This window comes from Nocardia sp. PLKS1-43, from assembly GCF_059510335.1.
Map to the genome: position 1 here is coordinate 173,015 of NZ_JCAJZQ010000012.1, position 57,135 is coordinate 230,149.

Annotated in this window: 55 protein-coding genes and 3 pseudogenes (1 of these 58 running past the window's edge); 27 read left to right on the top strand and 31 right to left on the bottom strand. The window is 68.0% G+C overall.

Annotated features, from left to right (window positions below; all coding sequences use genetic code 11):
- The 4 genes from AC5WS7_RS32200 to AC5WS7_RS32215 all read left to right on the top strand — a co-directional run.
- On the top strand, positions 1-727 hold the 3' portion of the coding sequence (locus AC5WS7_RS32200; protein WP_495958369.1) for a DivIVA domain-containing protein. 83 nt of this gene lie to the left of the window's left edge; 727 of the gene's 810 nt are visible here — the last part of the coding sequence; its start codon lies beyond the left edge, outside the window; it ends in the stop codon at positions 725-727.
- 14 nt (positions 728-741) lie between these two features.
- Positions 742-1,299 (top strand): DNA-3-methyladenine glycosylase I, encoded by a 558-nt coding sequence (locus tag AC5WS7_RS32205; RefSeq protein ID WP_495958444.1) that lies wholly within the window; start codon positions 742-744, stop codon positions 1,297-1,299.
- A 180-nt stretch (positions 1,300-1,479) separates the two neighbouring features.
- Complete coding sequence (locus tag AC5WS7_RS32210; protein ID WP_083895957.1) at positions 1,480-1,647, top strand: DUF3117 domain-containing protein; 168 nt, start codon at positions 1,480-1,482, stop codon at positions 1,645-1,647.
- A gap of 21 nt (positions 1,648-1,668) precedes the next feature.
- Entirely contained in the window at positions 1,669-2,520 is an 852-nt protein-coding gene (locus tag AC5WS7_RS32215) for a putative RNA methyltransferase (protein ID WP_495958370.1), read from the top strand.
- A gap of 66 nt (positions 2,521-2,586) precedes the next feature.
- On the opposite strand, the gene glgA is transcribed toward AC5WS7_RS32215, so the two are convergent.
- Positions 2,587-3,741, bottom strand: coding sequence for a glycogen synthase (gene glgA, locus AC5WS7_RS32220; protein WP_495958445.1), 1,155 nt, complete (start codon positions 3,739-3,741; stop codon positions 2,587-2,589).
- A 202-nt stretch (positions 3,742-3,943) separates the two neighbouring features.
- On the opposite strand from glgA, the gene glgC reads away from it, so the two are divergent.
- Positions 3,944-5,158: a glucose-1-phosphate adenylyltransferase gene (glgC, locus tag AC5WS7_RS32225; RefSeq protein ID WP_495958371.1), complete on the top strand. Its 1,215-nt coding sequence runs from the start codon at positions 3,944-3,946 to the stop codon at positions 5,156-5,158.
- Between the two features lie 41 nt (positions 5,159-5,199).
- Here the strand turns inward: glgC and AC5WS7_RS32230 are convergent, their stop codons facing one another.
- Positions 5,200-5,805 (bottom strand): dihydrofolate reductase family protein, encoded by a 606-nt coding sequence (locus AC5WS7_RS32230; RefSeq protein WP_495958372.1) that lies wholly within the window; start codon positions 5,803-5,805, stop codon positions 5,200-5,202.
- 71 nt (positions 5,806-5,876) lie between these two features.
- On the opposite strand from AC5WS7_RS32230, the gene AC5WS7_RS32235 reads away from it, so the two are divergent.
- Positions 5,877-6,452 (top strand): TetR/AcrR family transcriptional regulator, encoded by a 576-nt coding sequence (locus AC5WS7_RS32235; RefSeq protein ID WP_495958373.1) that lies wholly within the window; start codon positions 5,877-5,879, stop codon positions 6,450-6,452.
- 39 nt (positions 6,453-6,491) lie between these two features.
- On the opposite strand, the gene AC5WS7_RS32240 is transcribed toward AC5WS7_RS32235, so the two are convergent.
- From AC5WS7_RS32240 to AC5WS7_RS32250, 3 genes are all read right to left on the bottom strand, one after another.
- Positions 6,492-7,697: a cytochrome P450 gene (locus tag AC5WS7_RS32240; RefSeq protein WP_495958374.1), complete on the bottom strand. Its 1,206-nt coding sequence runs from the start codon at positions 7,695-7,697 to the stop codon at positions 6,492-6,494.
- 34 nt (positions 7,698-7,731) lie between these two features.
- A complete protein-coding gene (locus AC5WS7_RS32245) occupies positions 7,732-9,009 on the bottom strand; it encodes an NAD(P)/FAD-dependent oxidoreductase (protein WP_495958375.1) in 1,278 nt (425 codons plus the stop codon).
- A gap of 70 nt (positions 9,010-9,079) precedes the next feature.
- A complete protein-coding gene (locus AC5WS7_RS32250; RefSeq protein WP_495958446.1) occupies positions 9,080-9,301 on the bottom strand; it encodes a ferredoxin in 222 nt (73 codons plus the stop codon).
- Between the two features lie 141 nt (positions 9,302-9,442).
- On the opposite strand from AC5WS7_RS32250, the gene AC5WS7_RS32255 reads away from it, so the two are divergent.
- The gene (locus AC5WS7_RS32255; protein WP_495958376.1) at positions 9,443-9,925 is read left to right on the top strand and encodes a winged helix-turn-helix transcriptional regulator; all 483 of its coding nucleotides are present in this window, start codon (positions 9,443-9,445) and stop codon (positions 9,923-9,925) included.
- Between the two features lie 38 nt (positions 9,926-9,963).
- Here the strand turns inward: AC5WS7_RS32255 and AC5WS7_RS32260 are convergent, their stop codons facing one another.
- The 6 genes from AC5WS7_RS32260 to AC5WS7_RS32285 all read right to left on the bottom strand — a co-directional run bounded on the left by AC5WS7_RS32260 (position 9,964) and on the right by AC5WS7_RS32285 (position 14,879).
- Entirely contained in the window at positions 9,964-10,188 is a 225-nt protein-coding gene (locus AC5WS7_RS32260) for a hypothetical protein (protein WP_495958377.1), read from the bottom strand.
- Positions 10,189-10,382: 194 nt separating this feature from the next.
- On the bottom strand, positions 10,383-10,619 hold the full coding sequence (locus AC5WS7_RS32265) for a hypothetical protein (protein WP_495958378.1): 237 nt from the start codon (positions 10,617-10,619) through the stop codon (positions 10,383-10,385).
- 152 nt (positions 10,620-10,771) lie between these two features.
- A complete protein-coding gene (locus AC5WS7_RS32270) occupies positions 10,772-12,430 on the bottom strand; it encodes an ABC transporter permease (RefSeq protein WP_495958379.1) in 1,659 nt (552 codons plus the stop codon).
- Positions 12,427-13,359: an ABC transporter ATP-binding protein gene (locus AC5WS7_RS32275; protein WP_495958380.1), complete on the bottom strand. Its 933-nt coding sequence runs from the start codon at positions 13,357-13,359 to the stop codon at positions 12,427-12,429. The genes AC5WS7_RS32270 and AC5WS7_RS32275 overlap by 4 nt, the downstream gene beginning before the upstream one ends.
- A gap of 56 nt (positions 13,360-13,415) precedes the next feature.
- Positions 13,416-14,123, bottom strand: coding sequence for a TetR/AcrR family transcriptional regulator (locus AC5WS7_RS32280; protein WP_495958381.1), 708 nt, complete (start codon positions 14,121-14,123; stop codon positions 13,416-13,418).
- A 117-nt stretch (positions 14,124-14,240) separates the two neighbouring features.
- On the bottom strand, positions 14,241-14,879 hold the full coding sequence (locus tag AC5WS7_RS32285) for an O-methyltransferase (RefSeq protein WP_495958447.1): 639 nt from the start codon (positions 14,877-14,879) through the stop codon (positions 14,241-14,243).
- A 258-nt stretch (positions 14,880-15,137) separates the two neighbouring features.
- On the opposite strand from AC5WS7_RS32285, the gene sigE reads away from it, so the two are divergent.
- The 5 genes from sigE (at position 15,138) to AC5WS7_RS32310 (ending at position 19,553) form a co-directional block, all read left to right on the top strand.
- Complete coding sequence (sigE, locus tag AC5WS7_RS32290; protein WP_495958382.1) at positions 15,138-15,878, top strand: RNA polymerase sigma factor SigE; 741 nt, start codon at positions 15,138-15,140, stop codon at positions 15,876-15,878.
- Between the two features lie 73 nt (positions 15,879-15,951).
- Positions 15,952-16,386, top strand: a complete 435-nt coding sequence (locus AC5WS7_RS32295; protein WP_495958383.1) for a zf-HC2 domain-containing protein — start codon at positions 15,952-15,954, stop codon at positions 16,384-16,386.
- Between the two features lie 170 nt (positions 16,387-16,556).
- Positions 16,557-18,149 (top strand): S1C family serine protease, encoded by a 1,593-nt coding sequence (locus tag AC5WS7_RS32300; protein WP_495958384.1) that lies wholly within the window; start codon positions 16,557-16,559, stop codon positions 18,147-18,149.
- Between the two features lie 9 nt (positions 18,150-18,158).
- Positions 18,159-18,584, top strand: coding sequence for a Sec-independent protein translocase protein TatB (gene tatB / locus AC5WS7_RS32305; protein ID WP_495958385.1), 426 nt, complete (start codon positions 18,159-18,161; stop codon positions 18,582-18,584).
- A gap of 132 nt (positions 18,585-18,716) precedes the next feature.
- Entirely contained in the window at positions 18,717-19,553 is an 837-nt protein-coding gene (locus AC5WS7_RS32310; protein ID WP_495958386.1) for a hypothetical protein, read from the top strand.
- Positions 19,554-19,747: 194 nt separating this feature from the next.
- On the opposite strand, the gene AC5WS7_RS32315 is transcribed toward AC5WS7_RS32310, so the two are convergent.
- The 3 genes from AC5WS7_RS32315 to AC5WS7_RS32325 form a co-directional block, all read right to left on the bottom strand.
- Positions 19,748-20,695, bottom strand: coding sequence for a glucosyl-3-phosphoglycerate synthase (locus AC5WS7_RS32315; RefSeq protein ID WP_495958387.1), 948 nt, complete (start codon positions 20,693-20,695; stop codon positions 19,748-19,750).
- Positions 20,692-21,570 carry a dihydropteroate synthase gene (gene folP / locus AC5WS7_RS32320; protein ID WP_495958388.1) on the bottom strand — a complete coding sequence of 293 codons (879 nt, stop codon included), beginning with the start codon at positions 21,568-21,570 and terminating at the stop codon, positions 20,692-20,694. Before folP ends, AC5WS7_RS32315 begins: the two co-directional genes overlap by 4 nt.
- 101 nt (positions 21,571-21,671) lie before the next feature.
- A complete protein-coding gene (locus AC5WS7_RS32325) occupies positions 21,672-22,361 on the bottom strand; it encodes a hypothetical protein (RefSeq protein WP_495958389.1) in 690 nt (229 codons plus the stop codon).
- A gap of 78 nt (positions 22,362-22,439) precedes the next feature.
- On the opposite strand from AC5WS7_RS32325, the gene AC5WS7_RS32330 reads away from it, so the two are divergent.
- From AC5WS7_RS32330 to AC5WS7_RS32340, 3 genes are read left to right on the top strand one after another with little or no spacing between them, the layout of a single operon-like run.
- Positions 22,440-23,000 carry a hypothetical protein gene (locus tag AC5WS7_RS32330; RefSeq protein WP_495958390.1) on the top strand — a complete coding sequence of 187 codons (561 nt, stop codon included), beginning with the start codon at positions 22,440-22,442 and terminating at the stop codon, positions 22,998-23,000.
- Entirely contained in the window at positions 22,997-24,334 is a 1,338-nt protein-coding gene (locus AC5WS7_RS32335; protein ID WP_495958391.1) for a Dyp-type peroxidase, read from the top strand. The genes AC5WS7_RS32330 and AC5WS7_RS32335 overlap by 4 nt, the downstream gene beginning before the upstream one ends.
- A 16-nt stretch (positions 24,335-24,350) precedes the next feature.
- The gene (locus AC5WS7_RS32340) at positions 24,351-25,364 is read left to right on the top strand and encodes a hypothetical protein (protein WP_495958392.1); all 1,014 of its coding nucleotides are present in this window, start codon (positions 24,351-24,353) and stop codon (positions 25,362-25,364) included.
- Positions 25,365-25,509: 145 nt separating this feature from the next.
- Here AC5WS7_RS32340 and AC5WS7_RS32345 read toward each other — a convergent pair whose 3' ends face one another.
- From AC5WS7_RS32345 to dapE, 4 genes are read right to left on the bottom strand one after another with little or no spacing between them, the layout of a single operon-like run.
- Entirely contained in the window at positions 25,510-27,279 is a 1,770-nt protein-coding gene (locus AC5WS7_RS32345; protein WP_495958393.1) for a long-chain-acyl-CoA synthetase, read from the bottom strand.
- Positions 27,280-27,303: 24 nt separating this feature from the next.
- Positions 27,304-27,858, bottom strand: coding sequence for an LOG family protein (locus tag AC5WS7_RS32350; protein WP_495958394.1), 555 nt, complete (start codon positions 27,856-27,858; stop codon positions 27,304-27,306).
- Complete coding sequence (locus tag AC5WS7_RS32355; protein WP_495958395.1) at positions 27,855-28,658, bottom strand: LOG family protein; 804 nt, start codon at positions 28,656-28,658, stop codon at positions 27,855-27,857. The genes AC5WS7_RS32350 and AC5WS7_RS32355 overlap by 4 nt, the downstream gene beginning before the upstream one ends.
- 30 nt (positions 28,659-28,688) lie before the next feature.
- The gene (gene dapE / locus AC5WS7_RS32360) at positions 28,689-29,783 is read right to left on the bottom strand and encodes a succinyl-diaminopimelate desuccinylase (RefSeq protein WP_495958396.1); all 1,095 of its coding nucleotides are present in this window, start codon (positions 29,781-29,783) and stop codon (positions 28,689-28,691) included.
- Positions 29,784-29,879: 96 nt separating this feature from the next.
- Here dapE and dapD point away from each other — a divergent pair, with 96 nt between their 5' ends.
- Complete coding sequence (gene dapD, locus AC5WS7_RS32365) at positions 29,880-30,833, top strand: 2,3,4,5-tetrahydropyridine-2,6-dicarboxylate N-succinyltransferase (RefSeq protein ID WP_495958397.1); 954 nt, start codon at positions 29,880-29,882, stop codon at positions 30,831-30,833.
- Positions 30,834-31,002: 169 nt separating this feature from the next.
- Entirely contained in the window at positions 31,003-31,884 is an 882-nt protein-coding gene (locus AC5WS7_RS32370) for a CgeB family protein (protein WP_495958398.1), read from the top strand.
- Between the two features lie 29 nt (positions 31,885-31,913).
- On the opposite strand, the gene AC5WS7_RS32375 is transcribed toward AC5WS7_RS32370, so the two are convergent.
- Both AC5WS7_RS32375 and AC5WS7_RS32380 read right to left on the bottom strand, forming a co-directional pair.
- Positions 31,914-33,341 (bottom strand): acyl-CoA synthetase, encoded by a 1,428-nt coding sequence (locus AC5WS7_RS32375; protein ID WP_495958399.1) that lies wholly within the window; start codon positions 33,339-33,341, stop codon positions 31,914-31,916.
- A 166-nt stretch (positions 33,342-33,507) separates the two neighbouring features.
- Positions 33,508-34,140 (bottom strand): TetR/AcrR family transcriptional regulator, encoded by a 633-nt coding sequence (locus AC5WS7_RS32380; RefSeq protein ID WP_495958400.1) that lies wholly within the window; start codon positions 34,138-34,140, stop codon positions 33,508-33,510.
- Between the two features lie 171 nt (positions 34,141-34,311).
- Between AC5WS7_RS32380 and AC5WS7_RS32385 the strand changes: the two genes are divergently transcribed.
- The 3 genes from AC5WS7_RS32385 (at position 34,312) to AC5WS7_RS32395 (ending at position 36,904) form a co-directional block, all read left to right on the top strand.
- Positions 34,312-35,178 carry an oxygenase MpaB family protein gene (locus AC5WS7_RS32385; protein WP_495958401.1) on the top strand — a complete coding sequence of 289 codons (867 nt, stop codon included), beginning with the start codon at positions 34,312-34,314 and terminating at the stop codon, positions 35,176-35,178.
- Between the two features lie 55 nt (positions 35,179-35,233).
- Positions 35,234-36,568: a S8 family peptidase gene (locus AC5WS7_RS32390; RefSeq protein ID WP_495958402.1), complete on the top strand. Its 1,335-nt coding sequence runs from the start codon at positions 35,234-35,236 to the stop codon at positions 36,566-36,568.
- Between the two features lie 93 nt (positions 36,569-36,661).
- The gene (locus AC5WS7_RS32395) at positions 36,662-36,904 is read left to right on the top strand and encodes a hypothetical protein (RefSeq protein ID WP_495958403.1); all 243 of its coding nucleotides are present in this window, start codon (positions 36,662-36,664) and stop codon (positions 36,902-36,904) included.
- A 13-nt stretch (positions 36,905-36,917) separates the two neighbouring features.
- On the opposite strand, the gene dapC is transcribed toward AC5WS7_RS32395, so the two are convergent.
- The 3 genes and pseudogenes from dapC to cofG form a co-directional block, all read right to left on the bottom strand.
- Entirely contained in the window at positions 36,918-38,027 is a 1,110-nt protein-coding gene (gene dapC, locus AC5WS7_RS32400) for a succinyldiaminopimelate transaminase (protein WP_495958404.1), read from the bottom strand.
- 5 nt (positions 38,028-38,032) lie between these two features.
- The gene (gene fdxA / locus AC5WS7_RS32405) at positions 38,033-38,356 is read right to left on the bottom strand and encodes a ferredoxin (protein ID WP_040827607.1); all 324 of its coding nucleotides are present in this window, start codon (positions 38,354-38,356) and stop codon (positions 38,033-38,035) included.
- Positions 38,357-38,762: 406 nt separating this feature from the next.
- Positions 38,763-40,091: pseudogene (gene cofG, locus AC5WS7_RS32410) on the bottom strand (7,8-didemethyl-8-hydroxy-5-deazariboflavin synthase CofG); the annotation flags it as partial.
- A gap of 202 nt (positions 40,092-40,293) precedes the next feature.
- Between cofG and AC5WS7_RS32415 the strand changes: the two are divergent.
- Entirely contained in the window at positions 40,294-40,806 is a 513-nt protein-coding gene (locus AC5WS7_RS32415) for a PH domain-containing protein (RefSeq protein ID WP_495958405.1), read from the top strand.
- On the top strand, positions 40,803-42,551 hold the full coding sequence (locus AC5WS7_RS32420) for a PH domain-containing protein (protein ID WP_495958406.1): 1,749 nt from the start codon (positions 40,803-40,805) through the stop codon (positions 42,549-42,551). Before AC5WS7_RS32415 ends, AC5WS7_RS32420 begins: the two co-directional genes overlap by 4 nt.
- Before the next feature lie 29 nt (positions 42,552-42,580).
- Here AC5WS7_RS32420 and AC5WS7_RS32425 read toward each other — a convergent pair whose 3' ends face one another.
- The 5 genes from AC5WS7_RS32425 to typA all read right to left on the bottom strand — a co-directional run bounded on the left by AC5WS7_RS32425 (position 42,581) and on the right by typA (position 48,249).
- Positions 42,581-43,024: a hypothetical protein gene (locus AC5WS7_RS32425; RefSeq protein ID WP_495958407.1), complete on the bottom strand. Its 444-nt coding sequence runs from the start codon at positions 43,022-43,024 to the stop codon at positions 42,581-42,583.
- Positions 43,021-43,179 (bottom strand): hypothetical protein, encoded by a 159-nt coding sequence (locus tag AC5WS7_RS32430; RefSeq protein WP_495958408.1) that lies wholly within the window; start codon positions 43,177-43,179, stop codon positions 43,021-43,023. Before AC5WS7_RS32430 ends, AC5WS7_RS32425 begins: the two co-directional genes overlap by 4 nt.
- Before the next feature lie 82 nt (positions 43,180-43,261).
- Complete coding sequence (mshB, locus tag AC5WS7_RS32435; protein ID WP_495958409.1) at positions 43,262-44,188, bottom strand: N-acetyl-1-D-myo-inositol-2-amino-2-deoxy-alpha-D-glucopyranoside deacetylase; 927 nt, start codon at positions 44,186-44,188, stop codon at positions 43,262-43,264.
- Complete coding sequence (locus AC5WS7_RS32440) at positions 44,185-45,987, bottom strand: ABC transporter family substrate-binding protein (RefSeq protein WP_495958410.1); 1,803 nt, start codon at positions 45,985-45,987, stop codon at positions 44,185-44,187. Before AC5WS7_RS32440 ends, mshB begins: the two co-directional genes overlap by 4 nt.
- 360 nt (positions 45,988-46,347) lie before the next feature.
- Positions 46,348-48,249 carry a translational GTPase TypA gene (gene typA, locus AC5WS7_RS32445; RefSeq protein ID WP_495958411.1) on the bottom strand — a complete coding sequence of 634 codons (1,902 nt, stop codon included), beginning with the start codon at positions 48,247-48,249 and terminating at the stop codon, positions 46,348-46,350.
- A gap of 188 nt (positions 48,250-48,437) precedes the next feature.
- Between typA and AC5WS7_RS32450 the strand changes: the two genes are divergently transcribed.
- Positions 48,438-48,731: a 4a-hydroxytetrahydrobiopterin dehydratase gene (locus AC5WS7_RS32450; protein ID WP_495958412.1), complete on the top strand. Its 294-nt coding sequence runs from the start codon at positions 48,438-48,440 to the stop codon at positions 48,729-48,731.
- Positions 48,732-48,739: 8 nt separating this feature from the next.
- Here the strand turns inward: AC5WS7_RS32450 and AC5WS7_RS32455 are convergent, their stop codons facing one another.
- Positions 48,740-49,981, bottom strand: a complete 1,242-nt coding sequence (locus tag AC5WS7_RS32455; RefSeq protein WP_495958413.1) for a mannosyltransferase — start codon at positions 49,979-49,981, stop codon at positions 48,740-48,742.
- Positions 49,982-50,317: 336 nt separating this feature from the next.
- Between AC5WS7_RS32455 and AC5WS7_RS32460 the strand changes: the two are divergent.
- Positions 50,318-51,088 (top strand): annotated as a pseudogene (locus AC5WS7_RS32460) (Rv1157c family protein); the annotation flags it as partial.
- Between the two features lie 356 nt (positions 51,089-51,444).
- Positions 51,445-51,759, top strand: a complete 315-nt coding sequence (locus AC5WS7_RS32465; protein WP_495958448.1) for a hypothetical protein — start codon at positions 51,445-51,447, stop codon at positions 51,757-51,759.
- 135 nt (positions 51,760-51,894) lie between these two features.
- Here AC5WS7_RS32465 and AC5WS7_RS32470 read toward each other — a convergent pair whose 3' ends face one another.
- Together AC5WS7_RS32470 and AC5WS7_RS32475 are read right to left on the bottom strand one after the other, a co-directional pair.
- Positions 51,895-52,617, bottom strand: a complete 723-nt coding sequence (locus AC5WS7_RS32470) for a DUF1906 domain-containing protein (protein ID WP_495958414.1) — start codon at positions 52,615-52,617, stop codon at positions 51,895-51,897.
- 229 nt (positions 52,618-52,846) lie between these two features.
- Positions 52,847-53,974, bottom strand: a complete 1,128-nt coding sequence (locus tag AC5WS7_RS32475) for a hypothetical protein (protein ID WP_495958415.1) — start codon at positions 53,972-53,974, stop codon at positions 52,847-52,849.
- Between the two features lie 1,071 nt (positions 53,975-55,045).
- Between AC5WS7_RS32475 and AC5WS7_RS32480 the strand changes: the two genes are divergently transcribed.
- Positions 55,046-55,675, top strand: coding sequence for an ABC transporter permease (locus AC5WS7_RS32480; protein ID WP_495958449.1), 630 nt, complete (start codon positions 55,046-55,048; stop codon positions 55,673-55,675).
- A pseudogene (locus AC5WS7_RS32485) lies at positions 55,668-56,885 on the top strand (ABC transporter ATP-binding protein); the annotation flags it as partial. The gene AC5WS7_RS32480 and the pseudogene AC5WS7_RS32485, both read left to right, overlap by 8 nt.
- Positions 56,886-57,135: the final 250 nt, after the last annotated feature.

The following is a 57,135-nucleotide window of genomic DNA, read 5'->3' on the forward strand; positions in this document are numbered from 1 at the left end:
CGCGGAGGAATTGGGACCGCTGCCCGAGGGGACGACCGAGACCGTGCTGCCGGCCCGCGACATCAGCGGCGCCGACGTGCGAGATCTGCGCTTCCAGCAAGTTTTCCGAGGATACAAGGCGGGCGAGGTGGATTGGGCGCTGGCCCGCCTCGCCGCCCGCATCGACGAGTTGGAGACGCAGCTCGCGCAGACGCGCGGCGAGGCGCCACGCGACCACGAGGCCGCCGAACCGGCGGAGCAGACCGGTCCCGGTGTGGTACCCGGCGCATGGACCGGCGCTCATCCCGCCGTCGAACCGCCCGCCGGAACCGCGCATCCGCCCGGCGAGTCCAAGGCCGAACGCCCGGGCAGCGGTTCGGGCGGGCAGGTTGGCGGGGCATCCGGCGACACGCCCGGCGGGAGCAATGGAATGCACTCGTCGCTGGCCGGACTCGCGGTCGGTTACGCGGCCGCCGCACAGACGGACACGCCCGGCAATCCGGCTGGGCAGATTCCCTGGCACAACCCGGCCGAGACGGGCTCCTGGGCCCCTCCGGCGATGGGAACCGGCACGGGCCCGTTCCCCGCACCCGCCTTCCCCACTCCCGCATTCCCCGGGCAGCCGCCGGCGCCGCCGACCGGAAGCCTGTCGCTACCACCGGCCACCACGACGCCCGCCCAAGCACCGCACAACCAGTCCGCGGCCTGGCCCGGAGAGCCCGGACCGACCGCACCGGGGCAGCTGTGAACACCGACGGACCCATCACCCCCGACGGCCGCGTACGCTGCGCCTGGGCCGAGTCCTCGCAGCTCTACCGGGATTATCACGACCAGGAATGGGGTCGCCCGCTGCACGGCGACGACGCGATGTTCGAACGGATGAGTCTCGAGGCGTTCCAGTCGGGACTGTCCTGGATCACCATCCTGCGCAAGCGGCCGGCCTTCCGGTCGGCCTTCGCCGGATTCTCGATCGAGCGGGTGGCCGAATTCGGCGAGGCCGATGTGGACCGGCTCCTGGCGGATCCGGGCATCGTGCGCAATCGCGCCAAAATCGTGTCGTGTATCGCGAACGCAAAAGTTGCCCGTGCGATGGACACCGGTCTGGACAAGTTGATCTGGTCCTTCGCCCCGGCCCCGCGGGCCCGCCCGCGAACGCTGTCCGATGTGCCCGCCGTCACACCCGAATCGACTGCTCTCGCAAAGGAACTCAAGCGCCGCGGGTTCCGTTTCGTCGGGCCGACGACCGCATATGCGCTGATGCAGGCGACCGGGATGGTGAACGATCATCTGGCCGATTGCTGGATCGACGCGCACGAGTGAGTACACGCCCGGCTGGTCGGTTTTGGAACTCCGGTACCCGCCCAGTTCCGCAATAGGGAAGAATGGGCCTGGTGTAGCCCCCCGGCGCGGCGATCGCCGTCTCGGCGGGCTACCTGTTGGTGACAACACGAGTTCCAAGAAAGTGCGCAGAAGACCGCGCGGATCTGGAGGGAGCAGAGGATGGCGGCCATGAAGCCCCGCACCGGGGATGGTCCCCTCGAGGCAACCAAGGAAGGGCGTGGAATCGTCATGCGGGTTCCACTCGAGGGTGGCGGGCGTTTGGTCGTCGAGCTCACGCCCGATGAGGCGGCGGCTCTGGGCAAAGAGCTCACCCAAGTCACGAGTTAGTCGCACGACTCGCCCGAAGTGGTGAATCCGGCGAGACAGCTCGCCACGGTCGCGTTCTTGCTGGCCTGTCCCGAATGCGGTGACGCTCTGGCCGTGCGCGATCGTTCATTGTTCTGCGCGCGCGGACATGGTTTCGATATCGCCCGGCAGGGATATGTGAGCCTGCTGACGGGTGCGTCGACGAAAATGTCCGGCGATACCGCGGCCATGCTCGACGCACGGGCCGCCTTTCAGGATGCGCGCCATTTCGAACCCATCGCCGATGCGGTGGCCGACGCCGTTCGCCGGGACGCCCCACCGTCTCCATTCTCGATTCTCGAGATCGGCGCCGGTACCGGGTATTACCTCGCCGCGGCATTGAACGCCGCGCCGGACGCGTGCGGGATCGCCTTGGACGTGTCCAAGCCCGCCGCCCGGCGCGGCGCTCGCGCCCACCCGCGGGGCGCCTCGATCCTCGCCGACGCCTGGCGAGGTCTGCCGATCGGGGACGGCCGGATCGATCACGCGCTGTCGGTGTTCGCCCCGCGCAACGCCGCGGAGATCGCCCGGACGCTCACCCCGGACGGCCTGGTCACGGTGGTCACCCCGACGCCGCGTCACCTGGGCGAGCTGATCGAGCCGCTGGCCATGATCGGCGTGGACACGGCCAAGGACGACCGCCTCGCCGAGACGATGTCCGCGTATTTCGGCCTCCGCGAGCGCGGCGTCGTGGAGTACTCGATGAAACTCGGCCGCACCGACATCGCCGCTGTCGCCGCCATGGGCCCCTCGGCCCATCACGCCGCCGAACAGCGCACCGAGCGGATCGCCGCCCTGCCCGAGGTCGTCCAGGTGACCGCCTCGGTCACGGTGTCCACATTCGGCCGGAGCTGAGCGCATGCACCCGCCCGCACCGTCGGCACACAGGAAACCGTTGCGCCGCAGGATATTCCGGTGCGATCAGCCTTTGCGGATACGTTCGTAGAGATCCACGGTGCGCGTGGCGACCTGCGCCCAGTCGAATTCGGCGATGGCGCGCGCACGTCCGGCGAGACCGAGGGATTCGACCAGCGCCGCATCGCCGACGACGGCGTTGACCGCCTCCGCCAGCCCGCGCTCGAAATCCTCGGGCGCCTCGCTGTCGTAGTGCACCAGCCTCCCCGTGGACTCGGACACGACCTCCGGAATTCCGCCGACATCCGACGCGACGACCGCCGTACCGCTGGCCATCGCCTCCAGATTGACGATGCCCAGCGGCTCGTACACCGAGGGGCACACGAATACCGACGAGGCCGCCAGGATCTGGCGCACCTGTTCGGTGGGCAGCATCTCCCGCACCCAGAACACTCCCCCGCGACGTTCGGCCAGATTCGCCACCGCCGCCGACACCTCGACCTCGAGCTGCGGCGTGTCGGGCGCCCCGGCACACAGCACGAGCTGGATTCCCGGATCGAAGTCGCGGGCGGCGGCGAGCAGATGGGCGACGCCCTTCTGCCGGGTGATCCGCCCGACGAACGAGACGATCGGCAGATCGGTGCGCACACCCAACTCGTCGAGTACGTCGCGAGCCTCGCGAACCGGGCCGCCGGGATGCCAGACCTGCGCGTCGATTCCGTTGTGCACCACGTGTACCCGGTCCGGATCGATGGATGGGTAGACGTCCAGCACGTCGCGCCGCATGCCCGCGCTGACGGCGATGATCGCGTCGGCGTACTCCATCGCGTTGCGCTCGGACCACGACGACAACCGGTATCCGCCGCCGAGCTGTTCGGCCTTCCACGGCCGCCGCGGTTCGAGCGAATGCGCGGTCAGCACATGCGGAATCCCGTACAGCGCGCCGGCCAGATGTCCGGCCAGGCCGGTATACCAGGTGTGCGAGTGGACCACGTCGACACCGTCGGCGGCATCGGCCATCCGCAGCTGCGCCGACATCATCTGCAGGGCGGAATTGGCCGCGTACAACATGGGATCGGACTGATGCACCACCGCGTCGTTGCGGGGGACGCCCATACAGTGCACGGTCACATCGCACAGCCGCCGCAGTTTCGCGGTCAGCTGGGTGACGTGCACCCCCGCACCGCCGTACACCTCGGGCGGATATTCACGAGTCATCATCGCGACCCGGAGCCGGTCGCGTTCCTGGGGATCGCCGCTCACGACTGCGCCTCGCTGCCGCTCGGCTCCGTCGTGCGCGGCGCGCGCTGTGTTGATGGCTCGTTCGCAAGCTCACTCACGACATGGGAACTCACCGGCTCCAACCTAATCGTTCACCTTCGTCATCACCACCCGTCCACGCCTCGGGCGGTAGGTTGGAGTCGTGAGGAGCCAGCCGCACGTACTCGGGATCGTGCTCGCCGGTGGTGAGGGCAAGCGTCTGTTCCCACTCACCAAGGACCGCGCCAAACCCGCGGTCCCGTTCGGGGGCGCGTACCGGCTGATCGATTTCGTCCTGTCCAATCTCGTCAATGCCGGATTCCTGCGGATATGCGTTCTCACCCAGTACAAGTCGCATTCGCTGGACCGGCATATCTCGCAAACCTGGCGACTGTCCGGGTTCGGCGGCGAGTACATCACCCCGGTCCCCGCGCAGCAGCGTCTGGGCCCGCGCTGGTACACCGGCAGCGCCGACGCGATCATGCAGTCGCTCAACCTGATCTACGACGAGGACCCCGACTACATCGTGGTGTTCGGCGCGGATCACGTGTACCGGATGGACCCCGAACAGCTGGTCACCCACCACATCGATTCCGGCGCCGGGGTGACCGTGGCCGGAATCCGGGTGCCGCGCAGCGAGGCGAGCGCGTTCGGCTGCATCGATTCGGACGAATCCGGCCGGATCACCCAATTCCTGGAGAAACCGGCGCATCCGCCCGGCATTCCGGACGATCCGAATATGACCTTCGCCTCGATGGGCAATTACGTGTTCACCACCAAAACCCTGGTGGACGCGATCCGCGCCGACGCCGACGATTCGGATTCCGATCACGACATGGGCGGCGATATCATCCCGACCCTGGTCTCCCAGGGCGAGGCCAGCGTCTACGACTTCGCCGAGAACGACGTCCCCGGCTCCACCGACCGCGATCGCGGCTACTGGCGCGACGTAGGAACCATCGACGCCTTCTACGACGCGCACATGGACCTGGTCTCGGTGCATCCCGTCTTCAACCTCTACAACCGCCACTGGCCGATCCGCGGCGCCGCCGAGAACCTCCCACCCGCCAAATTCGCCCAGGGCGGTCTGGCCCAGGAATCCATCGTCGGTTCCGGCAGCATTCTGTCCGCCGCCACGGTCCGCAATTCCGTACTCAGCTCGAACGTGTTCGTCGAGGACGGCGCGACCGTCGAGGGCAGCGTCCTGCTCCCCGGCGTCCGAGTGGGCCGCGGCGCGGTGGTGCGCCGCGCGATCCTGGACAAGAACGTCATGGTCGGCGAGGGCGAGATCATCGGCGTCGATCTGGAGCGGGACCGCGAGCGTTTCGCCGTCAGCAACGGTGGCGTGGTGACCGTCGGCAAAGGCGTTTGGGTATAGGGAGATTCGCCGACCTGCCCGATTCGCCCGCGCGCAGCCGGTCAGGCCGGAATCTCGGCGGACTGCTCGGCACCAACGCGGTCGAACCAGGTGACCTGCGCACCGCTGCTGAACTCCCGGCGCTCGGTGACCCCGAACCGCGTCGGCTGGAAGTTGCCGGTGAACGCTCGCACCCCGTGGCCCGCGATGACCGGATAGCTCTTGATGATCAGCCGGTCGATCTCGCCGAGGAGCTGTCCCGCGAGATCACCGCCGCCACACAGCAAGATATCCAGGCCCTCTTGGTTTTTCAGGGCTCGAACCAGTTCCGCCGGATCGGTGTCCACGATCTCGACCCGCGAATCATTCTCCGGCACCAGGGTTTTCGAGAAGACGTACTGCCGCAGATGGTCGTACGGACTCCGCACGCCGGCATCGAGGGCGGGTTGGTAGGTGCCGCGCCCCATGACGACGGTGTCCCACTCCTTGTTCGGGGTGTCCGAGGGCATGCCGACCAGCCCGCGGACGTGGCTGGGCACGGACTCCGGATAACGCTCGGTGATCCACGCCATCATGTCCTCGCACATGGGATAGAAGTCGAATTCCCCCTGCGGGCCCGCGATGTAGCCGTCGAGGGAGACCGCCACGTAGTAGACAAGCTTCCGCAACTGTTACCGCCTTATACGTAGTACTATGATTGAACCGGTTTGAAGATAGTACTACGAGTGGAGTGGTGTCAATGGCACGCACGAATCCCGAGCGGCGCAATACCCTGCTGGACGCGGCGATCGAGGTCCTGGCACGTGAAGGGGCTCGCGGACTCACCTTCCGAGCCGTCGATCAGGAGGCGGCCGTGCCCGCGGGAACCGCGTCCAACTACTTCCCGAACCGGGACGCATTACTCGTCCAGGTCGGGAATCGCTATTACGAGCGGCTGATACCCAGCGACGAGGCCTTGGCGAACGCGCGCGAACCGCAGACCCGCGAAACCATGACCGCACTCATGACCGAGGTGGTCGAGCGGGTCGCCGGTTTCCGCACCGGCTACCTCGCGATCCTCGAACTGCGACTGGAAGCCACCCGGCGCCCGGAGCTGCAAGCCTTGCTCACCGAACGGGTGCGCGCGGATCTGGAGTTCAACATCGGCAACTACCGCGCGTCGGGGCTGCCCGGAGGCGCGGACGCCGTCGTGATGCTCTACCTCGCACTGAACTGGCTCATCCTCGACAGGCTCACCCTCCCGGGAATTTTCGACCAACAGCAAGTCGCCGATCTGGTCCGGACCCTCGTGGACCGCGCGATACCGGCCGAGTAGACGCGTCGGCCGGTAGCCGCGGAGCCGAATGTCCCACGGTCAGGGCAGGATTCGATCCACCTCGACCCACAGGTGCCGGGGGCCGCGCAGCGTGGCCGCGGGCCGATAGGGCGGCGGGTCGGTCACCAGCCGAGGGTTGTCCAGACGCCGGACCAGTTCCGGCAGGACGATCTGCGCCTCCATCCGAGCCAGCGGCGCGCCGACGCAGTAGTGGATTCCGCCGCCGAAACCGAAGTGCTCGTTGGGAATCCGGTCGGGAATGAATCGATCCGGATCGGCGAAGTGCCGTGGGTCGCGATTGCCCGCGGCCAGTGCCAGAACCACGGTCGAGCCGCGCGCGATGGTCGCGCCGCCGATCTCGATGTCCGCCAGAGCGGCCCGGTAGCGGAACTGCACCGAGGGCTCGTAGCGCACGATCTCCTCGATCATCGGCACCACCAACTCGGGCTCGGTCCGAAAGCGCGACAACACATCCGGGTGACGCAGCAGCGTGAGCATTCCGTTGGTGAGCAGGTTGACCGTGGTCTCGTGCCCGGCGATCAGCAGCAGGCGAGCGGTGATCACCAGATCCTCGCCGGTCAGCGGTTCGCTGCGGGCGCCGCCGGTGATCAGGCCGGAGATCAGGTCGGATCCGGGCCGGCACGCCCGCTGTGCGGTCAGCTCCTCGAGGTACGCGGCCAGCTCGGCCGATGCGTGCGCGATGGCGTCGTGCTCGGATTGCGGCATGGCCGGGTCGAGGTCCAGACCGCGGGCGATGGTGTCGGCCCAGCCGTGGAATCGGGCCTCGTCCTGTTCCGGGATGCCCAGCAGGGCGCAGATCACGGAGACCGGCAGCGGATACGCGATCTCGTCGACCACGTCCACCCTGGTCCGGGAACCGACGGCGTCCAGTAGTTCGCCGGTCATCCGCCGCACATCCGCGCGCAGCGATTCGACCACGGCCGGGGTGAATGTGGTCATCACCGCGCGGCGGAGCCGGTCGTGACTCGGCGGATCCCGGAGCAGCAGCGACTTCGGCACGTCCGAGCGCGGCGCGTGGTCCGCGTTGTCCATATCGGAGCTGATGCGCGGGTCGTGCAGCAGCGCGGAGATCTCGTCGAAGCCGCTGACCACCCAGGTGCCGTCGGCCTGCCGGGATACCGGCTGCTCACGCAGTTCGGCGTAGAGCGGGTAGGGGTTCGCGCGGCTCTCCGGGACCAGGACCCGGGCGAACAGCTCGTCGCGTGATGTCGCCGGTGCGGACATACTTCACCTTCTCGAATCCGAATTGCGTCGAAAACTATTGGAGTACAAGGGAATCGCTCTGCCCATCCGAGGGCCGCAGCTCGACGACAAGAACGGGATCGGGACCGTCCGGGGCGTTGAGTTCGGGCGGGAAGCTCGCCCGGGCGGCGATCAGCGCGGCATAGGCGTCCAGCGCCCGGGGCATATCGACCGCGAGCGCGCCGACGATCCGGCCGCCGTGCCCGTAGACGGCGACGAACGCGCCGTCCGCCACCGAACCCTGCACGACCGCGACCTGATCGGCCCGGCTCGGCACGCCCGCCACCTTGATGTTCACGCCGAACTGGTTGGACCAGAACGTCGGCAGGGCGGTGTGTGCGCGGACCGGCCCGGACAACATCGTCGCGGCCGCGACGCGCGCCTGCCGAATCGCGTTGTCCCAGTGCTCGACTGCCAGCGGGGCGTCGTCGAACAGCGGATGCGGCCAGCAGGCGACGTCACCGGCGACCAGAACGTCGTCGTCCGGGCGACCGTGGTCATCGACCGCGCGGCAATACGGGTCGCAGTGCACGCCGAGTTCGGTGACCGCGAGTCCGGAACCGTCCAGCCATTCGGCGTTGCGAACCGCGCCCAGCGCGACGACGGCCACATCGGCGTCGAGCTCGGCGCCGTCGGAGAGGCGGGCCCGGCACAGCCGCCCGGCGGTGTCGCCCTCCAGCGCCAGCACCGAGGTGCCGGTGCGCAGATCCACCCCGTGCCGACGCTGCAACCGCGCGGCCGCGAGCCCGGCCGGAACGCCCAGCGCGCCGGCCAGCGGGGCCGCGGACCGCTCGACGACGGTGACCGCCAACCCCAGTTCCCGGCAGACCGACGCCGTCTCCGAACCTATGAAACCCGAACCGATCACCAGCACTCGCCGGGGCCGCGCGGCCAGCCGGGCGGCCAGCTCGCGGGCGTCGTCGCGGGTGCGAACGGCGAACACCCCGTCGAGGGCGGCCTCGCCGGCATAGGGCCAGGGCCGGGCGCGGGCGCCGGTGGCGATCAGCAGTTTGTCGTATTCCAGCGAGGTGCCGTCGGTCAGTCGCACCGTCCGGGCCTGCCGGTCCAGGCTCCGCGCCGCGACTCCGAGCCGCCATTGCGCGTGCAGATCGCCGGATCCGGGCAGGCCGGTGTCGTCGGCGGACAGCCGCCCGGTCAGCACCCGCTTGGACAGGGCCGGGCGATCGTACGGCGGATGCGGTTCCGCGCCGACGAGCGTGATCCGGCCACCGAACCCGTTCTCCCGCAACGCTTCCGCGGCGTTCAGCCCAGCCAGGGAAGCACCGGCGATCACCACATGTTCCGCACTCGCCGGGCGCTCACGCCGATCACCGTAAAGCCGCTGTCGGCGTTGGTCTTTCGGGTCAGCTAGCACGTCCGCCTCCGACCGCGCCGGCCGGGCCCGCGGCAGGCCCGAGGACGATCGCCTGCACCGGGCAGGCGGCGCGCGCCCGCTCCAGATGCAGCCGCCACTCGTCCGACGGCGCGCTGTCGTATTCCAGGACCTCCCGTCCGGTCAGCTCGAAGACCTCCGGCGCGGCGAACACGCACTGCCCGTAGCTCTGGCAGCGCGCCAGATCGACCATCACCCGCACCGCCGCCCTCCTTTCCCTGAATGAAATGAGGCACTTCGCGATCCGTCGCGATGCCTACAACTACTATCAATCACGAAGTACATCTTGTCTAGAAGTACTTTTCTAAAGATAGTCTGAGGTATCGTGGTCGACATGCCGGACAGATCCGAACCGCACCCGGCCCAGGAGGTGTTCTCGCTCCTGGGCGAGCGATGGAACAACGCGATCCTGCGCGAGGTCTACTGGGGCGTGCACCGGTTCGGCGCGTTGCAGCGCAATCTGGGGATCGGCCCCAACACGCTGACCAGCCGCCTGGCCGCGCTGGTCGAACTCGGCCTGCTCGAGCGGCACCGTTACCGGCCGGACAAGGAGTGGTACGACTACCGGCTGACCGACAGCGCACGCAAGCTGGTTCCGGCCTGGATCGCGCTGACCCAGTGGGGCCGCGCCCACCTGCACCCGGACACGGCCGATCGGCGACACATCCGGCACACCGGCTGCGGTGAACTGGTGCATCCGCAACTGACCTGCGACCACTGCGGCGAGGTCCTCACCGGCCACGACCTCGAGCCGATCGAACTGTCCGACGAGGAAGCGGCCGCGATCGCGCACACCGGCACGACCGCCGCGAACTGAGCCCGACGGCTACCGCGTCGAGTTTCCGGAGCCCAGCGCTACTTCCAGCCCGGCGGAGGCGTATTCGGCCCCGCGGTGCAGAACGGGTAGCAGGTGCCCGGGGTCGGGGTGGGCGTGGGAGTCGTGGAGTGGCGACCGTTGAAGCCGCCGGTTACCAGGAGCATGACCAGCAGGGCGACGAAGACGGCGAAACCGAGGACCACTCCGACGAGCACGATCCAACCGCGCGGCAAGACCTCGATAAGGATTGCACGCTGGATCACCACTGCCCATCACCCCACAACCGAATCGCGAACTGCCCCAATGATATCGGTTCCGGACAATTCCGGTGGCCGGTGGTCGCAGATCGGTCGGCACGCTGGTCGGGCCTGGTGAAGCGGCCGGTGTGCGCCGCGGCCGGCATCCGATCGCGCGAATCCGGACCCTGTGCGGCGCGGGCTCGGCCGGCCGCAATCGCTCAGCTCGGATGTACCGACGGCGGTGTCGCGGTGGGGTCCGCGGCGCAGAAAGGTGCGCAGGTGCCGGGGGTGGTGAGGACCGAGGATCGCTGGTCGTCGAAGTGGGCGCCGCTGACCAGTAGTAGAACCAGCAAGGCGACGGCCACCACCAGGCCGAAGACGATCACCGCCGGACAGAGAAATCCACCGGGCATATGCTCGGCGAATTCGTCCTGAATATCCAAGAATTCGATCATGTTGCGTCACCCCTCGCGACCACTCGACGCTGCGCGGCGGTTTTCAGCTGGAAGCGGTAGGGCGGGTCATGCGCAGACTCCGAGCGATCCGCCGAAGAATACGCCCCCGGCGAGTGCCGGGGGCGTATCGAAGGGAATCCGGGAACGAACTCTCAGCGAAGATCTCGTCGCCGGAAGGCGGACAACCCGGTACCGATCAGCGCGGCGGCGATCACCACCAGGATCACGACCGGAGTCCAGGCGAACGGCTCCGCCGGCAGTTTCGGCAGATGGCTGTACGGGTCGATGTCCAGAACCCATTGCGGCATACCGGCGATCGAGCCGAGCAGGAACAACGCCACCCCCGCGGTGAATACGCCCCAGGCCACCGAGGCCCAGCGCGGCAGCACACCGAACAGCAACACCGCGGCGCCGGCGAACAACCAGACCGCGGGCAGTTGCACCAGCGCCGCACCCAGCACCCGCGGCATCTTGCCGGCGATATCGTGCGCGGCGATCCCGTACGCCAGACCGGCCAGCACACCCGAGACCAGCAGCAGCACAACCGGTCCCAGCAGCGCGAAGACCAGATGCGACGCGGCCCAGCGAATCCGGCCCACCGAGCCGGTCAGTACGACCTCCGCGCGGTCGGCCGACTCCTCCGAATTCAGCCGCAGCGTGGCCGAAATCGCGTAGGCGGCCGCGGCCAGGCCCAACAGCGTGAACGCGGTCGTGATGAAGGCGTCCTCCAGCGCACTGGCACCGCCCATCCGAGCGATGATGTCCTGCACCGATTTACTGCCGCCGACCTCGTTCGCGATCCCGTTGACGACGCTGCCGATGACCAACCCGTACAGCCCGAGCCCGACGGCCCACGCCACGAGCGTGCCGCGCTGCAACCGCCAGGCCAGCCCGAAGGGTCCGGACAGAGCCGTCGCGGCCACGGGCGCACCGGGACGTTCGGCGATCAGCCCGGCCCCGACGTCACGCCGCCGCAGCAGCGCGTACGCCACCGCGATCAGCACGATCGTGGTCGCCAGGTGCGGCAGCAGCACCCACCAGTGGTCCCCGGCGAGCGCGCGCACCTGAATCGACCAGCCCTGCGGGGAGAGCCAGCTCAGCGGATCGGCGGGACCGTCGGCGGCGCGCGCGTCACCGACGGCACGCAGCACATAGGTCGCGGCGAGCACGGCGAAGGCGATGCCACGGGCGGTGCGCGCACTCGCGGACAATTGGGCGGCCACCGCGCCGACGGCGGCGAACACCAGGCCCGATCCGGCCAGCGCGAGCCCGAAGGCCAACGCCCCGTGCGCATCCACGCCCGCCCCCGCGATACTCACCACCGCGAGCAGTCCGGTGGCCAGCGCGCCGATACCCGAAACCAGCAGCGCGGCAGTGAGGTTGGCCAGCCGTCCGACCCTGGTCGAGGCCAACAGCTCCTCTCGGCCGGTCTCCTCCTCGGCGCGGGTGTGCCGGATGACGGTCAGAATCGTCGCGATGCCGATGATGGTGAAGAACATCCCGGCCTTCCACAGTCCGGCCGCCGCGCCGGACGTGGTGTTGTAGACCGGCCCGTACATGGCCAGCTGGGCGGGACTGGTGTTGATCGTATGCGCGAAGTGCGCCAACTGATCCGGGCTCGAATACACCTTCTCGGTGCTCTTGACGTAGACGCTGCCCAGCGGCAGCGACAGCAGCAGCACCCACAGCGGCAGCACGATCCGGTCCCGCCGCAGATACAGTCGCAGCAGCCGCCACGTCCCGGTGAATTCCGATGCGCTGGTGGACGATCGGGCACGGCCGATGGGGCCGGCCAGGGTTGCCGTGCTCATTTCGCCGCCTCCGCGAGGTGGTGGCCATCGGCGGAGGAGATGTCGTCGCCGAGCGAATAGTGCCGCAGGAACAGCTCTTCCAGCGTCGGCGGCTGGCTGACCAGACTCCGCACGCCAGCGTCGCCGAGCACCCGGATCAGCTCACCGAGGTGTTCGCTGTCGACCTGACAGCTCAACGTGTGATCGGTGACGCTGATGTCCTCCACACCCGCGATCCGGCTCAGATCGCCCGGATCTCCGATCAATTCGGCCTTGATCGAGGTGCGGCTCAGATGCCGCATCTCGGTGAGCGAACCGCTCTCCACGGTCTTGCCGGCGCGGATGATGGTGACCCGGTCGCACAGCGCCTCGACCTCGGACAGGATGTGACTGGACAGCAGCACCGTCACCCCGCGTTCGGCCGCCTCGCGGGCACAATCGCGAAATACCTGCTCCATCAACGGGTCCAGGCCCGACGTCGGCTCGTCCAGCAGCAGCAGCCGGGCTCGCGAGGAGAAGGCCGAGACCAGCGCGACCTTCTGCCGGTTGCCCTTGGAGTAGGTCCGCGCCTTCTTGCGCGGATCCAGTTCGAAACGCTCGATCAGCTCGGCCCGGCGATCGGTGTCCAGACCGCCGCGCATCCGGGCGAGCAGATCGATGGTCTCCCCGCCGGACAGCGACGGCCACAGCGTGACATCGCCTGGTACATAAGCGATATCGCGGTGCAGTGCGACCGCGTCGGTCCACGGATCGCGGCCCAGCACCTCGACGTCGCCGGACGTGCGAGCCAGGATGCCCAGCAGAATCCGGATGGTGGTCGACTTGCCCGCGCCGTTGGGGCCCAGGAAGCCGTGCACCTCCCCTTCGGCGACGTCCAGATCGAGACCGTCGAGGGCGCGTACCTGTCCGAAATGTTTGCGCAACTGCCGGACGACGATTGCCGATGACATCGGATCTCCTGTATTCGTGGCGCGGACCGCGACTCCGCGGGATTCGTCCCGGAGAATCAGCCCTCCGCACCGGATGGGTTCGTGGGTGAAATATGTTGTGCTTCAGTGCTTTCGCGGCCGGACAGCAAGGTGTCCAGCGCCATCGAATCGGTGAGCAGGCCGTTGGTGTAGAGATCGACCGCGGGCAGCATCATCACGTCGGCGTACTCCCGCAGCATCTTCGGATAGTCGGGTGCGCCGTCGTGCCGGGCGAGGTAGAGCTGCATGAACAACAGGAATCCCCCGCCGTTCTGCAGGCCCATGTAGCGCGCGGTCGCCTTCAGATCCAGCGGCGCCCGCAACGACCCGTTCTCGATGCCGACCTTCAGATAGGTCTCCATATCGGCGACCATGTGGTCGAACATCTCGACCGCCAGCGGACCGCCGGCCTGCAGGCTGCGCATCAGATAGGCGAGGTACGGCGCGAACTCCTCGACCTCGGCCATCGCCTGCAGCAGCCCCTTCGGAGAGGGGTTGCTCATGTACTCCATCTTGGCCTTGCGGATGAACTCGCGGACATGGTCGTCACATGCCTGCCGCAGCCCGTCCTTGGAGCCGAAATGATGGTTGACCAGGCCCGGTGACACGCCCGCCGCGGTGGCGATGGCGCGAACCCCGACCCCGAAACCCTGCTCTCCGAAAATTGTCATCGCGGCCTCACGGATGCGGGCGCGAGTAGTCAGATCCTCGGGGGATCCTTCCGGTACGGCGACTCCTTTGAACACATGTTTAATATACTAAACAGGCGTTCAATCCGCACGCAAGAGTTCGCCGGAATTTCCGGCGGGTCGTAATCGCGGTTCGGCGCGACGGCTCGCGATCGCGCCTGTGACCTGCGGTGATTATCCGCGCGAAGCGCAGAGCAGACCGTCGCCGAGCGGGATCAGCACACTCGTCAACCGCGGATCCTCGGCGATCGCCCGGGTGGCCGCGCGCACCGCCTGGGTCGCGGCGTCGCGCTGGGCCGGATCGGGCACCCGCCCGCCCAGTAACGCGTTGTGCAGCATGATCGCGCCGCCCTCGCGCAACAACCGCACGCCCTGTTCCACATACTGCGGATGTTCGAGCGGCGCGGCATCGATGAACACCAGGTCGTAGGCGCCGTCGGCGAGCCTGGGCAGTACGTCCAGGGCGCGGCCGTTGATCAGGCGGGTGCGCGCGGGGGCGATCTCGGCGGCCCGGAACGCGTCGCGGGCCGAGCGCTGATGTTCGGGTTCGGAATCGATCGTGGTCAGCGTGCCGTCCTCGCGCATGCCGTCCAGCAGCCACAGGCCGCTGATCCCCGCACCGGTACCCACCTCGACCACCGCCCGCGCACCGAGCAACTGCGCGTACATACTCAGCAGCGCGCCCACCGACGGCGGCACGGGCGTTGCGCCCAATTCGGTGGCCCGCTCCCGCGCGGAGAGGAGAACCTCGTCCTCGACCACTGAATCCTCGACATACGCGAGGTTGCGTTGCAGGGCCGATGCGGTGGGTATGACGCTCACGTGTATGAGGCTAATGGCGGATCATCAGGACGGCCCGGCGACGCAGCGCAGTTTTTCTCAGGTGTCGCTCAGGCTCCCCATACCACGGCCACATCGGGACCACGTTTAGTAAGCACTACGCAAAGGCCGACCGACCGTCGGCCCGGTACCCGGGAACAACCCGATACGGATCGGCGGTTGTACCCGATACACGATACGAGTCGTGCGAATGCCGGGGCACGGTCCCGAGTAGGAGGTAACCCCATCCACATGGTCGATGCGGCGCGTGAGTTCGCCACCCTTCCCGAGTCGAGTCTGCCGGTCGACGGCGCCTCGGCCGAATATTCCCTGCCCGCGGCGGACGGCAGCGACCCTGCCGTGGTCACCGTCCACCCCGACGAGGCCGTCGAGGCCGAACTCGCCGAGTCCGATCCCTTGTCGGGCACCGCGGCCTTCGACGCCACCGGCGATCGCGCCATGATGCCCAGCTGGGACGAACTGGTCCGCGAGCACGCCGATCGGGTCTACCGGCTGGCATACCGTCTCACCGGCGATCCGCAGGACGCCGAGGATCTCACCCAGGAGACGTTCATTCGCGTCTTCCGGTCGTTGCAGAGCTATCAGCCCGGCACCTTCGAGGGCTGGCTGCATCGCATCACCACGAACCTGTTCCTGGACATGGTGCGACGCCGCAATCGGATCCGGATGGAGGCACTACCCGAGGACTACGACCGCGTGCCCTCCGAGGGCCCCGACCCCGAACAGGCGTATCACGAGTCGCGCCTGGACCCGGACCTGCAATCCGCCCTCGACGCACTCGCGCCGGAATTCCGCGCCGCGGTCGTGCTGTGCGATATCGAGGGCCTGTCCTACGAGGAGATCGGCGCCACGCTCGGCGTCAAATTGGGCACCGTGCGCAGCCGCATCCACCGCGGGCGTCAAGCACTGCGGGAGCACCTTGCGCATAATGGATCTCAGCCGCGGTTCGCAGCCGCGGAGAAGGTCGGGTAATTTACGGCCGTCGCCGACGGCGGAAATTCTGTTGGTGCCAGCTGTTGTCAGGTCGAAAGGGTGTGTGCACCGTATGAGTGGCCAGGAGCGCGATTCGGGTAACGCGGCCGGTAGAGCGCCCCAACGCCGGCCTCGCTTCGCCCCGACCGAACACCTGGCCAGCGAGGCCATCGCCGCTTATGTGGACGGTGAGCTGCGGATGAATCCGTACCTACGCGCGGCCGAGCATCTGGCCCGCTGCCCCGAATGCGCCGCGGAGGTCGAGGCGCAGCAACAGGCCCGCGTCGCCTTGCGCCAGGCCGCCCAGATGCAGATCTCCGCACCGCACGATCTGCACGACACGCTGAGCCGGATTCCCCTGGCCGATCTCACCGGAAATGGCGCGGAGAGCATCTCCCGCGGCGCGAGTTTCCTGGGCCTGCGCACGGATTCGTTCCGCTTCGCCTCCTCGGCGGACCGGGAATTGAGTTCCGACAGCAGGCGGTGGACCGGTTGGTGGCGCAAGTAGAGTCTGGATCGTGAACGGAGCGCAGCGGAGTGAACCAATAACACAGCACCGCGTGGGCGCGGCGGGGCCGAGCGCTAGCGAGGTGTCGTCGTGAACGGAGCGCAGCGGAGTGAACCATCAACGCAGCACCGCGTGGGCGCGGCGGGGCCGAGCGCCAGCGAGGTGTCGTCGTGACCACCGAATCGACGAACACCGGCTCACAATCCGCGGCGGGCGGGGCCGCTGGGCAGTCGCCCGCGCCGGATTCGGCGGCCGAACGGGGGAACCTGCGGCCGTCGGACGCACCGGTACTGGGCCCGCGGCCGGTCTACCGGCCCGAGATCGATAAGCACACCGCGCGCGCGTTCCGCCGCCCCGAAGGGCAGACCGGATCATTCGCCCCACACACTTCGAAGCCGCCGCAACAACAGGCCACCGCACCCGAACTCGTGAACCGGCCGCCCGACGCGGTGCTGGCCGAGGCATTCGGACGACCCGAGGGTTCCGACGAGCTGTTGCAGCGCGATCCGGACGCGACCGGCGATTCCGCAACACCCGCTCCGCCCGCCGACCCGTGGCGCGATCCCGACGCCGCGGCCCGGCTCGGCGCACCTGCGGTAGAGACTCCGCAGCCCGCACGGCTGCTTCCGGGCATCAAGCTCACCGCCCGCGAGGTTCTCTTCGGCAGCCGCGTCGCACCCAAGGCTCTGGCCATTCTCGGTGTCATCGCGCTGGTCATCGGCCTGGCCGGCGGTCTGGTCGGCCGGCTCACCGCGGAGGCCACCTCGGTGCTGACCTCCAAGAAGGTCACGCTGTCCCAGGAGGGCGCGTCGGGGAAGCCGCAGGGTTCGGTGTCCAAGGTCGTCGACTCCGTGATGCCCTCGGTGGTGCAGATTCGCGAGACCGTCGGCGACAACGGCGCGCTCGGCTCGGGCGTGGTCATCGACGGCGGCGGATACATCGTCACCAACAACCACGTGATCTCCATGGTCGCGATGGACAAGACCAATCACGGCAAGATCCAGGTGACCTTCTCCGACGGGTCCCGGGTACCGGCCTCGCTGGTCGGCCGCGACCCCAAGACCGACCTGGCCGTGCTCAAGGTCGACAACGTCAAGAACCTCACCGTCGCCCGGCTCGGTAAGTCCGACGACGTGCAGGTCGGCGACGCCACCCTCGCGATCGGCTCACCGCTGGGTCTGCAGAAGACCGTCACCGCGGGCATCGTCAGCGCGCTGCATCGCGCGATGGTGGAGACCCCGGAGGCCGGGGACGACACCGCCGGGGCGTTCGACGCCGTGCAGACCGATGCGGCGATCAACCACGGCAACTCCGGTGGCGCGCTGGTCGACGGCCAGGGCCGGCTCATCGGCCTCAACACGGCCATCCGCAGTGAGAGCGGCGGCTCGGTCGGGCTCGGTTTCGCGATTCCGGTCGATCTGGTCAAGCGGGTCTCGCAGACGATCATCCACCACGGCGCGATCGAACATCCGTGGCTCGGTGTGAGCGCCAAGACCAAACAGGTCGAGAACGACACGCTCAGCGGTGCGGCCATCGCCGACGTGGTAGCGGGCAGCCCGGCGGCCAAGGCCGGTCTGACCGAGGGCGACGTGGTGGTGAAGGTCGGCGACCGCGAGGTGAGCGAGCAGGCCGAACTCACCGTCGCGGTGATGTCCCAGCAGATCGGTCAGAAGGTCGATTTCCAGATCGTGCGGGACGGTCGGCAGGTCACGATTCCGGTGACGCTCGAATCCGACCGGAACGCACCCAAGCCGCCCCAGTAACCTGGTCTCATGTTCGATATCGGCTGGCCCGAGATGATGATCCTGGTGGTTGCCGCCTTGGTCGTGCTCGGGCCGGAACGGTTGCCCGGTGCTATCCGCTGGACCGCGCAGAGTCTGCGTCAGGTGCGCGATTACGCGAGCGGCGCCACCAACCAGCTGCGCAGTGAACTCGGCCCGGAATTCGACGAATTGCGCAAACCTCTCGACGAATTCAACGAGCTGCGCAAGCCGTTGGACGAGTTGCGCGGGATGTCGCCGCGTTCGATGGTGACCAAACACCTTCTGAACGGGGACGATTCGCTGTTCACCGGCAATTTCGACAAGCCGGCCGGTACCTCGCCGGAGCCGGCCGCGCCGTACACCCCGCCGGCCGCGCCCTCGCCGAAACCGCTGGGACACAACGAGAAGCCACCCATCGATTTCGACGCGACATAACGATTTCGGGCCGGACCGGCGGGTCGTCCGGCCGCGTTCGGCAAGGTAGAGCCCCGACGGGCGGTTCCGGCCGGAAATACCACGTCAAGCGGTCTAGACACATACCGCTGTCGAGGTATCTAGACTGCGCACATGTCGGCCGATGAGGTGGCACGGGTGTTCGCGATCGATGACAAGGTCGAACGCCTCAAGGCGGCCACCGAAGGGGTTGCCCAAGCGCAACAGACCATCAACGAGCTCACGCGCATCCGGCGCGCGGTCATCCGAGACCTGCATGCCGAAGGGTGGACGTTCGCCAGAATCGGTGCGGCCGCGGGACTTTCGCGAGCCCGAATCCATCAGGTGAGTACGCAGGGGCCGGTACCCGAGGGCCTGTTCTTCGGACACGGCCCGCTCACCATACTCACCCCGGAGCTGCGCAGCACCACCCGCACCGCACCGCTGGTCGGCGCGCCCGATGCCACGGCGCCGCACCGCCTCCAGGAATTACTCCGTGAGCTGGGGTTCTCGGTGACCGTCGAACGTTTCCTACCCGGCCGGACGCTGGATCTGGAGCGGGACGGGCTGATCGTCCTGGGCGGTCCGGAACTCTCGCCGAGCCTGCGTCAACTGGCCATCGCGGATCCGCGCCTGCGCCGGACCGTCGCCCGGCCCGGACGGGTGCGTCGCGGAATCGAGGATCGAGCAGCTCGCCGCGTCTACCGCCCCGGCGGCACCGAACCCTACGACATCGCCTATCTGGCCCGCCTGCACCGGCCCGACAGCCAGGGCACCGTCCTGCTCATCGACGGCCTGCACCCGCCCGGCTCCCTCGGCGCGATCCGCCTGCTCGCGACCCGCCTGGCCACTCTCCACGAACGCGCGGGCACACACCCGTTCTCCGCTGTGGTCGGCGTCCGCTACGACCGCAATACCGGCGAACCGCTCGAGGCGGATCTGCTCACGCCGATCTATCGCCACGAGCGATGACGACAGCTTCGGCGACCGCCCGCGGCCCGAAGCCGTCGTCGGGTGCGGAGTCGATCGATTTCCGCAGCGGGACAGTCGTTTTCGCAACACCGACAGCGCGCACCGATGACTCGGCGCACCGCCCAGCCGAGCAGGCCGGTGCATCTACCCGCACATGCGCCCCGCTCGGCCGCGCCGACGCCGAAAGCTTCTCCTCACGCGGCGACGATCGCCGGACGCAGCGTATTCATCGGGGGGCGATCCTCCAGCGAGACATCTGTGGTCAACGCCGTGAATTCACCTCCCACCAGCGGGAATTGGGTCAGGGCCGCGCCCGAATCTCGAATTCCGGTGCGGCCCAGGACAGTTCCCATGATCTGGCGGCTCATCACGCCCAGGTCGGACAGGGGGCGGTTGCGGTGGGTGCGCACCCCGAGGTTGACCTGGCCGATGGCGGACATGCCGAGCAGGTCGTAAGTGTCCAGCAGCAGGCCGATTTCGACGCCGTAGCCGGGGGCGAACGGGACCGCGGTGAGCAGTTCCCGGGTTCCGGCGTATTCACCGCCGAGCGGTTGCAGCACCGCGGACAGGTCCGGGCGCAAGGCCGCGAGCAGAGGGCGGGCCACGAGTTCGGTGACCCGGCCGCCGCCGTTGTGGTCGACCGTCTGCCCCTGCCGCAGCGGACGCCGGTAATACGCCTTCACCAGATGCATATCCGGCACCGTCAGCAGCGGGCCGAGCAGCCGGGGCACGAAGGACGGATCCGGATCGATCAGATCGGAGTCGACGAAGGCGATCAGATCACCGGAGGTGACCGCCAGCGAACGCCACAGCACCTCGCCCTTGCCCGGTACCGGATCCAGTTCCGGCACAGCCTGTTCGCGGCTGATCACCCGCGCCCCGGCGGCCCGGGCGCGTTCGGCGGTGGCGTCGGTGGAGCCGGAGTCCAGCACCACCAGCTCGTCCACGAGCGAGCCCAGCAGCGGCACGATGCTCGCCACCACATCGGCGACGGTGTTCTCCTCGTTCAGTGCGGGCAGCACCACCGAAACAGTGCGGCCCGCTTTGGCGGCGACGAGTTCGTCGACGGTCCAATCCGGGCGATCCCAGGTGTTGCTGGTGGCCCAGGTGTTGTCGGGAATACGGTCGGGGTTGGTTGTCATACCAGACCTCGCAGAGTTCGTGCGGGGGGACGGATGCCCTGTATGGCCGCGATCATGTCCACCACTCGCCGGGTCGCGGCGACCTCGTGGACTCGGAAGACCCGGGCGCCGGCCGCGGCTGCCCATGCCGTCGCTGCCAGTGTGCCCTCCAATCGCTCGGATAGGCCGACACCCAGTGTCTCTCCGATGAAATCCTTATTGCTCAGCGCCATCAAGACCGGCCATCCGGTATTTACAAGAATGTCCACGGCCCGCAACAGTTCGAGCCCGTGATAGGTGTTCTTGCCGAAATCGTGCGTCGGGTCGATGAGAATCGAATCCTTCGCCACCCCCGCGGCCGCGGCGTTCTCCGCCGCCTGCACCACCGTCTCGGTGACCTGCGCCACCACATCGGTATAGCGCACCCGGTGCGGACGCGTGCGCGGGCGAGCGCCGCCGGTATGGCTGCACACGATTCCCGCCCCCGTTTCCGCGGCCACACCGGCCAGATCGGGGTCCGCTCCGGCCCAGGTGTCGTTGATCAGGTCCGCGCCCTCGGCCACCGCGGCCCGCGCCACCTGGCCGCGCCAGGTGTCCACACTGATCAACAAGTCCGGATACCGCTCCCGGATCGCCGCGACGAACGGCACCACCCGCCGAGTCTCCTCGGCCGCGTCCACGACATCCCCCGGCCCCGCCTTCACCCCGCCGATATCGACCAGATCGGCCCCTTCGGCCACCGCCCGGTCCACCGCGGACAACGCCGCGTCATCGGAGAACGTGGCCCCCCGGTCGTAGAACGAGTCGGGTGTGCGATTCACGATCGCCATCACCAGAGCCCGGTCCGTCGCCACCGTTTTCCCGCACAAAGTAGGTAACGGTGGCACAGAACTCATACCCCGACTGTACTGGACCCCCCTTTCCCGCTCTCGGCACTGACCGGCTCGTCCGCCGCTACACAGACAACGAACGGCAGGCCGCTCGAGCCCGCGTGCCGCTACGACGCGTCCGGTTCGGCTCCGAGTTCATCGTCGCGGCCGGAGCGCACGAGAATCAGCACACTGACGACGAACACCCACGCCGGGAACGCCAGCGTCGTCCATCGACTGGTCTCGACGGCGATCAGCAGGGCCACGGTCAGCAGGTATGTGAGGAAGGCCAGCCAGCGTGGCATCAGTCCGGTCCTGAGCCAGATCGTGCCCAGCGAACTCATGAACACCGCGGCCATGCGCAGCGCGTAGGTCTGGCTCGCCGAGATGATGACCGCCCTGCCGAAGCCGAGCACCTCGGCACGGGCGGCCGAGTCGGCCAGACCGGCACGATTCGATAGCAAACCAGCGGCAACGGCAGTGGCTAGGAACATCATGGCCAGGAACAGCAACCCGCTGCCGAGGAATATCGACAGGAAGAATCGGTTCTCGTGTGGGCCGAACCCGTCGCGCACGACGCCGATGAACCACAGGAAGCTGATACCCGCGAAGGGCATCAGCACCGTGGCCGTCGTGATCGTTCCATGCTGATTCTGCAGCCAGCGAGCCGAATCGGCGACATTGCCGGGCATCCTGACGCGAATCAGGATCAGCGTGATGGCGAACAGGACAGCGAAGACCACTCCGGCCACCGCGGCGGCGCGCGGCGTCGACAACCGATTCGGCCGCAGCGGCTCGGCAGGCAGCGACATGGGCATAACGGCATCCTGTCGACGAGGCGGAAGCATATTATGGCAAATGTACGGCTTACTTCTGCGGTTGAGGAGGGCGTCGACATGTCCGGATCCGATCCCGATCGGCTCGAACCAGCGGCCATGGCCATTCCGAAGGAGGGCTACTTCGAGTTGCAGCGGGGCCGGTACGGTCCGGTGTATCCGCGAACGCCCGCCTGCTACGGCTTCTCGATCATCGCGAAGGTGAAACCCGGACGGGAAGAAGCGATTCGGGCGTACGGCAAGCAGATCGAAGAGGCGGTGGCGGCCGACCCGGATGTGCTTGCGCCACTGCGTCTGCACTACCTGCGATGGTTGCTCTTCGACGTCGGATCCGGCCTGCACTTCCAATATCAGGGCATCTTCGACACCGATTTCGACAAGTACACCGAGGACGCGGTCACGCTGTTCAGCCAGACCGGTATCACGACCGTATTCACCAATCTCGAAGGGTTCCCGGAGGATTGGAAGGAGAACCCCGCGGCGTTCGTCGAGTTCGTCCGGGCGCACCAGTGCCCGAGCTTTCTCGAATACGGTGAATATCCCTACGTCACCGCCGAGGAGATCAAGAAGGCGCTGCGCTTGAAGACGGCGTTCTCCGACATGCTCGACCAGATGCAATGAGCAGCCCCACGCCGACCCTCGAACTCGACGACATCCAGCACATCCTGCTGACCCGAACTCCGGCGATGACCGGTCGCTACGAATTCCTGTCCTTCGACGACCCGGCCGGTGGGCGAGCCTGGTTGACCGGTCTGCTGGACCGGGTCCAGTCGGCCGCGGACGCGCGCGCCACGATGGACAGTTCCCAGCGCTGGGTCACCCTGGCCTTCACCTGGTCCGGCCTGCGCGCGCTCGGCGTGCCGCGACCCGCGCTGGACAGCTTCCCCGACGAGTTCCGCGAAGGGATGGCCGCCCGCGCCGACATCCTCGGCGACACCGGGGCGAATCACCCCGGCAACTGGCTGGGCGGACTGGCGGGCGACGACCTGCACGCCATCGCGATCCTGTTCGCGCGCAACGCCGCCGAACACCAGCGCGCCACCGGCGCACACCGCGAACATCTCGCCCGCTGCCCCGGGGTGCGGATGTTGTCGTACCTGGATCTCAACGCCTCGCCGCCGTTCGACTACGCCCACGACCACTTCGGTTTCCGGGACCGGCTGTCCCAGCCGGTCATCGAGGGTTCCAGCGAAGTCCCCACACCGGGCTCGGGCGCGCCGCTGAAAGCCGGTGAATTCATCCTCGGCTATCCCGACGAGGCGGGCCCGCCGCACGGGCTACCGCAGCCGGAAGTGTTGTCCCGCAACGGAAGTTACATGGCCTACCGGCGACTGCGGGAGCACGTCGGCGCGTTCCGGGACTTTCTGCGTCAGGGCGCTGCCGACCCGGCCGGCCAGGAACTGCTCGCCGCGAAGCTGATGGGGCGCTGGCGCAGCGGCGCGCCGCTGGTGCTGTCCCCCGACGCGGACGACCCGCAATTGGGCGCGGACCCCCTGCGCAACAACGACTTCGACTACGGACATATGGACCCGCACGGTTACGCGGTGCCGCTGGGCGCGCACGCCCGACGCCTCAACCCGCGCGATACGGCCGTGAACATGAACCGGCGCAGGATGATTCGACGCGGCGCCACCTACGGCCCGGCGCTCCCGGAGGGCGCGGCGGACGACGGGGTCGATCGCGGTATCGCCGCATTCATCATCTGCGCCAGTCTGGTTCGGCAGTTCGAGTTCGCGCAGAACGTGTGGATCAACGACGAAACGTTCCACGAACTCGGCAACGAACACGATCCCATCTGCGGCGCCCAGGACGGCACCCTGGATTTCACCGTCCCCGCGCGCCCCATCCGGACCGTGCACAAACGCCTGCCCGCCTTCACGACTCTCGAAGGCGGCGCGTATTTCTTCCTGCCCGGCATCAGGGCGCTGCACTACCTGGCCACACTCGACGAGTGAAAGGCGGTTCGAAGCCGTGAACACCCCACTCCCGGCGCGCACCTACAACCAGGACCACATCCCCCGCCCACGGAACGGGCGACGGCGGATCAGCATCTACTGGACCTGGAGCTATCCGTGGGAAGCCCAACGCGATCCCGCCGAAATCTACAATCGGTTCTCCACCATCACCGAGGTCCGGAACGTCACATGGCCCGCCTACGAGACTCCGGAGTACGACCCGGCGCGATTTCTGCAGGGCATCGCGGGCACACTCGAGCTGTTCCATCGCTCGACCCTGGCATTCCAGCGCCTTGCCGGTGAAGCGACCGGTCATCCGGTCGCGGTCTTCCAGCGCATCGATCAGGCCGGCTATCGGCTGCCGATCGACGAGCGCATTCTCGCCGACACCGACACGCTGATGGTATTCGGACTCGATCATCTGCTGTCCCAGCAGGAGGCCGCGCCCGAGGAGATCGAGGCCATCCGGAACTGGCTGGGACGCGAAGGCACCTGCCTGCTGCTCGCGCCGCACCACGACGTCGGCTTCACCGACGATTTCGCCCAGCGGCAGACCGAACACCAGCATCACGGCGACCCGCTGGTACCCCGGCAGCAGCGATTCGGCCGATACACCCGCTCGCTGATGGCGGCACTCGACGTGCCCGTGCACAACACGTGGGGGCTACGGCCCGCGGTCGTCGACGGCACGACCCGGATCGCTCCCCTCACCCGTTTCCCCGAACTGGACGGCCCCCACCTGCTCGACCAGGTCACCACCTTCAATTTCCACCCGCACCTGCCGCATTACGAACTCACCGCACCGGAGAGCGAATCCCTGCGGGTACTCGGCCGCCAACCCATCGATCTCACCCGCCCGCACCCGTTCACCGCCGCCGGCAACACCGAATTCAACGCGCTGATCTGGATGCCGCCCGACGGGCCCCGGGCCGGCGATATCGTGCTGATCGATTCCACCAACTTCACCACCCTCTTCGGTGGCACGGACAGTCTGCAGAACCTCTGGCGCAATCTCGCCGTCATGAAATGAGCCTCGATCACGTGTCGTCGTCCGGGGCACCGGACGACGACACGACCGACGAGTTGCGCGGGATCGCCTCCACGACAACACCGCAGGACACCGGCGAACGCACCGTGCCCGAGCCCCGCGGTCTCGCGGCTCACGATGCGACGGCTCAGGATGCGGGCTTGGCGCCCGCCGCGACCTCATCGGGGTAGGCGTCGTAGAACGGGACGTAGCCGTCGGTGCGGCCGGAAAGGACGTACCGGCTGGTGGTTTCGTCCGGTGCGAAGCCTTGTTTGCGCAGATCCACCTTGCGGCTCTTGAAGGTGCTGGTGGTTTCGAGTTCGTCGACCACCCGAATGAACAGGGGGACAGCGTAATTCGGCAGGCGGTCGTAGAGGCGGGCAGCCAGGTTCGCGCCGTCGAAGTCCGTGCCGGGCCGAAGGGTCAGCGCGGCCATTCCGGCCTTACCGTCCGCTCCGGGGACGTCGACGCCGTAGACCACCGCCTGGGTGACCCACTCGACGCCGTCGAACGCGCCCTCGACCTCCGTGGTCGCCACGTTCTCGCCCTTCCACCGGAAGGTGTCGCCGAGGCGGTCGACGAAGGCGATGTGATGCCAATGCTGGTCGCGCACAAGGTCTCCGGTGTCGAACCAGCAGTCGCCGTCACGGAACGCGTTGCGCACCAATTTCGCCTCGGTCGCCGACTCGTCCGTGTACCCGTCGAAGGGCGAGCGGCCGGTCACCTCGGCCAACAACAGACCGGTGCCGCCGGAGCGCACGCGCCGGGCCCGGCCGTCCTGGAAACGCCGCGCCTTGCCGGTGGCGTCGTCCACCTCGACGATCGCATACGGCAGCGGGCCGAATCCGGCGGTGCGATCCATGCCGAAGGCGTTGATGAAGGCGATATTCCCCTCGCTCGACGCGTAGAACTCCACGATCCGGCCGATGCCGAAACGTCGCCGGAACTCGTCCCACAGCTCCGGGCGCAATCCGTTGCCGACTGCCAGCCGCACCGAATGTGCTCTCTCCCTCGGCTTTTCGGGCTGATTGAGCAGATATCGGCACAGCTCGCCGATGTAGATGAACCCCGTGGCCCGGCTGGCGATCACCTCGTCCCAGAAGCCGGACGCGGAGAATTTGCGGCCCAGCGCGAGGGTCGCCCGAGATCCGAGCACAGCGCCCAACGCGACGGTCAGCGCGTTGTTGTGGTACAGCGGCAGGCAGCAGTACAGCGTGTCCGAACCGCGCAGGCGGATACCCAGACCGCCGAGCCCGGCCATGCCCTTGATCCAGCGCAGATGCGTCATCACACTGGCCTTGGGCAGGCCGGTGGTGCCGGAGGTGAAGATCAGGAAAGCCCGCTCGCCGGCCCGGACATCCTGGCAGGCAGGCGGATTCGCGGCCGAGGCGGTGCGGGCGCGTTCGGCGAGTTCCTCGGCGAAGAGCAGATTCGCGGGCGGCTCGGACAAGGAGTCCAGCGCCTCCCGGCACTCCGCCCCGATCACGTTCACCACACTGCCGAGCAGCCCGACGCTGTGTGCCAGGACCCGGTCGCGCTGATAATGATTGAGCAGCCCGACCGTCGCGCCGAGCTTGACCGTCGCCAGCACCACGAACAACGTCTCGGGCCGGTTGGTCATCAGCACCCCGACCACATCACCGCGCGAGACACCGCGCTCGGCCAGTACCGCCGCGTACCGGTTCACCTCGAGATTGGCTGCGCTGTAAGTGAATTCGTGGTCTTCGAAGCGCAGGAACGGCCGATCCGGCGCCTGTTCGGCGGCCCGCTGGAAGTAGTACCCGATCGAGGCCCGGTCGCCGGAGCGCACCAGCATCCCGGCGGCTCCGCGCAGCATACCGGGTAAGTCCGCGGCCATCGCGGGTAGTTTGCGCACCAGACCGAGCAGGGTGACGTTCGCCGACAGGTCCTCGGACACGATGTCCTCCAACAGGTTTCCGATTCAGACCGACAGGGATGCGAGAGTGTCGAACGCCTGCGGAAGATCCGGCGTGACCCGGATCCGGTCCAGCGAGGCCCGGGTGACGAACCCGCTGTCGAGCAGTTGCTCGATCCAGGTGAACAGGCCCTGATAGTGCCCGAGCGGATCGAGCACCACCACCGGCTTGTCGTGCGTGCCGAGGTATCCGCCGGTCCAGGTCTCGAAGAACTCCTCCAGCGTGCCGATGCCGCCCGGCAGGGTGAGGAAGGCGTCGGCGCGATCCTCCATCACCTGTTTGCGCTCGCGCATGGTGTCGGTGACGATCAGCTCCTCGGCGTCGACGTCGGCGACCTCGTGGTGCACGAGATGTTTCGGGATGACGCCGATCGTGCGCGCACCACCAGCTCTGGCCGAGGTCGCGACCGCGCCCATCATCGATACCCGGCCACCGCCGGACACCAATTGCCAACCCCGGCGGGCGATCTCGGTGCCGACCTGCGCGGCCAACCTCAGATGCGCCGCATCCCCGGCACTGGCCGAACAGTAGACGCACACCGCGAACGGGCGCTCACTCACCACTGATCCTCCGTCCCCGTCGAATCCTCACCGCGGCTCTCGGCAGCGCGAACCACGATGTCGACCACCTTCTCCACACTGTCGGTGACCTCCACCAGACTCAGATCCCCCGGTGCGATCTTGCCCGATCCCAGCAGCGAATCGTGCAGCCAGTCCACCAGGCCCGACCAGTACCGGGTGCCGAACAGGATGATCGGGAAGCGAGTGATCTTGTGCGTCTGCACCAGGGTCAACGCCTCGAACAGCTCGTCCAGGGTGCCGAATCCGCCCGGCAGGCAGATGAACGCCTGTGAATACTTGACGAACATCGTCTTGCGAGCGAAGAAGTAGCGGAAATTTATCCCCAGATCCACCCACTCGTTCAGCCCTTGTTCCATCGGCAGTTCTATGCCCAGGCCGATCGAATATCCGCCGGCCTCGTGCGCACCCCGGTTGGCCGCCTCCATCACCCCCGGCCCGCCGCCGGTGATCACCGCGAATCCGGCGCGCGAGAGCGCACCTCCGATCGCCTGCGCGGCCTGGTACTCCGGGTGGTCCACCGGCGTGCGCGCGGACCCGAAAACCGTTACAGCACGGGGAATTTCGGCCAGCGCGCCGAACCCCTCGACGAACTCGCTCTGGATCCGCAACACCCGCCACGGGTCGGTGTGCACCCAGTCGGTCGGTCCGCGCCCGTCGAGCAGATGCTGATCGGTGGTACCGCTCCCCCGCTTACGGTCCCCCCGCAACATGATCGGCCCCCGATACTTGGGGGCCGACCGGGGAGATCGGGATGCAACGGGTTCGGTTTCGCTGGACATGAAATAAACGCTAGCAGTTGTGTTGCGAGGTCAGGAGCGGGTGAGATATCCGCGCAGGATGCTGGTGACCGTGGTGATCTGTGCGGTGGGGACGTGTTCGTCGACGGTGTGCGCGAGGTTCGGGTCACCGGGGCCGAAGTTGACCGCGGGGATGCCGCGAGCGGCGAAGCGGGAGACGTCGGTCCAGCCGTATTTGGCGCGGACACCGCCGCCGCCGTGCGAATGCACCTGCTCGACAAGGTCCTTCGCGGCGGGGGCGGTCAGGCCGGGCAGTGCGCCGGATGCGCCGTCGGTTCGCTCGAATCTCAGGTCCAGGCCCGAGAACACCTGTCGCACATGCTCGGTCGCCTGCTCGAGCGAACGGTCCGGGGCGAAGCGGAAGTTCACGTCCACCGTCGCCTCGTCCGGTACCACGTTGCCGGCCACGCCGCCGCCGATCCGCACCGCCGACAGTCCCTCGCGATAGCTACAGCCGTCGATGTCCACCTCGCGCGGCCGATATTCGGCGAGGCGTTGCAGGATCGGGGCAAGGGCGTGAATCGCGTTGTGTCCCTTCCAGGCTCGCGCGGTGTGCGCCCGGGTGCCGGTGACGGTGAGCCGGACCCGCAGTGTGCCCTGACATCCCGCCTCGATCCAGCCGCCGGACGGCTCGCCCAGGATCGCCAGATCGCCGTCGAGCCATTCGGGTAGTTCGCGTTCGATGCGGCCCAGTCCGTTGAACTCCGCGGCGATCTCCTCGCAGTCGTAGAAGATCAGCGTCAGATCGCACACCGGATCGGCGACCGTCGCGGCCAGGTGCAGGAATACCGCGTCACCGGACTTCATGTCGACGGTGCCGCAACCGTAGAGCGTCTCCTGCCCGTCCAGCGTCTCGAACCGGCTCGGGACGTTGCCCGCGATCGGCACGGTATCCAGATGTCCGGCCAGCACGACGCGGGTGTCCCGGCCGCGATCGGTGCGGGCCAGCACCGTGTTGCCGCAGCGGAGTACTTCGAAACCACTGGTCTGCTCGCGCAGCGCCCACGTCACCGTGTCGACGATGGCCGCCTCGTCCTCGGAGACGCTCGGGATGTCCACGAGGGCGGCGGTGAGGGTGACGGGATCGGCGCGCAGATCAATGCTCACCCGTGTCAGCCTAATTGTTCCCGCACTCGGGGCCGCGGCGGCTCGGGCGGCACCCGCGGGCGTCGTGCGGCCCGGCCTGCCCATACACTCGGGGCCGTGAGCATTCAGGGAGCATCCGCAGTCGGCCTGGCGACCGTCACCGTGAACGGCACGGTCCTGGACACCTGGTACCCGTACCCCGAACTGGGCGAATTCGGTACCAGCGGCACCGAGAAACTGGCCCCGGCAGATCCCGGATACGCGCGATTCGCCGACCTCGTCGGCGTCGACGAGGCCCGCCGGGTCGAGGTGGTCGCGGTGCGCACCACCATTTCCGACCTTGCCGCGGCTCCGGTCGACGCGCACGATGTCTACCTGCGGCTGCACCTGCTCTCGCACCGTCTGGTGCGCCCGCACGGGCTGAGCCTCGAGGGACAGTTCGGTCTGCTGGCCAACGTGGTGTGGACCAATTACGGCCCGTGCGCGGTGGAGGAGTTCGAACTGGTGCGCGCCCGGTTGCGCGCCCGGGGCCCGGTCACGGTGTACAGCCTGGACAAATTCCCCCGCATGGTCGACTACGTGCTGCCCTCGGGTGTGCGCATCGGGGACGCGGATCGAGTGCGCCTCGGCGCGCATCTGGCCGAGGGCACCACGGTCATGCACGAGGGCTTCGTGAACTTCAACGCCGGAACGCTCGGCGCTTCGATGGTGGAGGGCCGCGTCTCCGCCGGCGTGGTGGTCGGCGACGGCTCGGACGTCGGCGGCGGCGCTTCGATCATGGGCACGCTGTCCGGCGGCGGCAAGCAGGTCATCTCGATCGGCGAGCGCTGCCTGCTCGGCGCGAACGCCGGTCTGGGCATCTCGCTGGGTGACGACTGCATCGTCGAGGCCGGCCTCTACCTCACCGCGGGCACCAAGGTCGCGCTCCCGGACGGCAACACCGTCAAGGCCGCGGACCTGACCGGCCGCTCGAACCTGCTGTTCCGGCGCAATTCGCAGACCGGCGCGGTGCAGGTCGTCGCGCGCAAGGGCACCGGCATCGAGCTCAACGCCGCACTGCACGCGAACTGAGCAGCACGTCGGAATGCCTTGATCGACAAGGCATTCACTTCTTCCGTCGGCAAGCTCTGCGACTCCGCACGACTCGAGTTACGGTTGATCATGGTGCGGGGCGGGTGAGAGGCCGAAACGCCGCGGCGGCACCGGAGATGTCGATGTTCGGCCGGAGGCGAGTTTCGCAGTGGCGCTGCACACCGATCGAACGAGATTCGCCGTCACGGTCGCGCCGCCGAAGGAATACATTCCCCGCTCGGTATTTCGCGAGGTGGCCGAAACCGTCCATTGGGGCCTCATCCACCTGGGATACGGAAGCGTCCTCGCCGACGATCTGAGCCTGCCCAACCGGACGCACATCATATTCGGCAGCAATACGATGGCGTGGTGGGGACTCGAGCCGCCCGAAGGTTCGATTCTCTACAATCTCGAGCAGATCATTCCGGGTGAGGGTTGGGCGACCGACTGGCTGCTGGACATGTTTCGCCGCCACACCGTCTGGGATTACAGCCAACACAATGTCGAAACCCTCGCCACGCTCGACGTGCCGAATGTGCGGCATGTGCCGATCGGCAGCGTGCCGGAGATGGAACGCATCGTGCCGGCCGAGACGCAGGACATCGACGTACTGTTCATCGGGAGCCCCAACCGCAGGCGAGCCTGGATCATCGAGCAGTTACAGGCAATCGGACTGAACGCGCAGCTGCACTGCAACGTCTACGGCGAAGCCCGCGACGCCTTGCTGGCCCGCGCGAAGATCGTTTTGAATATCCATTTCGGCCCGCGCATATTCGAAATCGTCCGCATCTCGTATCTGCTGTCCAACGGCATATTCGTGATATCGGAGGATTGCGTCGACGTCGCCGCCACCGACGAATTCTCCGAGGCGGTCGAATTCGTCGGCTACGACGATTTCGTCCACACGTGCCTGCGATATCTCGTCGATCCGGCCGCACGCGAGAAGCGGATCGAGAAGGGCCGAGCGCTCATGCGCAGCCGACCGGTGGAAAAATATCTCCACGCGGCACTGCAATCGCCGTCGGAATTGAGCGGCATCGGCCGGGAATGATCACCGGGCGGAGCGATTTCCAGCGCTGATCAGGTGAGCAGCTTCTTCTGCACCTTGCCCATGGCATTGCGCGGGAGGGATTCGACCAGACGTACCTCGCGGGGGCGCTTGTGTGCCGAAAGCTGTTGTGCCACATGGTCGATCAGCGCTCGTTCGAGTTCTTCGGGTGCGCCGCCGCGCGGCACCACGAAGGCGACGATGCGCTGGCCCAGATCCTCGTCCGCGACGCCCACCACGGCCGCCTCGGCGACCGCGGCATGGCCGAGCAGGGCGGTCTCGATCTCGCCCGCGCCGATCCGGAAGCCGCCGGATTTGATCAGATCCACCGATTCCCGGCCGACGATGCGGTGGAACCCCTCGGCGTCGATGGCCGCGACGTCGCCGGTGCGGAACCAGCCGTCCTCGGTCCAGCATTCGGCGGTGGCCTCGGGCCGGTTCAGATAGCCGCCGAACAACATCGGCCCGCGCACCTGCAGTCCGCCGATACTCTCGCCGTCGTGCGGAACGGGCTCGCCGGATTCGTCGCGCAGCCTGGTCCGCACGCCCTCAACCGGAGTTCCGACCCAGCCCGGACGGCGTTCCCCGTCCGCGCGGGTGGACAGGGTGATCATGGTCTCACTCATGCCGTAGCGTTCCACCGGGGCCTGGCCGGTCAGTTCGCGCAGCCGCTCGAACACCGGTACCGGCAGCGGCGCGCTACCGGACACCAGAAGTCGCGCATTCGCCAGTTCGCGTGCGGCGGAAGGGTCTTCGACCACTCGCGACCACACCGTCGGGACTCCGAAGTAGATCGTGCCCTTCGCCGCGGCGTAGGCGGCGGGCGTCGGTTTACCGGTGTGCACGAGCGGGCTGCCCACCCGCAGCGGCCCCAGCACGCCCAGGATGAGGCCGTGTACGTGGAACAGCGGAAGCCCGTGCACCAGAACATCGTTGGCGGTCCACGCCCATGCCTGCGCCAGCGCGTCCAGCCCGGCTGCGATCGCGCCCCGGCTCAGCACCACGCCCTTGGGCGCACCGGTGGTGCCGGAGGTGTACAGGATGAAAGCCGTTGTGTCCGGGCCCGGTTCGGGATAGGTGTGCCAGGAACGCGCGTGCATGCGCACCGGGATCACCGGCAGTTCCGTGCCCTCGGGGGCGTCACCCAGCCACGCCCGCGCCCCGGAGTCGGTCAGGATGTGCGCGATCTCGGCCGGCCCGGAATCCGGCGGCACCGGAACCACCGTGACCCCGGCGATCAGACAGCCGACGATGGCCAGTACCGTCTTCGCGCTCGGACGCGCCAGCACAGCGACCCGCTCCACTTGCGCGACCCGCTCGGCCACCGAGGTCGCCGCACCGATCAGATCACTGCGCGAGAGCGTATGCCCGTCGATCGTGACGGCATCGGGAATATCCGCCCCCGCAGCGACAGCGGCCGGATTCAACGACTTCAGCAGCGGTAACGATCCAAACGACACCAGTTCAACCTATCAAGCCGCGCCCGCCCGCCACCGCGAACGGCCGCGCGAATTCCGATCGCGGCCGATGGGCAGACGAACGGGAGCGGCAGGGCGGCGAGTAGGAATCCGCGCCGCGCCGGCCGCCTCGCCCGGCACCGGTATTCTCGCCGGGAAATGCTGTGGCTCAGGGAATCCGGAAGCCCGGCACCACGTGGTCGCGGGCGAAACGACGCACCGCGGCATCGTCGTCCAGCGGGATCACCGTCTGCGGGGTCAGCGCCATGGACAGGGCGGTGCGCGCGATCATCTCGGCCAGCGGCAGCGGATCGTACTGCGCCAGTTTGCCTTCCCGCTGCAGCCGTTCGATGAATTCGGCCAGGTAGTCGCGCCCGAGTTCGATGACGGGCGCACCGCGCACGGTCAGGTAGGGCAGCACCATCTCCGGTTCGGTGGTCAGCAGCCGATCCAGCAGCCGATTGCTGCGCAGCCCGTCCAGGAAGGCGACGAACAACTCGACGATCTGTTCCTCGGCATCGGCCTCGGAGTCGATCTGCCGCTGCACGACCGTATCCACCTGGGCGATGAACTCCCGCGCCTGCCGCAGTCCCACCGCCTGGATGAGGTCGGACTTGCCCGCGAACCGCCGGTACAGGGTGGCCAGCGAGAGCCCGCCGCGCCGCGCGACCTCCACCATGCTGGTGCGCTTGATCCCGAAATCGAGGAAGGCCAGCAGCGCGGCATCGAGCACCGTTGCCTGATTGCGATCCTCCGGAGCCGCGTCACGCACGAGCGGCAGCAGTTTGGCCAGCTTGGTCACAACCGTATCCTCTCCGCAGCAAGAGACGATGACAAGAAAATCACCGCACACGTGCAACTTTACGACCGCAGCGTTTGACAGGTCCAGATCTCGATGAGAAGGTGAGAAGGAAAGTTTCTCACACTTCTTCCGCCGGGTGGCGTGAAGAGAGATCGAGGAGACGAGTCGACGATGACCGCCGCTGCCCAGCGATGGGCCGAGCCCGAGCCGAACCCGCCGGTGACCCTCACCCCGGAGACGGTCCGTGAACACATCGATGGCATCGCCGCGTTCATCGGCGGTGCCGCCAACGTCGTCATGCAATTGAGCCATCCGCCGGTCGGCTACGGCGTCGTGGAGAGCACCGTGGACAGCGGCAAGGCCTCGCTGCACCCGGTCAAGCGGCTGCGCACCACGCTGACCTACCTGGCGGTCGCCTGGATGGGCACCGAGGAGGACTGCGCGGCGTACCGCGAGGCCGTCAACGGCTCGCATCGCGCGGTGCACTCGAAGCCGGGCGCCGCGGTCAAGTACAACGCCTTCGACCCGAACCTGCAGCTGTGGGTGGCCGCCTGCCTCTACTGGGGCGTGGACGATTTGTACACCCGCATGCGCGGCCCGATGGAACCCGCACTGGCCGACGAATTCTACCGCTACAGCGCGCGACTGGGCACCACCCTGCAGATGCGTCCGGAGATGTGGCCCGCCGATCGTGCTGCCTTCCAACAGTATTGGGAGCAGAACATCGCCAAGCGCACCATCGACGACACGGTGCGGGACTACTTCAACGAGATGATCGACCTGAAGTGGCTCTCCCCCATCCCCCGGCTGCTGTTCGCCCGCGTGCACCGGTTCGGCGTGACAGCGCTGCTGCCGCAACACCTTCGCGATCAGATGGGGATGACCTGGACGGCCAAGGACGAGCGCCGTTTCACCCTGCTGCTGCGCTCGATTTCGGCGGTGTGGACGCGGATGCCGCCGATCATCCGCGCCGCCCCGCTCAATACCTGCCTGGCCTACATGCGACTACAGCGCCGATTCGGCCGTCCCCTGGTCTGAGCGAATCTCCGCATCCACCGAGCGAACTTTCGGCGCAGGCGGCAGGATGAAGCGCATGCGCGTAGTGATCCAGCTTCACCCCGCCACCGAACTCCTTGCCGCCGTTGCCGATCCCGGCACGCGGGTCGCGGCGACCGATGTGGTCGGTGATCTGCCCGGTTTCGACCTCGAGCACACCTACGATCCGATCCACATCCCGGGGTTCGCGCCGGGAACCGCCGGCGGGCCGGAGATCTTCTCCGCCCATCCGGCGGACGGTTCGGTCCTGGTGCGCGGCGAGATTCCCGACGACGACGAGGGCGTTCTGCCCGCACTGCGCGGTTCGTCCACCGTCGCAGGGGTTTTCGCCGATCCCGTGATCGAGACCGTCCTGACCTGCGGCGGCGATCCCGCCGTCGGAACCTGGCACGATGTCGAAACACTCTTGCGCACCGGCGATCTGAGCTCGGCCGGGCTGACCGGCACCGGGGTCGCACTGGCCATCGTGGACACCGGCATCAACGCCGACCGGGTGAACCAGGCCCGCGGCGGGACCTTCACCATCGATACGAAGCGCAGCTGGAATCCCCAGGGCGTCACCGGTACCGCGGGCCAGTTCCCGGTGGACCACGGCAGCATGTGCGCCTTCGACGCGCTGATCGCCGCACCGCAGGCCGCGTACCTCGATATCCCGGTCATGAAGAGCACCCGCCAGGGCGGCTCGACCATGGACGGGCTGCTGTCCGATGCCGTGGCCGCCTACGCTCATCTGCGCACCGTGCTCACCGATCAGCCCGAGGCCACCCGCGCGCTGGTGATCAGCAACAGCTGGGGCTCGTTCTCCCCGCAGTGGGACTTCCCGGTCGGACAACCCGGGAACTATTCCGACAACCCCAACCACCCGTTCAACGTCATCGTCCGCTCGCTCGACGCCGCGGGCGCGGACATCCTGTTCGCCGCCGGGAACTGCGGTAAGGACTGCCCCGACCAGCGGTGCGGTTACCCCGACCACCCGATCGGCGGGGCCAACTCCAGCCCGAGCGTGCTGAGCATCGGCGGTGTGGACACCAAGGGACAGCGGGTCGGCTACTCCTCGCAGGGGCCGGGCCGCCTCAGCGATCGCAAACCCGACGTCTGCGCCTACACCCATTTCCTGGGCTCCACGGTCTTCGGCGCGAACGACCCGGACACCGGCACCTCCGCGGCCTGCCCGGTCGCCGCGGGCTTGGTCGCGGCCATCCGCACCACCCATCCGGCCACCGCCCTGCCCCCGGCTCAGCTGCGAGCCCTGTTGCAGCGCACCGCAACTCACCACGACCAGTCCGGTTTCGACTACGACTACGGTTACGGCACGCTCGACGCGTCGGCGATCATCGCCGAACTCCGCAAGAGCAGCGCGGCCCGCGACTGAGATCGGCCGGCTGACCGCGAGCCGCCGGCGAAGGGCCCGAATCAGGAGAACTCGGGCCCTTCGCCGGCGTGGAAATTCCAGTACCGTGGAGTCATGCCGCTACTGACCGTCCGGCTGCCGCGGGGCGCGACCCTGACCGACGCACTGCGGGAATTGCAGCTGAGCGAGGCCGATGCCGATATCGGTTACGGGCTGATCTGCCTCGATCCCGACGAGGGTTTGTACACATTGCGCGTGACCGACGGTGCCGCGCAACGGATGAGCGAATCCGATACCGGAGCCACGGTCTACGCGGATCCGAGGATCGAACCCGCCGATCCGGATTCCCCTGCGTGACAGGGAATTCCGTTCACGCCGCGGTGAGCCGCTCGGCCGCGGCGGCGATCCGCTCGTCGGTCGCGGTCAGCGCGACGCGGACGTGGTTCACACCGGTGGGGCCGTAGAAATCGCCGGGGGCGGCAAGGATCCCGCGTTCGGCCAGCCAGTCCAGGGTGGTCCGCCCGTTCTCCTCACGGGTGGACCACAGGTACAGGCCCGCAGCGGAATGATCGATCCGGAAACCCGCCTCCTGCAACGCTTTTCGCAGGATTTCGCGGCGGGCGCGATAGCGTTCGCGCTGCCGAGCCTCATGTGTGTCGTCGGTCAGCGCCGCGGTCATGGCCGACTGCACCGGGAACGGCATCATCATGCCGGCGTGCTTGCGTACCTCGAGCAGCTCGCGCACGAGCACCGGATCGCCGGTGACGAAACCGGCGCGGTAGCCGGCCAGATTCGAGGTCTTCGACAGCGAATGAATGGCCAGCAGGCCGGTGTGGTCACCGTCGCAGACGCGCTCGTCCAGAATCGAGACCGCGGGCTCGTCCCAGGCCAGGCCCAGGTAGCACTCGTCGGAGGCGACGACCGCGCCACGCCGGCGGGCGAAGTCCACCACCTTGCGCAGGTGGTCGACGCCCAGGACCTTGCCGGTCGGATTGGACGGCGAGTTCAGGTAGATCAGCGCCGGGGATTCGGGGCCGAGCCGGGTCATCCCATCCGCGCGCAGTATCCGGGTGCCGGCCAGCAGCGCACCCACCTCGTAGGTCGGATACGCCACCTCGGGGATGACCACCAGATCCGCCGGGCCCAGTCCCAGCAGCCGGGGCAGCCCGGCGATCAGTTCCTTCGTGCCGATCGCGGGCAGCACCGCGTCGGCCGGAACGCCCGTGATGCCGAACCGCCGAGCCAGCGCCTCGACCACGGCGGTCCGCAGTTCGGCCGTGCCGTGGGTGGTCGGGTATCCGGGCACGTCCGCAGCGGCGGCCAGCGCCGAACGGATCAGCGGGTCGACCGCATCGACCGGCGTACCCACCGAAAGATCGACGATGCCGCCGGGATGTTCCGCCGCCCGCGCCTTCGCGGAAGCGATGGTGTCCCAAGGAAAATCAGGTAGCAGACTGCTGACCCGGTGACGCTCCGGCAACGTTCTTACTCGCTCGCCATCGGCGGCAGCGCCGCGATGAACGGCGGGTCGAAGTCCACCTTGCCGACCTTGGTCGCACCACCCGGAGAACCCAGGTCGTCGAAGAAGTCGACATTGGCGTTGACGTACCCGCTCCACTGGTCCGGCGTGTCGTCCTCGTAGAAGATCGCTTCCACCGGGCACACCGGCTCACATGCACCACAGTCCACGCACTCGTCGGGATGGATGTACAGCATGCGACCACCCTCGTAGATGCAATCCACGGGGCATTCCTCGATGCACGCCTTGTCCTTCACGTCAACGCACGGTTCAGCGATGATGTACGGCACTGCCGCTCTCCTAGTCTGTCCTTGCCTGCGGGACACTCCGCCCGCGCAACAGTATCCCGGCATCACACGTTACTACCGGCCAGCCTTGCCTAACTTCGGCCGCCTACCGCACGCGGCGCCACGGAACATCGTAGTCACCGCACCGCGCGTCCGACCGGCAGGCGCACCTGCGAGCGCGTACGCCACCGCCCGCCGCGCACGACGGTCCACACCGAGCGCCGGAAAGCCGACCCCGGCGGAGCTCTCCCCCAGGTCGGGCGACGGTCTGCGCCGAGCCGGGTTCGCCCGCGAACGACCGGTCTCCGCTGTCGAGGGGCCGATACCGCGACCGGTCACGCCTGCGTACCAGCACGCGCCCCCGTCAGGACCGCGAGCCGATCGCGAACGCTCCCGCCTGCGACGACGATCGGTCCGCCGACTCCCACGACTCGGCCGCTCCCGGCCACGGGCTGCCCTGCGGATTCACCGGCAACGCCAGACCCGTGTCCGGATCGGCAAGGGCCGCAACATGTCCCGCGACGTGCGGGTCGATCCACGGCTGCCCGGCGAGCACATATCGGGGATGCGCGGTGAGCCGCTCGGTGAGTTCGTAGCCGCACTGCGCGGTGAGTTCGGCGAGGATGTCCAGATTCGGCCACGGCCGTTCGGGATTGACGTGATCCGGTGTCAGCGGTGAGACTCCGCCCCAGTCGTCGATGCCGGCGTCCACGAGCCCGCGGCATTCCTCGAGGGAAACCAGGTTCGGGGGAGCCTGGATCCGCATCGCGGGCCCGAGCACCAGCCTGGTCACGGCGATGGCGGCGCGGAACTCCTCCAGACCGGCGTCGGGGGTGTCGCGCATCGCGGTGCCCTGTTTGGCCAGGAAGTTCTGCACGATCACCTCCTGCACGTGCCCGAATGTGTTGTGCACCTGGCGAATCGCCATGATCGATTCGGCCCGCTCGGTAAGCGTCTCGCCGATGCCGACCAGGATGCCCGTGGTGAACGGCACCGACAGCCGGCCCGCATCGGTCAGCGCGCGCAGCCGGACCGCCGGATCCTTGTCCGGACTGCCGTAGTGAGCCTGACCACGCTGGGTGAACAGCCGCTCGGAGGTGGTCTCGAGCATCATCCCCATCGAGGGCGCGGCCGGCTTGAGCCGCGCGAGCTCCGTCTGGCTCATCACGCCGGGATTCAGGTGCGGGAGCAGGCCGGTCTCCTCGAGCACCCGGATCGCCATCGCGCGGACATAGTCCAGCGTGGACTCGTAACCGCGTTCGTCGAGCCACTGCCGCGCCTCGGGCCAGCGCTCCTCCGGACGGTCGCCGAGCGTGAAAAGCGCTTCCTTACAACCCATTTCGGCACCGCGACGGGCGATGTCGAGCACCTCGCCGGGCTCGAGGTACATCCCCTTGCCCGCGGCGCGCAGCTTGCCCGGCACGGTGACGAACGTGCAGTAGTGACACACGTCCCGGCACAGGTTGGTCAACGGGATGAAGACCTTGCGCGAATAGGTGATCGGCAGTCCGGATTCGCGGTCGCCGTACGCCTCGCGCAATCCCGCGTCGCGGACCGCGGCCGCCGAGACGCACAGATCCGCCAGATCCGCACCGCGGGCGTGTAACAACACCACCGCGTCGTCGAGGTCGAGCGTTGCCCCGTCCCGTGCGCGCCGCAGCGCCCGGCTCATCGCCGCGGACGCGGGTTCGGCGGCGGGGACGCCTGGTTCAGGTAGATCCGTCACGCCCTCGATCATGCGCCAACCATCCGACAGTTCTCCCTTCGGTGCCTGTGAGCTGACACAACCCGACCTTCGCGCAGCCTATTCCGGCCGATCCGGATTCGGCGCGAATCGGTCCGGGCGAACGGCGGATTCCGGCCCGCACGATCCGGCCGCCACAGTACGCACGCGGCCGGCCGATTTCATGCAATATGGCGGTATGGCGGACGGAGGGGCGATGGGCCGGCAGCAAATCTCACCGGAGCGAACCGTTCTGGCGGAACCGGCGTGGCGACCCAGCCCGCGCGCGAAGACACTCTGGGCGATACCCGCGGCGATCGGCTGGCTGATCGTCCTGGTCGCCGAGGTGGTGTGGACCCTCTCGGACTCCACCGATCGCGTCTGGCAGACCGCGGCATTGCCGATCACGCTGGCGGTGGCCGCGGCGCATGTGGCCGGAGTGCCGCTGTGGCGGTACACGGTCCATCGCTGGGAGGTCACCGAGGAGGCGGTGTACACCCGAACCGGCTGGTTCACCCAGGAGAGCCGCGTCGCGCCGATCAGCCGCGTGCAGACCGTAGACACCCACCGCGGGCCGCTGGAACGGCTGCTGGGACTCGCGACGGTCACCGTCACCACGGCCTCCTCCGCGGGCGCGGTGCGAATTCCCGCACTGGATCTGGCGACGGCCGAGCAGACCGTCGAACGGCTGACCGAGGTCGCAGCGACGCACCGGGGGGACGCGACATGACCGGACCCGAACTGACCGGAACGGCCGGCCCCGGCATGCCCGGCGACGCGACGCCGGGTGTGGCCGCCGAACCGCCCTGGCGTCGGCTGGACGGCCGGATGCTGCTGTTGCATCCGGTGCGCGAGGTGGTGCGCTTCATCCCGGTGCTGATCGTGACGGTGATCGCGGGCAGCCGCAGCGACAATCCGATGTGGAGTCTCGCGGCGCTGGCGGTGATCGTCGGGCTGGCGCTCACCCGCTGGTTCACCACCACCTACCGGATCGGCCCGGACACCGTGCAGTTGCGGCGCGGACTGCTGCAACGCAAGACGTTGACGGTGCCGCGCTCGCGAATCCGCTCGGTGGACGTGCACGCGGACCTGATGCACCGGCTGCTCGGCCTGGTCGTGCTGGCCATCGGCACCGGACAGCACGCGGACAAACAGGAGCGCTTCCATCTGGACGGCGTGGACGCCCACCAGGTCCCCGAACTGCGCGCATTGCTGCTGCACGATGTCGAATCACCTGCGGGACAAGAGGTTCCACAGACGACACAGCCGCAAACCCAGGTGCGGCAGGGAATCGAGATCGGACATTGGCGAGCGGACTGGGTCCGGTACGCGCCGCTGTCGCTGCGCGGGCTCGCGGTCATCGCGCCGATCGTCGGCCTGGCCTTCAAATTCGGCATCGCCAACGTGCTGTTCGAGCCCGACACCGTCAAGCGGATCGGCGCCCGGGGCGCGGTGTTCATCACGGTGACCGTCGTCATCGTGCTGGCGGCGCTGATCGTGGTGGTGACCCTCGGCGACTGCCTGCGTTATCTGACAACGTATTTCGGCCTGCGCGTCATCGACGACGGCCGCACGCTGCACATCAGCCACGGGTTGTTCACCACCCGCCAGACCACTCTCGACCTGGCCCGGCTGCGCGGCGCGACCCTCAAAGAGCCGCTGCTGCTGCGCCTTGCCGGCGGCGCGGAACTCGACGCAATCATGACCGGCACGAGCGCTCGCCAGAAGATTCTCCCCCAGGCGCCCCGCACCGCCGTGGACCACACCCTCGCTCAGCTACTCACCAGCCGCCAGCAGCATCGGGACCCGGCTACACCACCGGATTCGAGCGAGGAAACCTACTCTGCTGCAACGGATTACGCCACACCACACGGCCCCCATCCGGACGCGACGCCCGTCCCGGTACCGGTCACGCACCCGGACGCACATGAAACAGGCATTGCCGCAACAGATTCCGTTTCCAGCGGCGTCCGCACGACACCCCGGGAAGATGCGGCCGCCCCCGTCCACGTGGCGCTGATCCCGCACGGCGGTCGTGCCAGACGGCGGCGGTTCACTCGCGCGCTCGCGCCGTTGGCGCTGATCGCGGTGGTCATGGCCGTCCTCGACGTCGCGAAGGCGGGGATTCCGGTCTGGGCGTGGATCGCGCTGGCCGTGGTCGCGGTGATCGCAGTGGCGCTGGCGCAGGATCGCTATCGTGGCCTGGGTCATGCGGTCATACCCGGCGACGCCACCGGTCCGACCTGGCTGATCACCCGCAACGGATCACTGGACCGCGATCGAGACTGCCTCGAGGCGCCCGGCATCATCGGCTGGACCGTCCGGCAGACCTTCTTCCAGCGTCGCGCGGGCCTGGCCACGCTCGTGGCCGCGACCGCCGCGGGCAAGAAGCGGTACCGGGTCGTGGACGTCCCGCTGGACCAGGCATGGTCGCTGATCGAAGCGGTGACTCCCGGACGCCTCGGCCGGCGCTGAGGCCCGGGCGCGGGAGGTTCGCCGGAACGTCAGCGCTCGCCGGCCTTGCCCGCATTGCGCGCGGGCAGGATGAAGCCGCGCCAGAACAGATACCAGCCCGCGGGGATGACGCCGCAGGCCAGGAACAGCGGCGTGGTCCAACTGTCGGTGAGGATCACATCACCGCCGGGTCCGGTGGTCAGGCACACCACGAAACCGACGAGCCAGGCCAGGACCGGCAGCGACATCGTGGCCGGGCGCGAGACCACGGTCGCCATGCCGAGCACCAGCACCAGGTTGATCACCGCGGCGAAGGCCGCGCTGATCGGGAACGGAGTCGAGCCGACATAAGCCGGCAGATAGAGCACCTCGACCGCGAAGGTCAGCAGCCCGTTGAATACCAGCAGCAGCACCAGCGCGATACCGGCCAGCACGAACCCGGGCCGCTGCTCCTGCGTCGGGGAACCCGCGCGGCCGATCGCCGGGGCCGTCACGGAACGGGCGGGAAGCCGAGCAGCGTCAGCAGGTGACTCTGCAAATCGACGAACGAGTACAGCACCGACAGATACAGGTCGTGTTGCGCCTGGAAATGTGGCTGTTGACTCTGGACGAACGCCACGATGGCATCCTGCAGACTCCAGTTGTACATGCCGCTCAGTCTAGAGCCGCCCGCACGCCACCGCGCCGGGCGTCTCGAGATCGCGATCCAGGCTCCGGCCGGGACGGGAATGTCAGCCTTCGCGCGGCACGTCCAGGCCCGCGAACAGGTCGTGTTCGCGGCCGTCCGAGCCGACCTCACCGCGCCGCCCGCGCACGAGAATGTAGTGCTCCTCGGGCAGGATCGGCTGGGCGATGTCGTTCGACAGCGCGAATTCCCGGCCCGAGGGGGCAACGGTGACCTGCGTCGCGTGTGCGCGCAGGGCCGCGCGTTTGGCGGCCAGAACCTCGGACACGTCGATGGTCGCGGTCACCGACTCACTTGGCACGCAAGGCAATTCACCCTCGGCGGGTAAGGCCCAACCGGCCGGGAGAGCGCCGGGGAGCCGGTCTACGGTACGCCGGGCCAGGGCCTCGGTGTGCAGGCGCAGCACCGTGGCATCGGTGACCGACCAGTAGAGTTTCGGTACGTCCCAGCCTTTTTCGGCCGCGCGATCCACCGCGTCCATCGTGATCCGGTGTGCCCGAAGATGATCCGGGTGCCCGTATCCGCCCCCCGGGTCGTAGCAGACCACCACCGCGGGCCGGACGTCGAGCAGGATCCGCACCAGGGCCTCGACAGCGGCGTCACCGGATTTCACGAACGCCCGCGGATGCAGCGCCGCCTCCGATTCGCGCGGGGCCGCGGTGGTGCCGGACATACCCGAGTCCCGCCAGCGCCCAGCACCGCCCAGGAACACCGCCGGACCGGCCGCCAATTCCGCGAGGGCCCTGGACAATTCGCCGATCCGGTAACCGCCGAGCTGATCGGCCGCCGAACTCACCAGCTGCGACCACCGCTCGCCGATGACCTCCCCCTCCTCGCCGAGGGTGCAGGTCACCACCGTCACCGGCACGCCGCGACGCCGATAGTGCGCGATGGTCCCGCCCGTGACGATCGTCTCGTCGTCCGGATGCGCGTGCACCAGCAGCAACCCGCCGACCGGGGCGTTCCCGGTCACGACAGCCGCCGCCAGGTCGCCGCGCCGCCGAAGATGCCCACCTCGATCGAACCGCTGAGCGATACGCCGTCCATCCGCGGCCCGGCCGCGGCGACGCCGTTGTCCTGCACGATCGGCAGCACCGTCCCGAGCGCCCACAGCTTCGGCTCGGCCTCGGCGATCGCCTTGGGCGTATCGATACCGCGCAGGGCCGCGTCGATCTGCGGTTGCAGGGTCGGATCGCACACCCCCGACACATTGCCGGGAGCCCTGCGAATCGCCTCGGCCTGCGACGACGAACCGTCGGGTTGTCCGGTCGGCGCCGCGGGCGGACAGCCGTACCGCGAGGCCAGGACGGTCGCCGGATCGCCACCGGCCTGCTCCCAGCCGACGATCGCGTCGACGGTGCCGTCGAGCAGATCCTTACCGTAGAGCTCATCGGCGGGCAGGCTGCGCACGCTGGCATCGATTCCGGCACTGCGCAATTGGTCCGCGGCGGTGTTGGCGACCGCGAGCGCGGTCGTGTCCTTGTCCACCGCGCCGATCCGGATGGTCAGGGTCTTACCGTCCTTGGCGACCTGTCGCGGCTGCGGGGCCGGCGAGGTCGTCGAATTGGTCGGCGGCGTCTCGGGCGCCCGCGCGAAACCCGCCTCGGCCAGCAGTCCGAATGCCTGATCGGCGCTCATGCGCGCCGGCTCGGTCGGGACGTACCCCGGATCCGATGGCGAAAGTATCTGCGCCCGAGCGGGTTCCACCCAGCTGCCGGTCTGCGCGCCGACCGAGGCCAGCAGTCCGGGATCCACCAGGCCCAGCACCGCGCGCCGCACCCGGACGTCGCTGAGATCGCCGGTACGACCGTTGAGCACCAGTTGCATCACCCGGGCCTGCGGCATGGTCGCGGTGCGCACCGACGGCACCGCGCCGAGTTGCGCCTGCGTCGCCCCGGTGCCGTGCACCAGCGCCATCTGCGCATCGCCCGAACGCAGCGATTCGGCGACCTGCGCGGTGGTGCCACCCCCGCGTAGCTGGATCTGATCCGGCACCGCCGGTGTGCCCCAGTACCGGTCGTTGCGCTCGAGCAGGATCTCCTCGCGACCCGCGTCGGCCTGTTTGACCCGGAACTGCCCGCCGGAGATCGGATTCTGGTCGATCAGGCCGCGGTCCAAGGTCAGGGCCCGCGCGAATCCGCCGGGCGCGTCCTTGAGCAGATGCGAGGGCAGCAGATCGGTGAACATGCTCCGCCACGCCGGATAGGCGCCGTTCATGGTGACGGTCACCGTCTTACCGCCCTGCGAGGAGCCGACGTCGGTGATCATCCGATAACCGGCCGGATCGACCACCCCCGGCTGGGTGATCATCTGCTGCCACAGATAACGGAAATCCTCCGCCGCGATCGGCGCCCCGTCGGACCAGGAAGCCTGATCCTGGATCTTGTACGTGATGGTGAACGGATTCTGCGACGTCACATCCGCCGACACCATCAACGCGCCATCGGGCACCCAGTCGGTCGCGCCCGGTGTCGTGGGCGAGGGCACCGGCCGGAACGGGCTCGGAAACACCATCGAGGCAACGGCATCGGTGGCCGGGGACTGATTCGACCGCAGATGCGGGTTGAACCCGATCCCGATATCGTCCACCGCCACCACCACCGTGGTCTTGGTCGGTGTAGCGGGCAACGTCTTCGGGCTGTCGGTGCTCTCGATCGGCGGCGGCGGATTCGCCGTACACCCGGCGAGCAGAGTCACCGACCCCGCCAGCAGCAACGCCACAACCCGCAGCAGCACCGTGGCACGCCGCGTCGCGCAAGCCCCCGATATCACGCCCGGCACTGTAACAGTGTCTTCGGCCTTCGCTCCGCTCCGGCGGGCCGCAGCTCTCCCGGCGCCGAGGGCGCGGGTGGGCAACGTGTTCCACAACGGCCGGAACCGGGTGAGCCCGGACTTGATCTGTTCGTCTGGGGTCACAGTCCGATCCCTCTACACACTCTCGGCATCACTCCACCACTCGGCCCGGGGTGCCGTCACCGCCCGATCCGGTGGCGCTGCTTCCGGAAGCCTCGCAACAGAGGCATATATCCGACCTCACCGGATGACGCGGGTCTCGGCCGTCCTTGTCGCACATATCGTAAAGCACTGTGCGACAAGGTCTTACGCTTTGCCACGACGAACCGGAAGCCGGCCTCAGGCGTTCTGCGCCGCCCGGTCGCGGGCCTTGCGGCGGGCGGCCTCGCGACCCCGCTCGGTCGCGCCCAGGATGACCTTGCGCACCCGCACGACCTCCGGGGTCACCTCGACGCACTCGTCGGCGGCGCAGAATTCCATCGCGCCCTCGAGGTCGAGCTGCAGCGGCTTGGCCAGGGTTTCGAGCACGTCACCGGTGGCCGAACGCATATTGGTCAGCTTCTTCTCACGGGTGACGTTGATGTCCAGATCCTCCGCGCGCGGGTTGATCCCGACGACGTGGCCCTCGTAGGTGTCCGCCCCCGGCTCCACGAAGAACTGCCCGCGGTCGGCGAGCTGGATCATGGCGAACGGGGTCACCGAACCGGCGCGGTCGGACACCAGCGAACCGGTGTGCCGGGCGCGAATCTCACCGGCCCAGGGGGCGTACCCGTCGAAGACGGCGTTGGCGATGCCGGTGCCGCGCGTTTCGGTCAGGAAGTCGGTGCGGAAACCGATCAGACCGCGCGAGGGAACGATGAACTCCATTCGCACCCACCCCGCGGAGTGGTTGCTCATCTGCACCATCTTGCCCTTGCGCGCGGCCAGCAGCTGCGTGATCGCGCCCAGGTACTCGTCGGGGCAGTCGATGGTCAGCTCCTCGAACGGCTCGTGCACCTTGCCGTCGACCTGCTTGGTGACCACCTGCGGCTTGCCGACGGTCAGCTCGAAACCCTCGCGGCGCATCTGCTCGACCAGGATGGCCAGCGCCAGCTCACCACGCCCCTGCACCTCCCAGGCGTCCGGGCGGCCGATGTCCAGCACCCGCAGCGAGACGTTGCCGACCAGTTCCTGATCCAGCCGCGACTTCACCATACGGGCGGTCAGCTTGTGGCCCTGCACCCGGCCGACCAGCGGCGAGGTGTTGGTGCCGATGGTCACCGAGATGGCGGGCTCGTCGACGGTGATGCGCGGCAGCGCGACCGGGTTGTCCACATCGGCGAGAGTGTCGCCGATCATGATCTCCGGAATACCCGCGATGGCCACGATGTCGCCCGCGACGGCCTCCTCGCCGGGCGTGCGCTCGACGCCGATCGTCTTGAGCAGTTCGGTGATCTTCACGGTCTTGATGCCGTCGCCGTGCATCCACGCGACGTTCTGCCCCTTGCGCAGGGTGCCGTTGTGAATGCGGACCAGGCCGATCCGGCCGAGGAACGGCGAGGCGTCCAGGTTGGTGACGTGCGCCTGCAGCGGCGCGGTCGGATCGCCCTTGGGCGCGGGCACGTACTTCATCAGGACCTCGAACAGTTCGTCGAGGTTCTCCGCATCGGGTGCGTTGCCGTTGTCCGGGCGGCTGGTCGAGGCCTTGCCCTCGCGTCCCGAGGCGTACAGCACCGGCAGGTCCAGGGCCAGCTCGGCGGCCTCGGACGCCTCGTCGTCCAGGTCGGACGCCAAATCCAGGAGCAGATCGTGGCTCTCCTCGACGACCTCCGCGATGCGGGCGTCGGGCCGGTCGGTCTTGTTGACCACCAGGATGACCGGCAGCGAGGCGGCCAGCGCCTTGCGCAGCACGAAACGGGTCTGCGGCAGCGGGCCCTCGGACGCGTCCACCAGCAGGACGACGCCGTCGACCATGGACAGCCCGCGCTCCACCTCGCCGCCGAAGTCGGCGTGGCCGGGGGTATCGATGACGTTGATCACCGTGACGGTCCCGTCGGCGTTGTGCCGGTGCACCGCGGTGTTCTTCGCCAGGATCGTGATGCCCTTCTCACGCTCCAGGTCGCCGGAGTCCATGACCCGGTCCACGAGCTCGGCGCGTTCGGCGAAGGCGCCGGACTGCCGCAGCATCGCGTCGACCAGCGTCGTCTTGCCGTGGTCGACGTGCGCCACGATGGCGACGTTGCGGAAGTCGACAGACGACACGTTGATTCCTCCTGCTGAAAATGAAGTGGTTGCCGGCCAACCCTCGCCGTAGAGGGTCCGTACAAGACAGGTGGAGACAACTCACCGGGCATGCGGCCGGCTACAGCGTACCGAAATCCGGTTCGAGCCCCAGCCTCGACCTGATCCGATCGGCTCATGAGAGGGACCGAAAGGGGTACAACCGGGGTATGGGTACTGCATTGCTCACCGAGGAAGAACTGCGCACCGCACTCGCGGACCTGCCGGATTGGACCCGAGCCGGCGACAGCATCACCCGCACCGTCGAGGCGGCGTCGTTCCCGGCCGGGATCGATCTGGTCGGCCGGGTCGCGGCCGTGGCCGAGGAGGCGAATCACCATCCCGACATCGATATCCGCTGGCGCAAGGTCACCTTCACCCTGTCCACCCATTCCGCCGGCGGGCTCACCGCGATGGATGTGAAGTTGGCGAAGCGAATCGATGAACTCGCACAACAGAATTGACGCCGTGACTACGCGGTGACGGTGGCCCCGGATTTCACTCCGAACCGATCGCGCCGGGTCCAGATCAGCCACGAGTAGAACCCCAGCACGCCGATCACGTCCACCGCGCCGAGCCAGGCCAGCACGCCGGGCCGGGAGATCTTCCAGATCGTGGGTTGCGCGAAAGACAGCACCCACGGCACCCCGATCAGGGCGTTCACCAGCCAATATGCCGCTACCACGCGGACACCCGGGGCCGTGCGCAACGGCCCGTACGCGAGCCACAACAGCAGCGGCAGCAACCAGACCCAGTGATGCGACCAGGAGATCGGCGACACCATCAATCCCAGCAGCTGCACCACCAGCAGCGCACCCATCCGATCGTCCGGCTCGAGCGCTCGCCAGGCCAGCACCGCGAGCACCAGGACCACCAGAACCCACGCGATCCACCAGGGGCCGAACGGAATTCGATGTCCGGCCAAATGCCAGGGCGAGCCCGCATCATGTCCGAGGATGCGGCTCAACGCCCCGCGCAGTGACTGATTCCACACCGACCCCACCGGCCCGATGCGGTTCGCATCCCCGACCAGCGGACCGAAATACGTTCGCGTCTCGCCGGACGAGATCGCGAAGCTCAGCCCGATCGTCGCGGCGAACGCCACCGCCGAGGCCACCGCGGCGGCCCAGCGTCGCTGGGTCAGGAAGTAGAGCCCGGTGATCGCCGGGGTCAGTTTGACGCCCGCGGCCACGCCGACCAGCAGTCCCGACCACCACCAGCGCGCCGATCGCACCGCCAGCATCACCGCGAGCATCAGGAAGACGTTGACCTGCCCGTAGTCGATGGTGGTGCGCACCGGTTCGAGCCACAGCCCCAGCGCGGTCCAGCCCAGCGCCGCGGTGCGCCAACGGCTCTCACGCGCCGCCTCGCCCAGGATCAGGCCGAGGGCCAAGCGCACCACCGCGTACAGCGCCGCGGCGGTCAGCAGCAGCCACGCCACGGCAACCACGGTGAACGGCAGAAAGTGCAGCGGCCAGAACACCACCGCCGCGAAGGTCGGATACGTGAACGGCAGCGGAAAATCCGGCGTCTTGTCCGCGTAGGTGAAGTCGTAGAGATGGCCGCTGCCCAGCGAGGCCGCCCCGTACACGTAGACGTGCAGGTCGACCAGATTCATTCCGTTGGGCGAGAGCAACATCCACAGCATGCGCGCAAGAACCGACAGGCCCAGTACCGATGCGGCGATCGGGCGGGCACGAGGAGCGGTCCACATTTCTCCGAGCCCCGCGCTGCTGCTGGGCGCCGTTCGGAGATCTGGGTTCACTGCGAACAACTTTCGGTCGGGTCGGCGGGCCGGGTCAAGACTAATCACACCCTTCGCACCCTTCGCGAACCCGTGACACGCCCGGCCTCATTTGCACCATCAATCCCATAAGTACCACTGGTCACGCGATATATTCCGAGCGTGTACCGAATAACTTGCCATTAGCTGAACGGAAGATCACGGCTGCGCTGTACAACACCCTGCTCACTCCCTAGAGTGGCACGGCGTACGCGATGCGCCCTCGCATCGCATTTTGACGTACCCGAGCTAAGGACGGCTACACCAGTGCTTCGCATCAGAGGAACGCGGTTCGCATTGTCGGTGCTGGCCCTCGCGGCCGGCGCGGCCCTCACCGCTTCGACCACGGCCATCGCCGCCCCGGCCGCGCAGCCCCAGGCGAATACACCGCTGGTGCCCGAGGGCGTGCCGGTGGACGCGCTGGTCTCGCTGGCGCCCGCCATCATCGGCGCGGCCGCGGCACAGCAGATCTCCAGTCCCGCACAGCAGTCCATCCTGGGCCAGGCACAGCAGGCGCTGAACTCCTCGGGCCTGCCGCCGTCGGTCAAGACGACCCTCGGCGCGCTGATCGCCTTCCTCGACGGTAGCAACGGCGGCGGGCCCGACATTCCCAAGAATGGGCCGACCATCGCCCAGTTCCTCTACCCGAGCATCGGCAAGGACTGCATCGGCGCGGGTTCGGATTCGGTCGGCACCGCGCTGGCCGTGCCCGGCCCCGCCGAACTGCCGCCCCCGGGACCCAAGGCCGGTCAGACCGGGTTCGTGTTCACCGCCCTGGGCACCAAAGGCCTTACGCCGCAGCAGAAGACACCGATGACGGTGCAGTGGATCAACCTCGACAGCGGCCGGGGCGGGACGCAGGCGCTGACCGATTCGGCGCACATCAACCCCGGTGGCCCGGCCACCCTGTCCGCGATCGCCAACACCGGCTCGGGACGAGTCGTCGCGGTGGTCTCCGGTTCGCTGACCACGCAGCCGGCCGCCGACAAGGCACCGATCACCTGCTCGTTCCTGCCGACCCTGGGCTTCTTCACCGTCCCCAACGCGGCCCGGGCGTCCGTGCCGCAGGCGGAGACACCGGCCAAGCAGCAGGCGCAGACCCACGCCAAGCCGCAGCAGGCCACGCAGCCGCAGGCGAAGGTCCCGGCGGCCGCACCGCACGCATAACCCAGTCGAGCCCGAGGCAACGGGCTCGACGGCAGGTCACACCGGAGTGTCGCGCATCGCGACACTCCGGTTTTTTTGGCCGTGATACGGCGTAGAACCCTCGCGAACTGTGATAGACCGCATATATGTCGACTGTCGATCAGCTCGTACGGTCCGCATCAGCCACCTCCGATTCCGACCGCGCGAAACCGGAATTCGCCCGTCGCGGCCGCGCCGGGCGCTCGATCATGTCCCGCCGCTCCTACAAGTCGGTGCTCTCCACCCGTTCGCATCGATCGATCCTGTCGATCCGCTCCGAACGTTCCATCCTGTCCATCGGATCGGCCTATTCGGTGCTGTCCATCGGCAGCGTCGGATCGGTGCTGTCGGTCGGCTCGATCGGCTCGTTCTTCAGCCTCGGGTCCGTCCTGTCCGGCATCTCCCGCTGGTCACTGCTGGCTTGGATGGGCGACCGCGAAAGCCCCGAGGCACGGCCGGCGCTCCGCGTCGTCGCCGAAGAACCCGACCTGTCGAAGGACCCGACCTGCCACTGCCAGACCTGAGGCTGTGTCTTCTGCGCCCGCGGTCAGTCCAGAATCGATCCGGGCCGCGGCCTCGGAGTCGGCGTTGTGCAGATGGGCGGAACTGGGCGCCCCGGTCGGTGCTGCACAGTCGGGGGTGAGCGGGGTGAGGCTCAGTCACCATTGGCCGTAGTTCCCGGTGAGGATCGTGTTCAGGTCGACGCTGATGTTGTCGAGGGTGCATTTGTTGATCTGGAATTGGTGCAGGTTGGCGGCGGGGTGGACGAAACCCGCGGGCGTACCCCAATCGTGTTGCCAGAAGTACGCTCCCAATCCGGCGACGCGGGTGAGTTCGATGGTGGGGGCGTTGGCGTAGATGCCCAGGCGATTCTTGCCGATCACCGATTGCCAGCCGGTCAGATAAGGGGCGATCAGCCGGGCGAATTCGATCGCGGACGGGTTGTCGTCGATGGAGGCGTAGATCGGCGCCGAGTCCGGCCCCCCGGCGGCGCCGTGCAGATGCAGACCGCGCTCTGCGCACTGTTTGCCGGCCTCCCGGCCACCGCGCCAATCCGCCGTGGGCCCTTTGCCGTACTGGTAGTTCGATACGACCGTCAGCCCGGCCGCATGCAGCGCGTCGACCTCTCGGGCCTGTAACGGCTTGGCCGCCATCCATTCCGCGCCCGGCCGCCGCTCCGAGACGTACCTGATCGCGCCGGCATGTCCGGCCGAGCGGATGGACGTGGCCGAGGGCACTCCGCCCGCATAGTCGACCAGTGTGCCCAGGCCCGGCCGCTCGGCCGAGGCGGTGGGGGCGAACGCGGCCGCGGCGGCGGAACCGGCCGCCACAGCGGCGGAGTATCCGAGGAGAGTGCGGCGCGAGATCGGCACGGAACGCATCGGCGAGACTCCTTCGGCTCAGTGGAACTGCATACTCGCGTATCTGTCCTGTACTGCCCGTTGGAACCGCCGACGCACCCGGCGCACCTTCCCCAATGACATCGTGATCGCCATCTGCGCGCCAGGCGCCTCGACGTGAACCAATTCCACCACACTCACATGAGAACCGCCATGCTCATCGGGCACATCAACCACACCCGCACCAGAAATCCCCCTTGCCTCAGCAAGGTCAGCCGGTGGCGGCGGTGATGCGGTCCGCGACGTCGATGATCCGTATCGACGGATCGGCGAGTTCGGTTACGACGACCCGCGCCACCTGCGCCGCGATCTGTCCGCGGATACCGGCCAGCACGCCGAGCACCCGCGCCCGGCGCGTCCGGGCCCGCAGATCCACCACGATGTCGTGAGCTTCGGGCGGTACGGCATCGATCACGACGAACAGCGGATCCGCCGCCCGCGCGATGAGCACCAGGGGAATTTCCACCTCGGCTCGGTAACGGTTGTCGCTCAGAACCGCGACCGTGATGTCCAGCGTGACCGGGATGCTCAGGTCGAACTGCACCGGGTCCCCGGCCCGTGCGGCCAGCCGCGGCATCCGCACCGTGCCCTTCACATCGACCGTGGCCGCCCGGCGCGGTCCGACGCGTAGCGGACCGACCTGGATGATTCGCCCGGCCAAGTTCTCGACGACCTCGCGCACCCGAGTCTCGGTGACGATGCGCGGGAAGAATCTGCGCCCGAATTCCGCGTAGTCGATCCAGGTGAACTGCTCGAGCGCCCGATGCTCGGAACGGACGCCGTTCATGATGGCTTCGACGTCGAAGACGCGGGCCCGGCGAGCGGCCGGATCGGCCAGCATGCCGTTGACCCGATTGGCGACCTCGCGCTGCACGAGCGTCGCGATCGGATCCATCAGCAGGTCGATCGCGTTGCCGACGGCCTCCGCCCGGACCACCAAGCTGACATCGCGCCCGCGCACACGCGGGATATCGATGATGATCACCAGCGGATCCGCGGTGCGCGCGTGCAGGGTCAGATCGATCTCCACGACCGCTTCCAGGCGAAACTGCTTGCCCCCGAGAGTCACGGTGAGGTGCAGCGATACCGGCAGTCCGACCTCGAAGGTCACATGCGGGCCATTGCGCACGATCTGCGGTTTGCCGACGTTGCCCTCGGCCACGAACCCCGCCAGCCCGGCCGGGCCGATCGAGAACGGACCTATGGACATCCCCCGCCCGGCCATTCCCGCGACCGCGGCCTCGATTCGCGCCGGCGTCACCGCGGCCGCGACGAAGCGTTCGCCGAACTCTTCGTAATCGATCCAGGCAGGGAGTTCGTTCTGGCTGGACTGTCGCATGAGTTACCGAAACCTCGCTGTGCCGGATGGTGCGCCTGCCGATCCCAATCCCATGCACGAGCGTACCGATCACGGGCTCCACCACGCGAATACGACGCCATGACACGACATACCGCGCGATCAGGGAGATGAAGTAGCGGCGCCCCCGATGTGCAGGTCCCTGTCCTGCCGATGAGGGGGCAGCAGGACAGGGACCGCGTCGACGGCGCTGCCGGGCGCCGCCGGGTCCATAGTAAGGCTCGGCGCGCAGTGCGCCTCCCCCTCCGCTCAGAAATACTCGCACGCCACAGGCGGTATTTCCCGAACGGCCGAGACCGACCTTACCCGCCGGATCGGCCCTGGCGTAACGAGATTTTTCTACCGCATCGCACCGGCTGCCACCACCGATGGGGAGAACGCCCGCACCACCGTCACCCGACGAACCCCGGGAAGCCCCGAACACGCAGGTGGGGGCGTGGATCATGACACCTTCCGGCGTTGCCCGCGGCGGCATTCGACCACTGCGCACGTGCTTCTGAGCGGAAGCAATCCGACCGAACCCACGCACGCCGACGGTGCGGCGCGCCCGAGATCCCCACTTCGCCACCACGTAGCCCACTTGACGCATCACCGAATGCGCTGCCCCGGAGCACCCGGAACACCCTCCCGACGACCCACCGCAACCCAGCACCTTCGCCCCCTCACCTCGGACTCACCCATGCCGACATTCGATAAGACGTTCGATCGAGCCGGTCGGTTCCCTCGACTCGAGAATTCCCCGAGGTGTTTCGCCGATCTGGTCGACGCGTCCGTGCGCGCATCGCCGCGGTCGCGCTCAGCCGGAGAGCGACGCCGCGCGACCATTTCCAATTGCGCCACCCGCCACACTCGAATGCTCGAAAGTGACTCAGTTACGCCATTTTTCATTCCAGCCTCCGGGAAAGACCCGGTCGCACGGATCATTTGGTGACCGCCGACGCGAAAGACCGCATCGAAATACAGAAATCGCACATCTCCGGCAACCCGCCGATACACTGTCCCGCGGATATCGAGCCGCCGGAAGGAACCGTCCTGCACACTCTGTGGACGTATATCGTCGATCACCGCACTCAGCTGCTGACGGATTCGTATCTGCACGTTTCCGCGGTGGTGCAGTCGGTGGTGATCGCGACCGTGGCGGCGGTGCTGGTCGGCATCCTCGTCCACCGCAGTCCCTGGGGTTCGGCACTGGCCACCGCGGCGGCCAGCATCATTCTGACGGTCCCGTCCTTCGCCCTGCTCGGCCTGCTCATCCCGGTGTTCGGCCTGGGCGTGCGGCCCACGGTCACCGCGCTGGTGCTGTACGCGCTGCTGCCGATCCTGCGCAATACGATCGTCGGACTCGCGGGCGTCGATCCGGCCGTGGCCGACGCCGCCCGCGGTGTGGGGATGAACCGGCTGCGAGTGCTCGCCGGTATCGAACTGCCGCTGGCCTGGCCGGCGATCCTGGCGGGTATGCGGGTCAGCGCGATGATGTCGATGGGCATCCTCGCGATGGCCGCCTATGCCAAGGGCCCCGGCCTGGGCAACATCATCTTCTCCGGCCTCGCTCGCCTCGGCAGCCCGACCGCGGTGCCGATGGCATTGAGCGGCACGGTGCTGATCATCGTGCTGGCGCTCCTGCTGGATGCCGTGCTCGCCCTCATCGGCCGCCTCACCACCCCCAGGGGAATCCGTGACTGATACCGCAACCGCCGGATCCGATACCGCCGAACAGCGGCACGGCGCCGAGATCGTGCTCGATTCGGTGACCAAACGCTATCCGGGACAACGGGAACCGGCCGTCGAGGAATTCTCGATCACCATTCCGGCCGGGGAGATCGTGGTCTTCGTCGGGCCCTCGGGCTGCGGTAAGACCACCACCATGCGGATGATCAACCGCCTGATCGAGCCGACGTCGGGCACCATCACCATCGACGGCCGGGATGTCGCGGGCATCAACGCGGACCGGCTGCGCCGCAGCGTCGGTTATTCGATCCAGCAGGCCGGACTGTTCCCGCATCTGACCGTGGCCCGCAATATCGCGACGGTGCCGGGGCTGCTCGGCTGGGATCGCAAACGGATCAACGCCCGCGTCGACGAGATGCTCGAACTGGTCGGCCTCGAACCCGCAACCTTCCGTCGCCGCTATCCGCGTCAGCTGTCCGGCGGGCAGCAGCAGCGCGTCGGCGTCGCCCGAGCGCTGGCCGCCGATCCGCCGGTGCTGCTGATGGACGAGCCGTTCGGCGCGGTCGATCCGATCACCCGGGGTCTGCTGCAGGACGAGTTGCTGCGTCTGCAGGCCGACCTGCACAAGACCATCGTCTTCGTCACCCACGACTTCAACGAAGCGGTCAAACTGGGCGACCGGATCGCTGTGCTGGGCGATCGATCCCGCATCCTGCAGTACGACACCCCGGCCGCGATCCTGGCCGAGCCGGCCGATGACACCGTGGCCGGCTTCGTCGGCGCGGACGCCGCGCTCAAACAGCTCACCCTGACCCGCGTCGCCGATGTCGACCTGGGCCAATGCCCCACCGCGATCGAGTCCGACGCTCCGGACGCGTTGCGCGCCGCCCTGGCCGAACGCGACTGGAAATGGGGCCTGATCCTGGACGCCCAGCGTCGCCCGCTGCGCTGGGTCTCGGCCGCGCAGCTCGCGCACGCCGATTCGTTGCGCGAGGCGGGGCAGCCGGTCGCCGGAACGGTCCTGCTGCGCGCCTCACTCCAGAAGGCCCTGGAAACCCTGCTCGCCGACAGCACCGCCCACGCCGTCGTCACCGGCCGCCGCGGCGAATACGCCGGTCTCATCGCCATCGATACGCTGGTGACCCACCTGTCCGCCATCCGCGACGAACACTCCAGTGCCGCAACGGATTCCGCGGACTCGAATACGGGGTCCTCCGATGCGGGGCGCGCGGAAGCGGATACCTCGGTGCGTCCCGACGCCGCCGAGACCGGCAGTGCGAGCGCCGATACCGCCGAGGCGTCCGATGCGAATGCGGGAGCCACCGGCGATGACGCGGCCCAGGACACCGGCACAGCGGACACGGAAGACACCACCGCGACCGTGACTGCCGGGTCGACCGACGCTGCCGAAACCGGCAGCGAGAGTGCGGCAAGCGCCGAGCCGCCCCAGGCGGACAATTCCAGCGGCAGCGACG

What these genes read in the sequence shown, in the direction of transcription:
- AC5WS7_RS32210 (WP_083895957.1), top strand. Translation starts at nt 1,480, where the DNA reads ATGGCGGCCATGAAGCCCCGCACCGGGGATGGTCCCCTCGAGGCAACC.
- glgA (WP_495958445.1), bottom strand. Translation starts at nt 3,741, where the DNA reads ATGATGACTCGTGAATATCCGCCCGAGGTGTACGGCGGTGCGGGGGTG.
- AC5WS7_RS32235 (WP_495958373.1), top strand. Translation starts at nt 5,877, where the DNA reads ATGGCACGCACGAATCCCGAGCGGCGCAATACCCTGCTGGACGCGGCG.
- AC5WS7_RS32240 (WP_495958374.1), bottom strand. Translation starts at nt 7,697, where the DNA reads ATGTCCGCACCGGCGACATCACGCGACGAGCTGTTCGCCCGGGTCCTG.
- AC5WS7_RS32250 (WP_495958446.1), bottom strand. Translation starts at nt 9,301, where the DNA reads ATGGTCGATCTGGCGCGCTGCCAGAGCTACGGGCAGTGCGTGTTCGCC.
- AC5WS7_RS32255 (WP_495958376.1), top strand. Translation starts at nt 9,443, where the DNA reads ATGCCGGACAGATCCGAACCGCACCCGGCCCAGGAGGTGTTCTCGCTC.
- AC5WS7_RS32265 (WP_495958378.1), bottom strand. Translation starts at nt 10,619, where the DNA reads ATGATCGAATTCTTGGATATTCAGGACGAATTCGCCGAGCATATGCCC.
- AC5WS7_RS32270 (WP_495958379.1), bottom strand. Translation starts at nt 12,430, where the DNA reads ATGAGCACGGCAACCCTGGCCGGCCCCATCGGCCGTGCCCGATCGTCC.
- AC5WS7_RS32275 (WP_495958380.1), bottom strand. Translation starts at nt 13,359, where the DNA reads ATGTCATCGGCAATCGTCGTCCGGCAGTTGCGCAAACATTTCGGACAG.
- sigE (WP_495958382.1), top strand. Translation starts at nt 15,138, where the DNA reads ATGGTCGATGCGGCGCGTGAGTTCGCCACCCTTCCCGAGTCGAGTCTG.
- AC5WS7_RS32295 (WP_495958383.1), top strand. Translation starts at nt 15,952, where the DNA reads ATGAGTGGCCAGGAGCGCGATTCGGGTAACGCGGCCGGTAGAGCGCCC.
- tatB (WP_495958385.1), top strand. Translation starts at nt 18,159, where the DNA reads ATGTTCGATATCGGCTGGCCCGAGATGATGATCCTGGTGGTTGCCGCC.
- AC5WS7_RS32310 (WP_495958386.1), top strand. Translation starts at nt 18,717, where the DNA reads ATGTCGGCCGATGAGGTGGCACGGGTGTTCGCGATCGATGACAAGGTC.
- AC5WS7_RS32315 (WP_495958387.1), bottom strand. Translation starts at nt 20,695, where the DNA reads ATGACAACCAACCCCGACCGTATTCCCGACAACACCTGGGCCACCAGC.
- folP (WP_495958388.1), bottom strand. Translation starts at nt 21,570, where the DNA reads ATGAGTTCTGTGCCACCGTTACCTACTTTGTGCGGGAAAACGGTGGCG.
- AC5WS7_RS32325 (WP_495958389.1), bottom strand. Translation starts at nt 22,361, where the DNA reads ATGCCCATGTCGCTGCCTGCCGAGCCGCTGCGGCCGAATCGGTTGTCG.
- AC5WS7_RS32330 (WP_495958390.1), top strand. Translation starts at nt 22,440, where the DNA reads ATGTCCGGATCCGATCCCGATCGGCTCGAACCAGCGGCCATGGCCATT.
- AC5WS7_RS32335 (WP_495958391.1), top strand. Translation starts at nt 22,997, where the DNA reads ATGAGCAGCCCCACGCCGACCCTCGAACTCGACGACATCCAGCACATC.
- AC5WS7_RS32355 (WP_495958395.1), bottom strand. Translation starts at nt 28,658, where the DNA reads ATGTCCAGCGAAACCGAACCCGTTGCATCCCGATCTCCCCGGTCGGCC.
- AC5WS7_RS32385 (WP_495958401.1), top strand. Translation starts at nt 34,312, where the DNA reads ATGACCGCCGCTGCCCAGCGATGGGCCGAGCCCGAGCCGAACCCGCCG.
- AC5WS7_RS32390 (WP_495958402.1), top strand. Translation starts at nt 35,234, where the DNA reads ATGCGCGTAGTGATCCAGCTTCACCCCGCCACCGAACTCCTTGCCGCC.
- AC5WS7_RS32395 (WP_495958403.1), top strand. Translation starts at nt 36,662, where the DNA reads ATGCCGCTACTGACCGTCCGGCTGCCGCGGGGCGCGACCCTGACCGAC.
- AC5WS7_RS32415 (WP_495958405.1), top strand. Translation starts at nt 40,294, where the DNA reads ATGGGCCGGCAGCAAATCTCACCGGAGCGAACCGTTCTGGCGGAACCG.
- AC5WS7_RS32420 (WP_495958406.1), top strand. Translation starts at nt 40,803, where the DNA reads ATGACCGGACCCGAACTGACCGGAACGGCCGGCCCCGGCATGCCCGGC.
- AC5WS7_RS32430 (WP_495958408.1), bottom strand. Translation starts at nt 43,179, where the DNA reads ATGTACAACTGGAGTCTGCAGGATGCCATCGTGGCGTTCGTCCAGAGT.
- AC5WS7_RS32450 (WP_495958412.1), top strand. Translation starts at nt 48,438, where the DNA reads ATGGGTACTGCATTGCTCACCGAGGAAGAACTGCGCACCGCACTCGCG.
- AC5WS7_RS32455 (WP_495958413.1), bottom strand. Translation starts at nt 49,981, where the DNA reads ATGTGGACCGCTCCTCGTGCCCGCCCGATCGCCGCATCGGTACTGGGC.
- AC5WS7_RS32465 (WP_495958448.1), top strand. Translation starts at nt 51,445, where the DNA reads ATGTCCCGCCGCTCCTACAAGTCGGTGCTCTCCACCCGTTCGCATCGA.
- AC5WS7_RS32470 (WP_495958414.1), bottom strand. Translation starts at nt 52,617, where the DNA reads ATGCGTTCCGTGCCGATCTCGCGCCGCACTCTCCTCGGATACTCCGCC.
- AC5WS7_RS32475 (WP_495958415.1), bottom strand. Translation starts at nt 53,974, where the DNA reads ATGCGACAGTCCAGCCAGAACGAACTCCCTGCCTGGATCGATTACGAA.